A 55,051-nucleotide genomic window follows, 5' to 3' on the forward strand; every position below is an offset into this window, starting at 1 on the left:
CGCCCACAACGGGTCGACGCGGCACGGAGGACCGTTTCACCTCGGCGCCTGCGGGTAGTGCTGAGCACGACCACAGCGCCCAACTCGGGTATGACAGAGTAGTCGGCTGTTGACGTGGAGGCCGGGAGGAGCTGCGCGATGCGGGTGAGCATGACGCTTTCGCTACCGCGTCAACCGGCCTCGGTGACCCGCGCCCGCCACGTGCTCAACACCCTGCTGAGCCTCACCGACGCCACCGAGGACTCCTGCGGTCAGCTCGCGGTGCTGATCAGTGAGGCCTGCGCCAACGCGGTGATCCACGCCGATGCCGACAGCACCGTCGACATCACCATCGTGATCGACGACGACGCCTGCCGGATCGAGATCGGCAACCGGGGCCGCACCCCGCTCGACGCTGGGCTCGACGCCGCGCTTCCCGCCCCGCTCACCGTCGGCGGCCGTGGTCTACCCCTGATCGCTGCCCTCGCCGACACGGCCACCTTCGTCGCCGGGCCACCGGGCCACGTGCTGCTCCGCATCACCAAAGACCTCCGCGACGTACGCGCGGCGACGCCCCGCAGGCAGCCATCGCCCTGCGGGGCGCCAGTCGACAACCCGTGACCCGAGGGCCGATCAGCCCGCTTTCACCACGATGAAGTAGCCGGTCTCGTCGGTGGTGGTGCCGTCGGCCTTGCGGCCCTTGACGACCAGGTAGAGCCCTGTCGCCTCGGTCGGCGTCCAGGTGATCGACGCACGGCCCTCCTCATCGGCGTCCACAGCGCCGGCAACCCCGCCGATCGTGTACTCGAACGACGTGATGCCGGCCGTGCCGCCGCTGAACTCGAAGCGGCCCTCGACGCCGACACCGCCACCAGCGGTGTCCCGGGGGTACGCCTCGGAGAAGACCTGCGGCGCGGTGCCAACCTGGAACAGGTACTCGGTGACCGGCGAGAGCCGACCGTCCGCCGTGCGACCCCGCACTGTGAGCGTGTTGGGCCCGTTGCGGTCCGGCACGACCCGGACCATCGTGTTCCAGCTGTCCCCGATGGGCGTGACCTGTTCCTGGCCGTCGTTGAGGCGGTAGAGGTACTCCACCACCTCGGGCTTCCATTCGGTGCTGAGCGCGAAGTCACCGGGGACACCGATGCCGCCCCGCGGGGACCACTCGTTGTACTGACTCCACACCGAGACCCGGGTGTCGCGGACAGGGACGGTCATCTCGCGCTCTGGCGACGTCGTCCCGTCCTGTGCGATCCCGGTGACCCGGGCCGAGAACCAGCCGTCCCACTGAGGTGTGAACGACACTGTCGCCGTGCCGTCCGGCCGCGCCGCGATGGTCTGGTATTCGCCGAAGTCCAGCGAGTAGCGGAACTCCCTGGTGTCGGGCAGCACCGAGCGGAACGTCAGCGTCATCGGCTGGGCGGCCGCGCCGCCGCCGGGCGGATCGGTAGTGATGACCGGCGCCTCGAACGGCCGCCAGGTGAAGCTCTTCGCGGGCGACCGGGTGCCGTCGGCCAGCAACGCCTCGACGATCAGCGTGTTGTCACCGGTGTGCACAGGCGTGACCGTGATCGACACGCTGGCTCCGTAGGAGGGCACGACGGTTTCCGGGCCACCGTCGAACCGGTAGGCGAAGCCTGTCACGTTCGGCAGTTGGCTGCTCAGGTAGAACTCCACAGGCAGGCCGACGCCGTCGATCCGGGTCAGGTATTCGAGCGTCGGCGCGTACGCGCTCGGCACCGGGTCGAGGACGCTGAACTGGTAGTAGGCCTCCATCGACTTCGAGCCGTCCGCCTTCACCGACCACACGATCAGCATGTGCCATCCGGCGGTCGCCGTCCACGGCAGTACGGCGGTGTCGTCCGCCGCCGCCGTAACGGTCTGCGCGGCCCCGTTGTCCAGGACGTACTCGTAGGCGACGACGTCGGCGTTGCGCGGCTTGAACGTGAACGAGCCGCTCTTGCCGGCGATCGGCTCGTTGTCGAAGTTGAACTCGGCGGACTCGACCTGCGGGGAGTCCGTGACCGGGATCCGCAGGGTGTCCTGCCCGATCAGCTTGTTCTTCACGTAGCTGCTGACGACGATCGCGACCTCGCCGACCTCGGTGAAGGTGAACTGGTCGGTGGCTTTCCCGTCGACGGCCGGCACCCGGATCTGCGGGCCACCGTTGACCTGGTAGCCGAAGGCTGTCGTCTCGGGCTTGCGCGCGGTCAGGGTGATCGTGCTCGGCAGCCCTACCCCGCCCACTTCGACCTCCGCGCTCGGCGCGGTGTCGGCCACCCAGAACTGGTACGCCTTCTCCGGCCCCCGGTTGCCGGCCGCGTCGACCGAGTGGACGTAGAGGGTTTCGATCCACGCACGCTTCGGGGTGTATTCGATGACAGCCGTCCGGCCGGGCTGCCGGGCCTTCACGCTGCCGGAGTTGCCACCGCTGTCACGCCATCCGAAGGCGACCACGTCCTGATCATCGCCGGCGGCGACGCGGAACCTGCCCGTCACGCCGGCGCCACCGCCCTGGATGTTGCCCTCGGGGTAGAGCTTCGAGGTGACCATTGGCGGGTTCGCCGGTGGCGCCTTGTCCATGATCACGTAACAGGTCTTGCTCCACGGCCCCGCGTCGTAGTAGTCACTGGCGCGGGCCTGCCAGGCGAGCAGCTGACCGTCGGCGTACTGGCTCAGGTCCGTGCCGTAGTAGCTGTAGAACTCACGTCGCTGGTCCGGCTGGTCGACCGGCCAGATCGCGTAGAGGACTGTCGCGTAGTCGCCCTCGTCGGGATCGTTGGCGGTGGCCTTGAACATCGTCGTCGCGGCGGCCGGTGACGGTTTGGTCAACGTGCCGCACGGTCGTTTCGGAGATTCGAGGTGCAGGTCGGACACGGTCGGCGGGTGGTTCGAGGTGGAACTCAGCGTCGGCAGCTGGAAGGTGCGGCCGGCGCGCGAATCGGCCTCCTGGGCGGCCGTGATCCGGTATTCGACCGTGATCGACTTTTCGTTACGGCCGAGCGCGGCGTTCAGCGTCTCGACCATGTCGAAGCCCAGGTAGCCGGGGCAGTAGTAGGAGCCCTGCCCCCGACCGGCGGAAATCAGCTTTTCCAACTCCGCCGGTGGGTTGTTCCAGGTCGTCCCGGCCTTGACCGGGGCAGTCCGCCACACCTCGATCGTCACTGCCGTGGAGCAGTCGGTGACCGCGTCCTCGTACGTGTAGAGGTACGAGTTGTGCACGACAGTGCCCTTGAGCTGGGTCAGGTCGTAGGTGAAGTAGGAGCGGTAGGTGTGCGGCCTGTTCGCATCGTCGACAAGCGTGCCGACCGGCGGCGCGACCGGCGGGTTGACGAACTTCGACGTCGGGCTCTGCGAATCGAGATAGGCCCAGCTCGCCAGCGGCAGATTGGCAAAGTCGGCCGCGAGGGCCGGCTGGCCGGTGGCCAGGACGACTGCCGCAACACCGACAGCGGTCGCCAGCGTGGCTGCTCCGATGCGTTTCATGTGGACTTGTTCCTCCCCCGTGACGGCACCTCGATCGATGCGATGCCGGCCAGGTCATGGTATCGACGGGAGCCGCAACTGGATGTCCCGTGGAACCGCCGTGGAGGAAAACCCAATCGTCGTGACCAGATTGTGGGCTAGCTGTGGGCGGGCGTCTCGGCCGACTCGCGGGCCGGGGTCTCCGTGGCGAACGGGGTACGCAGGCGGGTCATCGAATCCGCGCTGATGTCCGCTTCCGGACTGCGCTCGTCGTCGGTGACCTGTTCCCCCTCGACGCTGAAGGGATTCAGGGCGGACGTCATATCGGTCACGAGGAACTCCAGAAAAATGTGCACGGCAGCGCTCGACTCAGTCATCGGCAACTGGGGAACCGTGGGGACGCAGCGGGGCCGGGCCGGCGATGGGCCATCGATGCCCCGCGCTCACAGCCTAGCGGTCGGCGGCATTCGGGTGACCGCGAGGTGGCGGGGCCAGGTTTGCGTGACTCGGGCTGCCGGGCGCGGCCGGCACCGCTACGGTCGAAAACGGCCCCCTGAACGGGGACGGCCGAGGTGGGACGAGCGCATGGGGTGACGATGACGGTGCAGATCGATCTTTCCGGCAGGACCGCGCTGGTCACCGGCTCGACCCAGGGAATCGGCGCCGCCATCACCGCCGGCCTGGCCCGCGCCGGCGCCCGGGTGGCCGTCAACGGCCGTACCGCCGCCGGGGTCGAGCGTGCCGCCGCGACGTTGCGCGACCAGGTCCCCGGCGCCGACGTGGTGGAGGTCGACGCGGACGTGTCGACCGATGCGGGTACGGCCCGCACGCTCGACCTTCTGCCAAGCGTCGACATTCTGGTCAACAGTCTCGGCATCTTCGGCCCCAGCCCGGCCCTGGAGATCCCGGACGACGAATGGCGTCGCTACTTCGAGGTGAACGTGCTGGCCGGTGTCCGGCTGACCCGCGCCTACCTGCCCGGGATGATGGAACGCGGTTGGGGGCGGGTGCAGTACGTGGCAAGCGACTCGGCGGTCGCCATCCCCGCCGAGATGATCCATTATGGCGTCTCGAAGACGGCTCTGCTCGGCGTCTCGCGCGGGTTCGCGAAGGCCGCCGCCGGCACCGGCGTGACCGTCAACTCGGTGCTCGCCGGGCCGACCCACACCGGCGGTGTCGAGGATTTCGTCGCCGACCTCATGGGCGACAACCTGCCGTGGGAGCAGGCGCAGCGGGAGTTCATGCGCCTGCACCGGCCGCAGTCGTTGCTTCAGCGGCTCATCGAGCCCGAGGAGATCGCCAACATGGTCACCTACCTCGCGTCTCCGCTCGCCTCCGCGACGACCGGCGCCGCGGTCCGGGTCGACGGCGGATACGTCGACGCGATCCTTCCGTGACGGTTGGCTCAGAACTGGACGACGTGGCCCGTGCGGGGCGGCGTACGACCCGCGAGGACGTCGAGCCAGGCGTCCCGCAGCGCCTCGGGGCCGTCGCCGACCTGCACGTCGAGCCACCCGTTGAGCATCGGGGCGAAGCGTTGCCAGGCGGCGGTGAACCGCTCGTCGAGCCCGTCGCGACCCCAGTCCTGGCTGCGTTTGCGCATCTGCACCGGCGCGAAGAAGACCTCCCCGGCGGCGTCGGCGTTTGGTGTCTGGTTGGTGAGCCCGACAGCGATGTCCCGCACGAGCCGGTCGCCGAGGTGCCCGCGTAGGGCGGCGCGGGTCGCCGGCGCACCGGACAGGTCGAGGTAGGCGGTCTCGACGACGTCGAGGGCGTCGATGTCGTCGTAGGAGAGGACCTCGTCATAGCAGCCGAGCGACCGCGTGAACGTGAGGTTGCCGGGCGAGGTGAGCCCGACCAGGCGGGGGCCACGGCCGTGCAGTTCGAAGGCTGCCGCGTACGCCGTCTTGCTCGACGCCGACGACAGCACCAGCGACCGCACACCGTAGAAGTCGTTGTCGATGACCTGGTCGGCAAGCATGAACGAGGTGAAGAACAGCGGCCGGAACAGGATCAGCAGGTCCTCCTGCTCCGGCTGGTACGCGGGGTCGCCGGTGGTCGACCGGTACGCGTTGTACGGCGAGGGCAGCCCGGCCCGGTGCGCGCTGGCGTCGCGGAAACCGCTCGCGTCCACCCGGTCGGGGCGTACCACCAGGTGGCCCGCTGGAGGCAGGTAGCCGTAGACGCGCGTGCCGACCTCGACACCTTCCACTGCGGACGCGATGACCTCGGCGAAGCCCCACAGCGGGGGCAACCCCCACTGGCCGTCGAGCCCTCGGGGCTCGGGCGGAAAGAACTGCCAGTAGCGCATCGCGTCGCCGAGCACCGCGTAGGTCACGTTGTTGGCGGTGAGACCGACGCGGTCGACGCGCAGCAGCGCTTCGCCGTCGGTCGGGGTGGGCGCTGCGCTGTCGACGAGGGTGGTCCGGCCCAGGTCGGTGCGGGCCACGGCGAATGTCCACGAGTCGGCCATGCTGTGACGCTAGACAGCCCTCGATCCGTAGACAAGTGCACTGCGAGTGCAAAATCCCACTCGGCTCGCGGGTCAACCCTGCGGCACGCCGAGGCGGCTGAGGTGCGCGAGCGGCAGGTGCGGTGGCCGCCACTCCAGGAACATGGCCGTGGCGTCGTCGTCGAGCTGATCGTCCTGGTACGCGAGGACGGCACGCACCAGGCGGCGCATCGTCTCGGGGCTGGGCAGCCCGTCGTTGAGGGCACGGCCGACGAAGTCGACGAGCCGGTCCAGGCCGAACCGCTCCCCCTCGGCGCTCTTCGCATCGGTGATGCCGTCGGTGTAGGCGAGGATCCGGTCGCCCGGGTGCAGCTCCTCCTGGTGCACCCGTGGGGTGCCTGCCGACAGGTACCCCAGGCCGAGCGGCAGGGCGGTCGGCCCCGGCAGCTCCCGGATGGCCTTGCCGTCGCGCAGCAGCATGGCCCCCGGGTGACCCGCGTTGATGATTCTGAGTTGGCCGGTGCGGCGGTCCAGTTCGGCAAGCAGCGCGGTAGCGAAGGAGCCGGGGTGCTCGGAGTGCACCCACCGGTCGATGCTTTTCGCCGTGTCGGCCAGGTCGAGGCCGGACCGGCGGGCATTGCGGTACGCGCTGACCACGAGCGACGCGAGGGTGCTCGCCTTGATGCCGTGGCCGCAGGTGTCGAACAGCCCGACGCTGAGCACGTCACCGTTCAACGCGTAGTCGAAGATGTCCCCGCCGACGTCGTAGCACGGTTCGAGGATTGCGGTGATCACCAGCTCGTCGGTGGCGAAGGTCAACGGCGGCAGCAGCCCCCACACGATCTCGGCGGCAACCTGCATCGGCAGGCGGCGCCGCATCCGCTCGACGACATCGCCGTAGAGCCTGCGGTTCACGAGGACCTGGGCGATGTTCACCGCCAGCTCCCAGGCGGGCGCGTCCATCGCCGCGTCACCGGCGTCCGGCGACACGACCTCCAGGACCCCCAGCCGTTCGCAGCCGAGCAGCAGGGGCACCCAGAGGCGGTCGGGGGTCTCGGCGGCACGCTGCACGTCGAGGCTTGTGAACGCGCGGCCGGCAAGCGTCGTCTCGATCGTCAGCTCGTCCCGGACGAGACCCGCGCCCAGCAGCGGCACGAGGATGGACTGGGTGTAGTCGGCCAGGTAGATCACGACCTCGGTCGCGCCGATGGCCGGCGCTGCGCGGGTGACGAGCAGAGACAACTCGTCGGGCCCGCCCCGGGGTGCGTTGAGCTGTAGCCAACGCGCTGCTTGGCCCGCGTCGACCACGCTCCACCTCCCCGTGTCCCCACCACCGTAGAAGCCCGGTGACGAACCTGCCAGTGGCGCCCGGCGCCAGGTCGATCCGACCGTGGGCACCGGTGCGACACGCTACGGTGCGGGCGTGGCGCCGGCGCACCCGGCCGGTCGAGGTGTGCTGCGGCGAGCAGCTCGGGATGCTCGACCGACAGCTCACGCTCGACCCGGTCGGCGCGCCTGGCTAGTGCTGGTGCGGTCGGTTGCGCACGAGAGTGAGCGCGAGAACGGCGGTGACGAGGAAGACGACGCCGTTGATCCACAAGCCGGCCTGGACTCCGGAGGTCAGGGCCTCGGCGAGCGCGGCCCGTACCGGATCGGGCAGTGGTTGGCCGTCGGTGGCGCCGGTGGCCGCGGCTGCCTGCACCGCGACCCGGGTGGGCGCGTCGACCTGGTGGGCGGCGAGCCGCTCGGGCAGGTCGGACAGCATCGTGGTGGTGAGCAGCGTGCCGAGCAGGGACGAGCCGAGCACCGAGCCGACCTGGCGGGCGGCGTTGACGGCGCCGGAGGCCATGCCCGCCTGCGCGGGCGCGACGCTCGCCAGTGCCGCTGCGGTCGCCGGAGCCACCACCAGGGCGCAGGCCGCGCCGAACAGCGCGAGCAGCGGCCACCGCTGGTCGAACGGGGTGGTCGGGCCCTGGGTGGCGAGGCCGAAGCTGGCCAGTGCCCCGAGGACGAGACCGGCGGTGAGAGGTGCCTTGAACCCGGTACGGCGGATCAGCCGCCCCGCGCCGAAGGCCACGACCGCGTAGACACCGAAGAGCGCGAGCATCCGCCAGCCGGTGTCCAGCGGGCTGAGGGCCTGCGCACGCTCCTGGAACAGGACGAGCAGGATCGCCACGCCGGTGAAGCCGAACAGCGACACCGCGGCGACGACCATGACGGCGCTGAACGACTTCGAGCGGAACAGCCGCACGTCGAGCATCGGTGCGCTGGTGCGCAGCTCGACGAGCACGAACGCGATCAGCGCGGCGGCCGAGGCAGCCCAGGCCAACGTCACCACCAGGCTGGTGTAGCCGTCCCGGCCGCCCCGAATCATGGCGTAGACGGCGGCGGCGATGGCGACGGTGCCGAGCAGCAGGCCGGGTACGTCGAGGCGGCCCGCGCTCGGCTGGGACTCGGCCACTCCGATCGCGGCGACGACGAGGGTGACAAGGCCCAGCACGATCGTGGACACGTAGACGCTGTGCCACGAGTGGTGCCGCAACAGCGCCCCGGCGATCAGCGGGCCGACCGCGAGACCGATGCCGGAGGCCGCCGACCAGGCGGTGATGACCTCGGTACGGCGGTGCGGGTCGGTGAAGGTGGCACCCAGGATCGCCAGGCTGTTCGGCAGGATCAGGGCACCACCGAGACCCGCGACCAACTGCCCGACGATCACCCAGGTCACTGTTGGCGAACTCACCACCACGGCACCGCCGGCGATCATGGCGATGACTCCCGCGTTGAACATGCGCCGACGCCCGTACCGGTTGCCCAGAGTGGCGGCGGACAGCACCACGCTCGCCACGACCAGTGTGTACGCGCTGGGAATCCAGATCAATGTGGTGGCGTCGACCCGGAGATCGCGCTGGATGGTGGTCAGGGCCGACACGGTGGCGGTGATCTGGAGGAAGGTGATCATCGCGCCCAGACACGTGGCGAGAAGCGTCGCGGCGGGAGAGCCGCGAAGGGCTGATCGGGCGGTGGCAGCCGGTCTGGGTGCTGCGGTGTTGGTGGCCATTGGCGTCCTCACGGTGTGCGTCCGGCTGACTTGCTTCTGCTGAAGCCAGCAGCGATCCAGTGAAGCACCTGGGTTGCCCTAATGCAAGTCAGGTAGGCTTGGCGCATGGAGGACCTACGGGACGACCGCGACTCCTGGTCGAATACGAACTGCTCGGTGGCCCGCGCGATGGACATCGTGGGCAGCAGGTCGACGCTTCTGATCATGCGTGACGCTCTGCTCGGTACGCGCCGTTTCGACGACTTCGTCCGCCGGGTCGGGATCGGTGAGCCCGCCATCGCGTCCCGACTGAAGGAGATGGTCGCCGCCGGCCTGCTCGAACGGATCCCCTACCGGGAGCCGGGGCAGCGCACACGTCACGAATACCAGCTCACCACCAAGGGGCGCGAACTGCTGCCGGTCATCACCGCGCTGCGCAACTGGGGCGACGCCTGGGCCGCCGACGACGCAGGCCCTCCGATCGTCGCCCGCCACCACGACTGCGGCGAGCCCGTGCGGGCTGTGCTCCGCTGCTCGGCCGGTCACGACGTCGACAGCGGCGACATCGACATCACCGCCGGCCCGGGCCTGATCCGCCGCGACTGACACCGGATGCTGCCGAGCCTGCCGAATGGCGGGCCGAGGTTGCATCGGCACCCTTCGACTGTGAAGATGTCTTCGTAATTAATGATTAGTTGATATCGCCGCCCACGGTCAGGGGGTCAGGCCATGCGCCGACTCAAAGGGAAGAATGCGCTGGTCACCGGAGCTATGGGCGGGATCGGCGCGGCAATCGCCCGGCGGTTGGCCGCCGAGGGAGCCGCCGTCGCACTGCTCGACGTGACCGACCCACGCCCACTGGCCGCCGAGTTGACAGCACGCGGCGACCGGGCGCTTTCCGTAGTGGGTGACGTCAGTGTGGACGCCGACTGGGCGACAGCCGTGGCCGCCGTCCGGGCCGACCTCGGCCCGGTGGACATCCTGATCAGCACCGCCTACGCGGTGCAGGTCGCCCCGGCCCACGAGACCAGCCGGCAGTCCTGGGACCACCAGCTCGGCGTCAGCCTCACCGGCTCCTTCCTGGGCGTCCGCGCCTGCCTCGACGACCTGCGGGAACGGTCCGGAGCGGTGGTGCTGATCTCGTCGGTGCACGCCCTGGTGGGGCTTCCCGGCCGTCCCGCGTACGCGGCGGCCAAGGGCGGCCTGGTCGCGCTCGGCCGCCAGCTCGCCGTGGAGTACGGCCCGCGGGTGCGCGTAAACACAGTGCTGCCCGGCCCGATCTTCACCGCCGCCTGGGCAGACGTGTCCGAACAGGACCGTCAGCGAAGCGTCGAGGAGACCGTCGCGAAACGGTTCGGCACACCCGAAGAGGTGGCCGCGACGGTGGCTTTCCTCGCCTCACCGGACGCCGCCTACGTCACCGGAGCGAGCCTTGTGGTGGACGGTGGCTGGACAGCGGTGAAAACCTCGGCCTGAAAGATCGAACCCGACACCAGCGAAGAGGCCGGAAGACCATTGGCACAGTATGCAAGTCGCGGCGTCCACGGACAGACCGTCGAGGCCATCGCCCGCCGCATCCTCACCGGTGAGATCGCCGCCGGGTCGACATTGAACATCGCCGCCCTGCAGGAGGAGTTCGACGTCAGCCTGACGGCGCTGCGCGAGGCGCTGAAGGTCCTCTCGGCCAAGGGAATCGTCGACGCCCGGCAGAAGCGCGGCACGTTCGTCCGGCCACGAGCCGACTGGAACCTGCTCGACGGTGACGTGATCCGCTGGCAGTTCGCCGAGGGCCCGCACCAGACACTGCTCGACCAACTGCACGAGGTCCGCGCCATCATCGAGCCGGCCGCCGCGCGGCTGGCAGCCCGCCGGCGCACCGACAACGACATCGCCGCACTGGACCGGGCACTGGCCGAGATGGCCGAGGCGGGGGGCGATCCCACGGCCGCCGTCGCCGCCGACCTCTCCTTCCACCGCAAGCTGCTCGCCGCGACCCACAACGAGCTGCTGGAACGCATGGAGGTGGTGATGGAGACGGGCCTGGCCGAACGGGATCGGCTCGTGCACGGCACCGCCGCCCACGACGACCCGGTGCCGAGCCACCGCGCCGTTGTCGACGCGCTACGCGCCCGGGACGAGACAGCGGCCGAGGCCGCCATGCGTGAGTTGCTGGACAAGGCCGTCCGCGACGTCGAAAAGGCACGGGGGCGAAGGGGCAGTCAGTGAAGATCGAGCGGATCGAGACCTTTCTGGTCGCGCCACGGTGGTTGTTCTGCCGGGTGGAGACCGACGACGGGCTCGTCGGGTGGGGTGAGCCGGTCGTCGAGGGGCGCGCCGAGGTGGTACGCAGCGCCGTCGAGGTGCTCTCCGAATATCTGATCGGCGAGGATCCACTTCGGATCGAGCAGCACTGGCAGGTGCTCAGCAAGGGCGGCTTCTATCGCGGCGGCCCGATCCTCTCCAGCGCTGTCGCCGGCCTCGACCAGGCACTGTGGGACATCGCCGGCCAGGCGTACGGGGCACCGGTGCACGCGCTGCTCGGTGGGCCGGTGCGCAACCAGGTACGGATCTACTCGTGGATCGGTGGAGACGAGCCCGACGAGGTGGCCGATGCCGCCGCCGCGCAGGTCGCCGCCGGTCTCACAGGCGTCAAGATGAACGCCTGCGGTCGACTCTCCCCCATCCCCACCTCCGCCGAGGTGGACGCGGTGGTCGGCCGGGTCGCCGCCGCCCGCGAGGTGCTCGGCCCCGACCGGGACATCGCCATCGACTTTCACGGCCGGGCAGGGCTGGCCGCAGTCCGCCGGATCCTGCCCGAGCTTGCCGCACTGCGCCCGATCTTCGTGGAGGAGCCCGTCCTGCCCGACCAGGCCCACCACCTGCGGGACATCGTCGCCGGAACCCCGATCCCGGTGGCCACCGGCGAACGCCTCTACGGCCGCTCCGAATTCCTCGGCCCGTTGCAGGCCGGGGTCGCCGTGGTGCAGCCGGACCTGTCGCACGCCGGCGGGATCTCCGAGGTCCGCCGGATCGCCGCGCTGGCCGAGACGTACGGCGCGCTGCTCGCCCCGCACTGCCCGCTCGGGCCGATCTCGCTGGCGGCGAGCCTCCAGGTGGCCTTCGCGACGCCGAACTTCCTGATCCAGGAACAGAGCATCGGCATCCACTACAACGTCGACTCGGAGCTGCTGGACTACGTGGTCGACAAGGAACCCTTCCGGTTCGTGGACGGGCACATCGCCCGCTTCGACCGGCCCGGCCTGGGCATCACTGTTGACGAGGCGGCGGTCCGCGAGGCCGCGCGTACACCGCATGCCTGGCGCAACCCGGTCTGGCAGCACCGCGACGGGTCGTTCGCCGAATGGTGACCGACCTGCTCACCTTCGGCGAGACGATGGCGGCCTTCCGCACGACCGGGCCGTTGCGGCTGGGCGGCACCGCCGGGATCTCCGTCGCCGGGTCCGAGTCGACAGTGGCGATCGGGCTGGCCCGGCTCGGCCACCACGCGGCGTGGGTCGGGGTCACCGGCGCGGACGAGCCCGGCGAACTGGTCCGCCGCACGCTACGCGCCGAAGGCGTCGACCTGACCTGGGCCCGTGTCGACCCGGCGGCCCCCACCGGGCTGATCCTCTTCGAGGCCCGGGTCGCCGACATCAACCGGGTCACGTATCACCGCACCGGGTCCGCCGGGTCCCGGCTGCGCCCCGCCGACGTCACTCCCGCGTTCGACACGCGACCGCCCCGACTGCTGCACGTCACAGGCATCACCTGCGCGCTCGGCGCGGAGCCGTACGACGCGGTGGTGACGGCGGTACGGCTCGCGCGCGCGACGGGCAGCACCGTCTGCCTGGACGTCAACCACCGCAGCCGGCTCTGGTCGGTCGGCGAGGCTGCCGCCACGCTGCGACCGCTGCTGCCCTCGATCGACCTGGTCGTCGCCTCCGACGAGGAGCTTGCCATCCTCACCGACGCCGCCAACCCGGTCGCGTCGCTGCGCGCGGCCGGCGTGACCGAGGTCGTCGTGAAGCACGGCGCCGACGGGGCCACCAGCCACAGCGCCGCCGGCACCGTGCACCGGCCGGCCCGGCAGGTTCCGGTGGTGGACACCGTGGGGGCCGGCGACGCCTTCGTGGCCGGGCTACTCTCCGGCTGGCTGGATGGCGACGACGTACCGGAGCGGCTGGACCGGGCGGTCACCACCGGCGCGTTCGCGGTCGCCACCCGGGGCGACTGGGAGGGCCTGCCCGACCGGGCGGAGCTGGCGCTACTCGACCACGGGCCGGGCGGCACGGTTCGCTGACCGGCGGGCGGCCGACCTCGACCGCCGGAGATCGTTGGAGGAGCACGATGGAGCTGACCGAACCGACCGTCTGGGCCCCCGACCGTTTGGAGCTGGGCGAAGGGCTGCGCTGGGTCGATGACCGGCTGGTGCTTGTCGACCTGCTCGCCGGTCGACTGCTGGAGACCGACGGCGACCGCCCCGGCCGGCTGCGGGAGCTGCGCCGCCTGGACGTTCCGCTCGGCGCGGTAGCCCCGCTGACCGGCCGACCCGGCGACTGGCTGGCCGCCGCCGGCACCGGCGTCACGGTGCTGCCCGCCACCGGCGACCCCCTACCCGTCGCCGACCTGGTCGCCGACGCGCCCGAGCCGACCCGGATGAACGACGCGGTCGCCGACCCGCACGGCCGTTTCTGGGCTGGCAGCATGACGTACGCGGGACTGCCCGGCCAGGGCACCCTCTACCTGCTCGCCCCCGGCTCGGCGCCGGAACCCGCTGTGACCGGGCTGAGCATCCCGAACGGCCCGGCCTTCGACGCGGCCGGCACCACCATGTACCTGGCCGACTCGCCGCGCGGCGAGGTCGACCGGTTCACAGTCGACAGGGCCACCGGCGCCCTGCACGGGCGGGAGCCGTTCCTGCGACTCGCCGACTCCGACGGTTCCCCGGACGGGATGACAGTCGACGCGGCAGGCCACCTCTGGGTCGCGCTGTGGGGAGGCTCGGCGGTACGCCGTTACCGACCCGACGGGACGCTGGACCGCCACATCCAGCTCCCCGCCCGCCAGCCGGCCGGCATCTGCCTGGGCGGCCCCGACCTGCGCCGGCTCTTCATCGGGACCGCCCGGCTCGGGCTCACCGAGCCAGGCGCCACGGACGGTGCGCTGCTCGCGGTCGACGTCGAGGTCCCCGGCCTGCCCACCGCGACCGCCACCTGCTGATCCGGCCCCGCCGCTCCGGTGCCGAGCAGCAGGGAAGCGGCCCTTCCTGTTGCCGGCGCCGGTTGAGGGTCGAATGAGGCGGCCACGGCCACGCATACCGGACGCCACGGCGGGAACAGCACCATGCGGGTTCGCGCCGGTGCGAAGCCGGACCGGCAGGGGGCTGGACGATGCGGGCAGCGGGGCGAACGTCGTGAACGGGCCGGTGGGCGACGAGCCGCTCGGCGAGCTGGAGCTGGTGCACACCTTCACCGGCCCGATGCCGACCGGTGTGAGCGTCTCGCACCAGGGCAGGATCTTCGTCAACTTCCCCAAGTGGGGCGACGAGGTGCCGGCCACAGTCGTCGAGCTGCGCGACGGCAGTGAGGTGCCCTACCCCGACCAGCCGTGGAACGACCCGTCCGGCGACGACGACGCGGGCGCGTTCGTCTCGGTGCAGAGCATCGTGGTGGACCCGGCCGACCGGCTCTGGGTCCTCGACACCGGCAGCCCGATGTTCCAGCCCACGAAGCCCGGAGGGCCGAAGCTCGTCCGAGTCGACCTGGACACCGACACGGTCGCCCAGGTGATCACCTTCCCGCCGGACGTGGCGCTGCCGACGACGTACCTCAACGACGTCCGCTTCGACCTGCGGCGCGGGGAGTCGGGGGTCGCCTACATCACCGACTCGGCGTCCGACGGGCCGAACGGGATCATCGTGGTGGACCTGGCCATTGGGGCGTCCTGGCGGCGGCTGCACGACCACCCGTCCACCAAGGCGGAGCCGCTGACGACGTTCCGTCCGGTGGTCGAGGGCCGACCGTTCCTCGAACGGCCGGCGGAGGGGCCGCCGAAGCCCGTGACGATGGGCTCCGACGGCATCGCCATTTCGGCCGACGGCACCCGGTTGTACTACTGCCCGCTGGCATCCCGCCGCTGGTACAGCGTGTCCACCGAGGCACTTGCCGACCCGTCGGTCACCCAGGAGGCGGTCGCGGCCACGGTTGTCGACGAGGGCGACAAGGGCACCGCGTCGGACGGGCTGGAATCTGACGACGCGGGTCGTCTCTACCTCACCTCGTACGAGCACAACGCGGTGCTGCGCCGACTGCCCGACGGCGAGTACGAGACCCTGGTCCACGACCCGCGGCTGCTCTGGCCGGACACCATGTCGGTGGCAGTCGACGGCTACCTGTACGTCACCGCCAACCAGTTGCACCGCCAGGCGCAGTACCAGCGTGGGCAGGACCTGCGACGCCGCCCGTACGCGCTGTTCCGCACCCGGATCGACGCCGGCCCGGTGGTGCTGCGCCGCTGACGGGGCTCGCCTCGCGCCGCCGGTCGGTGCGGGCACGGCCGGGAGGCATGGCTGGGCGGCCGGCGGGTAGCCCGTCGGATGGCCGACTGGGGCAAGGTGTTCATCCCGGACACCCCGGTGTTGGAGATCCTGGTACGGGGCAGCGTCATGTACCTCGCCCTGTTCACGCTCCTGCGGGTCATCCTCAAGCGGGAGAGCGGCACCACAGGCGTCACCGACCTGCTTGTGATCGTGCTGCTCGCCGACGCCGCGCAGAACGGCATGTCCGGCGGCTACAACTCGATCACCGACGGGTTGCTGCTGGTCGGGGTGATCATCGGTTGGTCGTACCTGTTGAACGCCGTCGCGTACCGCTGGCAGGCCGCCGCACGGCTGATCCGGCCCAGCTCGCTGGTGCTTGTCCGCGACGGGGAGGTCATGCGGGAGAACATGCGCCGCGAACTGATCACCAACGAGGAGCTGCACACCCTGTTACGCCAGCAGGGCGTCTCCGACCTGGCGGACGTCCGCGAGGTGCGGATGGAGCCCGACGGTCGGTTCAGCGTCACCACCCGTACGCCCGGTCGGCCCCGCAACAGGCGCAACGCGGGCGGCTTCGGCTGACGGCCGGGCGCCGTATGCCCGATGGCGCGGCTGAGGCGCGCAGCCCGCCGCCGGCCTCAGCTGGTCGGCAGGTTGCGGTCCAGCAGGTCGAACAGGGCGACCCAGTGCCGTTCGGTGGCCTGCTCGTCGTACGCCGGTGTGTCGGACATGGTGTATCCGTGGTGGGCGCCCTCGTACAACTCCGAGCGGTAGCGCACACCCGCGGCGTCGAGCGCCTCCTCCAGAGTGGCGATCTGCTCGGGCGTCATCGACTGGTCGTTGTCCGCGTGCCCGAAGTACACCTCGCCGGTGATCGAGCCGACGCCCAGGTGAGGGCTGTCCGGCTCGTCGAGGACGATCCGCCCTGCGTGGAAGCTCGCCGTCGCGACGATCCGGTCCGGATGCGCCTCGATGGCCAGCAGCGCGTTCGTACCGCCCATGCAGTAGCCGGTGATCGCGACGGGGCCGGGGCGGACGTCGTCGCGAGCCGCAAGGAAATCGAGGTACGCGGCGGTGTCCCGGCTGATCACGTCGGCGGTCAGCGCGCGGATCAGCGGGACGACCTTCTCGAAGATCGCGCTGCGCTGGTCGGCGTCGCCGATTCGGGACAGGTCGACAAGTGGTGCCCGGCCAGCCCGGTAGAGCAGGTTGGGCGTCAGCACCAGGTAGCCGCGGGCGGCGATCCGTTCCGCCATCTCCACGAGGCGCGGGCGCGGGCCGAAGGCGTCCATGAAGAGCAGCACCGCCGGGAACGGGCCGTCCCCGTCCGGCCGGGTCAGAGAGGCGTCCGCCACTCCGTCGCTTGTCGGGATGTCCACCGTCGTCGTCTGCACCGGGCCTCCTCGTAATCCGATCTTGGTCCGTCCGAAACGGTACTCGCCTGGACGGCGTGCCCGACACCGGTCCGCCAGCCAGTGGCGCCGGTCCCTCCAGCTTTGCCGCCACGCGGCTCCGGACCGTCTCCAGGCGGCTCAGTTTCCTGCACACGGTCGGGCGCGTGAACAGCGCGTCAAGAACTGACGATGACCCGTCGAAACCGCGTATCGACGGGCCCGTCTTCACCGCCCGGTGGTGACGATGGGTTCATGAGTCCTTGGCGGATGACGCGCTGGAAACGGGGGCACCCGCTGCCGGTCACTGACCCGGACAACGGCCCGGCCGAGCCCTCCACGGGTGCGGGCGAGCCGGATCGCCGGCACGAGGCGCTTGTGAGCGTCCGGCTCGGCCCGTCCGCGCCCGGCAGTCACCTTGTGGAGTACCTGCGGCACGAGCCCTGCGCCGTCGCCGCGTGGTGGATCGCCGCCGACGTCGACGCCGTGGTGCGGCTCTCCGCCGACAGCATGACAGTGCTGCACCGCGCCGTGGCCGACCTGCGTCGCCGTGCCGGGGTGGAGGTCGCGGTGGCGCACTACATCCTCCGCGCGCTCGACCTGACCGATCCGGCGGACCCGCGTACGGCGAAGGACAGCCCGGCCTGGGCGGTGCCCGCCGCATGAGCCTCCCCACCGTGGCCCGCCGGAAATCGGCGGGCGTCTACCGGCGTGGGATCGACAGAGAGGACCAACCGACGATGGACGAGGCAGCGACAAGGTACGCCGTTCCGGTGCGCAATCTGCCGGGACGGCAGGTACGGACGGTGCGGACCGGCCGTTCACCGCAGGGGCAGCGGGTGGGGATCGCCTTCACCCGGGTCGACCTGCTGGTGGCCGCAATGGGCGCGGACCAGCCGTGGGAGGAACTCTGCGAGTCGGCGTTGCGGGCAATGCTGCGCCCGCTCGGCATCGACCGGATTCAGGTCGACCCGCTGCTGGTGGCGCCACCGCTCGCCGAGAGTGTCGGCGACCTGGCGGCACCGACAGCGCCGGTCCGGATGCCGGCCCTGGCGGGCACCGGAGGCGGGCCGGGTCAGGGGCGGTAGCGATAGCCCATTCCCGGCTCCGTGATGAGGTGCCGGGGGCGGGCCGGGTCGTCCTCCAGCTTGCGCCGCAACTGGGCCAGGTACTGCCGCAGGTAGTTGGTCTCGTTCTGGTACTCCGGCCCCCACACCTCCTGGAGGAGCTGCCGCTGGCTGACAAGCTTGCCGGGGTGCCGCACCAGCTTCTCCAGCACGCTCCACTGGGTGGGTGTCAGCTTGACCTCGGTGCCGTCGTCCCGTCGTACGCTGCGGTCGGCCAGGTCGACCGTGTGCTGGCCGATCCGCAGTGCCGGCACCGCCTCGCTTGACGTACCCAGCCGTCGGGTGACCGCGCGGATGCGGGCCAGCAGTTCCTCCACCCCGAACGGCTTGGTGACGTAGTCGTCGGCACCGGCGTCGAGCGCCGCCACCTTGTCCTCGCTGCCGGCCCGGCCGGAGAGCACGATGATCGGCACGGCCGTCCATCCGCGCAGCCCTCGGATCACCTCCACCCCGTCGATGTCGGGCAGGCCGAGGTCCAGCACCACAAGGTCCGGCGGATGGGTGGCGGCGGCCTTCAACGCGGCCGCGCCGGTGCCGGCGACGTCCACGTCGTACCGGCGGGCGCGCAGGTTGATCCGCAGGGCACGCAGGATCTGCGGTTCGTCGTCGACGACCAGGATGCGCGTCATTCCTGCGGCCCCTCCGAGCTGGACTGCGCGGCGGGCAGCCGCAGCACCAGGGTGAGCCCACCACCGGGGGTGGTCTCCGGGATGATGCTGCCACCCATCGCCTCGACAAGCCCCCGGGACAGGGCGAGACCGAGACCGACACCGGTCTGGTTGTCCCTGTCGCCGAGGCGTTGGAACGGCAGGAAGACGTTCTCCCACTGGTCCTCCGGGATGCCCGGTCCCCGATCGATCACGCGCAGCTCCACCTGCCCGGCGTGCGCGCTCGCGGTGATCGTGGGTGGTTTGTCGGGCGGGCTGTAGCGCAGCGCGTTGGCGACGATGTTGACGAGCACCCGTTCCAGCAGGCCCGGGTCGGCGGTGGCCGCCGGCAGGTCGGCCGGGATGTCCGTGGCGACTGTCGCGGCCGCCGGGCCAAGTTCGTCCAACGCCAGGGGTACGGCGTCCTCCAGGCCGATCGCGGTCGCGGTGATGCCGAGGACGCCGGCCTGGAGTCGACTCATGTCCAGGAGGTTGGCGACCAGCCGGGCGAGGCGGTCCAGCGACTCCTCTGCGGTCTCCAGCAACTCCTCTCGGTCGGACTCGTCGAACTCGATGTCGTGGCTGCGCAGACTGGTGACTGCCGCCTTCGCCGACGCCAGCGGCGTACGCAGGTCGTGGCTGACCGCGGCGAGCAGCGCGGTGCGCATGCGGTCGGCAGCGGCGAGGGGTTTGGCGGTGGCTGCCTCCTCGGCGAGCCGTTCCTGGCGCAGCGCGACGGCTGCCTGGGCGGCGAACGCCTCGACGATCCGCCGGTCGGCGGCCTCCAGTCGGCGTCCGCTGAGCACGACTGTGATCCGGTCGTCGACCGGTACCGCCGTCTCACCGCCGTCGGGTGTGCCGGCCGGCTGGTCGCCGACGCTGGCCACGACACACCAGGCGTGCTCCTCGCGGGACCTGTCCGGACGGCCGCTGGCCTCCTCGGCCAACTCCAGCACGCTCACCGCGCGCAGCCCGAAGGTTTCCCGGAGCTGGTCCAGCAGGGCGGGCAGCGGGCGTTCGCCGCGCAGGACGCCACCGGCCACGGCGGCGAGGGTCTGCGCGTCGGCGGCGGCGCGGGCGGCCTCCCGGGTACGCCGGGCGGCCACGTCGACGACCCAGCTCACCGCCAATGCCACGCCGACGAAGACGGCCAGGGCGAGCAGGTTGTCCGCCTCGGCGATCGTCAACGTGCGGTAGGGCGGGGTGAAGAACCAGTTGAGCAGCAGCGAGCCGCCCAGCGCGGCGACAAGCGCCGGCCACACTCCACCGACAAGCGCGACCCCGACGACCCCGGCGAGGAACAGCAGGATGTCGTTTGTGAGCGTCAGGTCGGGCAGCGTCCTCAACAGCAGGGTGAGCAGCGGCATCCCCAGCGCGGCCAGGACGAAGCCGAGCAGCCTCCGGCGTCGCGACAGCGCGGCCGGCACCGCTGCCGCCCGACGGCCCTTGCCTGCCTGTTTGTGGGTGACAAGGTGCACGTCGATCGAGCCGGAGAGCGCGGTGGTGGTCACCCCGACGCCCCGGGCGAAGATCTGCGCGAGGCGTCCCCGCCGGCTGGCGCCGAGAACCAGTTGGGTGGCGTTCACGCCCTGGGCGAAGTCCAGCAGCGCGGCCGGCACGTCGGTGCCGAGCACCTGGTGGTAGGTGCCGCCGAGGCTCTCCACGAGCACCCGCTGGCGGGCGAGTTGGGCCGGGTCCGCGCCGGCCAGGCCGTCGCTGCGGGCGACGTGCACGGCGAGCAGGTCGGCGCCCTTGCTGCGGGCAGCGACGCGGGCGGCACGGCGGATCAGCGTCTCGCCCTCCGGGCCTCCGGTCAGCGCCACCACGACGCGTTCCCGGGCCTCCCAGGTCGCGGCGATGCCCTGCTGGCTGCGGTACACCTCGAGCTGCTCGTCGACCTTGTCGGCCAGCCAGAGCAGCGCCAGTTCGCGCAGCGCGGTGAGGTTGCCGACCCGGAAGTAGTTGCCGAGCGCGGCGTCGATCTTGTCAGGGCGGTAGATGTTGCCGTGCGCCATCCGGCGGCGCAGCGCCTCGGGTGTCATGTCGACAAGCTCGACCTGCTCGGCGGCTCGGACGATCTCGTCCGGCACTGTCTCCCGCTGGGTCGTGCCGGTGATCTGCGCGACGACGTCGTTCACCGACTCCAGGTGCTGCACGTTGACCGTGGACAGCACGTCGATCCCCGCGTCGAGCAGTTCCTGGACGTCCTGCCAGCGCTTGTCGTGCCGCGAGCCGGGCACGTTCGTGTGTGCCAGCTCGTCGACCACAGCGATCTCCGGCCGGCGGGCCAGCACCGCGTCCAAGTCCATCTCGGTGAACTCGGCGCCCCGGTAGGTCATCGTGCGGCGGGGCACCTGCTCCAGGTCACCGACCATGGCGGCGGTCTGCTGCCGGCCGTGGGTCTCCACGAAGCCGATCACCACGTCGGTGCCGCGCGCGGCTCGCCGCTGGGCCTCCTCCAACATGGCGTACGTCTTTCCGACGCCCGGGGCGGCTCCGAGGTAGATGCGCAGTTCTCCGCGTGGCACGGGAACCATCCTCTCCGATCAGAAGGAAGGGCCCCTTCTTAACGCGAGGCGTTAAGAAGGGGCCCTTCCTTACGCGTTCAGCGAGCGGGGTACTGCTTGTCGAGCGCGATGTTGAGTTCCAGCACGTTGACCCCCGGCTCGCCCATGAAGCCGAGCCCTCGTCCGGTGGTGTGCTCGTCCACCAGCTTGCGGACCGCCGCCGGGTCCGCGCCGCGTTCCCGCGCCACCCGGTTTACCTGCAATTCGGCGTACGCCGGGCTGATCTGGGGGTCGAGGCCGCTGCCGCTGGCGGTGACCGCATCGGCGGGCACTGCCGGCTCGGCGGGGGCGTCGCCGCGGATCGGGGTGATCAGCCCGCCGGCGGCCACGTAGTCCTCGCCGGGCTGGGCCAGTTCCACAGGCACCCCCTGGTACGAGGACACGAACGGCGTGGCCGGGGCAGCCTGGTTCACGCTGACCACCCGGGTGACCGGGCCGGTCAGACCGTCGGCGCGGAAGACAGCGAGCACCGCGCCGACCCCGTCGTCGGTGCAGAAGGGGCGGCTGCCGTCGACGCCATTCAGCTCGCCGACCGACCTGCTGCGCCCGCAGACCTGGGTGAGCAGGCTTTCGCTGGACTCCTCCGGGTCGGTGGCCAGGGTGTCGACAACGCTCTCCGGGCCGAGGTTGCTGGCCGCTGTGGAGGTCGGGTCGTAGCCGTCTCCGGCGGCCGACGGACGGGACTGGAAGTAGCGGCCGATGGGGCTGCCGTCGGCGTCGGTGAAGGACTGGCCGATAAGCGAGCTGCCGATCGTCGTCCCGCCCGAGGTGATCAGCGAGCCGTCGGCCTTGTGGTTGAGGCCGGGCAGCTGACCGACCGCTACCAGGGCCAGCGGGTAGACCAGCCCGAGCAGCACCGTGAACACGAGCACGGCGCGCAGGGCGGCGAGGTGTTGGGCGATCCAGGTGGGTAGGCGCATCACGAAATCCCCGGGATGAACTGGATGAGCAGGTCGATGAGCTTGATCCCGATGAACGGCACGACGATGCCGCCCAGGCCGTACACCAGCAGGTTGCGGCTGAGCAGCTTCGACGCGGCGGCCGGCCGGTACCGCACGCCGCGCAGGGCGAGCGGGATCAGCGCGATGATCACCAGGGCGTTGAAGATGACAGCGGACAGGATCGCCGACTCCGGGCTGGCCAGCCGCATGATGTTCAGCGCGTCCAGGCTCGGGTAGAGGCCGGCGAACATGGCCGGGATGATCGCGAAGTACTTCGCGATGTCGTTGGAGATGCTGAACGTCGTCAGCGCACCGCGCGTGATCAGCAACTGCTTGCCGATCTCCACGATCTCGATGAGCTTTGTCGGGTCGGAGTCGAGGTCGACCATGTTGCCGGCCTCCTTGGCGGCCGACGTACCGGTGTTCATCGCCACCCCGACGTCGGCCTGGGCGAGCGCCGGTGCGTCGTTGGTGCCGTCACCTGTCATGGCGACCAGCCGGCCACCCTCCTGCTCCCGCTTGATCAGCGCGAGTTTGTCCTCCGGTGTCGCCTCGGCCAGGAAGTCGTCCACCCCGGCCTCGTCGGCGATTGCCTTCGCGGTACGCGGGTTGTCACCGGTGATCATCACCGTGCGGATGCCCATGCGGCGCATCTCGTCGAACCGCTCCCGCATGCCGGCTTTCACGACGTCCTTGAGGTGGATGACGCCCAGCGCGCGGGCGGGCTCACCGTCGACGTGCTCGGCGACCACGAGCGGGGTGCCGCCGGTGCTGCTGATCGCGTCCACGATCTCGCCGACCTGCTCGGTCGGGTGGCCGCCGTTCTCCCGTACCCACTTCATCATCGCGGCGGCGGCGCCCTTGCGGACCCGGCGGGCAGTGCCCACCGCTCCCCCGTCCACGCTGCCGTCCGGGGTCAGGTCGACGCCGCTCATCCGGGTCTGCGCGGTGAAGGGGACGAAGGTGGCGTGCGGCATCACGCCGGCCTCGCGCTCGCGCAGCCCGAACTCGTTCTTGGCCAGCACTACCACCGAGCGCCCCTCGGGGGTCTCGTCGGCCAGGCTCGACAGCTGGGCGGCGTCGGCCATCGCCTCGACGGCTACCCCTTCGACGGGTACGAACTCGGCGGCCTGCCGATTGCCGAGCGTGATGGTGCCGGTCTTGTCCAGCAGCAGGGTGTTGACGTCGCCGGCCGCCTCGACGGCCCGGCCGCTCATGGCCAGGACGTTGCGCTGCACGAGCCGGTCCATGCCGGCGATGCCGATGGCCGAGAGCAGCGCGCCGATGGTGGTCGGGATGAGGCAGACGAGCAGCGAGATGAGCACGATCGCGGTGACGCCGGAGTCGGTGATCGCCCCGCTGTCCGGTGCCGCCGCCTGGTACGCCTTGGAGAAGATGGCCAGTGGCTGGAGGGTGACAACTGCCAGCAGGAAGATGATCGTGAGCGCGGAGAGCAGGATGTTCAGCGCGATCTCGTTGGGTGTCTTCTGCCTGTTGGCGCCCTCGACCAGGGCGATCATCCGGTCGATGAAGCTCTCCCCCGGCTTCTGGGTGATCTTCACGATGATCTGGTCGGAGAGCACCCTGGTGCCGCCGGTGACAGCGCTGCGGTCACCGCCGGACTCGCGGATGACCGGAGCCGACTCGCCGGTGATTGCCGACTCGTCGACGCTGGCGATGCCCTCCACGATGTCGCCGTCGCCGGGGATGATGCCGCCCGCCTCGACGAGTACGACGTCGCCCTGACGCAACTCCGGGGCTGCGACTGCCTCGTCGGTGTAGCTGTTGGCCCGCGCGCCGGGCTTCCAGCCGACCAGACGGGTGGCGATGGTGTCCTTCTTGGCCTGCCGCAAGGTCGCGGCCTGCGCCTTGCCCCGCCCCTCGGCTACCGCCTCGGCCAGGTTGGCGAAGAGCACTGTCAGCCAGAGCCAGACGGTGATCGCCCAGGCGAACACCGACGGGTCGGTCACCGCCAGGACCGTGGTGAAGGCCGCGCCGACCTCGACGATCAGCATCACCGGGTTGCGCCACATGGTGGCCGGGTTCAGCTTGCGTACGGCGTCCGGCAGGGACCGGATGAGCTGCTGAGGGTCGAGCAGGCCTCCGCCGACCCGCTTGCCCTGGTCGGCTGCGGTGGCGAGCTGCCCGGATGTCACGGACATGTCCTCGTTCCTCATGATGGTCAGAGCCCTTCTGCCAGCGGGCCGAGCGCGAGCGCCGGCAGGAAGGTCAGCGCGACGAGGACCACCGTGACGCCGACGACCATCCCGACGAACAGCGGACGGTGGGTCGGCAGGGTGCCCTCGGACGCGGGGGTGGGTGCCTGGCGGGCCAGCGAGCCGGCCAGCGCGAGCACGACGATGATCGGGAGGAAGCGGCCCAGCAGCATGCACAACCCGAGCGCGGTGTCCCACCAGGTGGTGTTGACAGTGATGCCGCCGAAGGCGGAGCCGTTGTTGTTGCTGGCCGAGGTGAACGCGTAGAGCACCTCGGAGAGGCCGTGCGGGCCGACGTTCAGCGCTGTCGAGTTGTTGCCTGTGGCGAACGCCGCCGCCGTGCCGACGAGCACCAGGATCGGCGTGATCAGGAAGTACAGCGAGGCGAACTTGATCTCCCGCGAGCCGATCTTCTTGCCCAGGTATTCAGGCGTGCGACCCACCATCAGGCCGGCCACGAAGACCGTGATCACCGCGAGGATGAGCAGGCCGTACAGGCCGGAACCGGTGCCGCCCGGCGCTACCTCGCCGAGCATCATGTTGACCATCGGCATCATGCCGCCGAGCGATGTGAACGAGTCGTGGAACGAGTTCACAGCGCCGGTCGAGGTGAGCGTGGTGGCGGCGGCGAAGGTCGCCGAGTTCGAGACGTCGAACCGGACCTCCTTGCCCTCCAGCGCCGCGCCGACGGCCTGCGGAACGGTGCCCTGACCGGCCAGCTCGAACACGTTGGTGAGGGCGACGCTCGCGACCGCGAGAATGCCCATCACCGCGGCGATCGCGTAGCCCTGCCGGTTCTGCCCGACCATCCGGCCGAACACCCGGGGCAGGCTGAACGGGATCAGCAGGATCAGGAAGATCTCAAGCCAGTTCGTCCACGAGGTGGGGTTCTCGAACGGGTGGGCGCTGTTGGCGTTGTAGAAGCCGCCGCCGTTGGTGCCCAACTCCTTGATCACTTCCTGGCTGGCGACCGGCCCACCGGTGATGGTCTGGGAGCCGCCGGTGAGCGTCGTGACGTCGGTGCCGCCGGACAGGTTCTGCACCGCCCCGCCGATCATCAGCGCGATGGCGCCGAGCACCGCGATCGGCAGCAGGATCCGCAGCACGATCCGGGTCAGGTCGACCCAGAAGTTGCCGAGCTGCCCGGTGCGGCTGCGGGCGAACCCGCGTACCAGCGCGACCGCCACCGCGATGCCGACCGCCGCCGAGACGAAGTTCTGCACCGCCAGGCCGGCCATCTGCACGAGGTGGCCCATTGTCGACTCACCCGAGTACGACTGCCAGTTGGTGTTCGTCACGAACGACACGGCCGTGTTCCACGCGCCGTGCGGCACCACCGCGTCGAAGCCCAGTGACAGCCACAGGTGGTTCTGCACCCGCTGGAACAGGTACAGGAACAGCAGCGAGATGCCGGAGAACGCCAGCACGCTGCGGGCGTACACGCCCCAGGTCTGCTCGGAGGCCGGGTTGACCCCGACCAGTCGGTAGATCCCCCGCTCAACCCGGGATTGTTTGGTGCCGGCGACCGCCCGGAACATGTAGTCGCCGAACGGCTTGTAGACGGCGACGATGGCCGCCACAAGCGTCAACACGAAGATGACGCCCGCTGTTGTCATGGTCATCAGAAGCGCTCCGGGAACAACAGGGCGAACACCAGGAACGCGCCCAGGACGATCGCGAGCACCAGGCCGACGGCGTTTACCGCGTTCACAGCTTCTCCACCGCCCGGATCACCAGGGCGAGCGCTGCGAACAGCGCCACCGTCAGGACCACGAACACCACGTCAGACACGCTGACTCCCTCAGACCGGCTAGGTTCGCGCGACCGCCTTCCGGTCGCGCGGGGCAATCAAAGCCCCGCTACGCGCCGGTCGGCAGAGGTCGTGACGCGACAAATACGGCGGCGAACCGTTTCTTGACGCGGTTTTCACACCCGTGCCTGAACAGGTGAAATGCGGCACAGAGCAGGCTGAGGCTGGTTGTTGTTCGCCCTTTGCTCTGCTTCAACGGACGCAACACGGAGGCGCTGTCACCGTTGCGCTGGTTGAAGCAGAGCAAAGGACACAACGGAAGTGACCGCGAGCGACCCGGCTGGGTGGCTCGCGCGGCGTGGTGCAGGCGGAGGCGGGGGCCGGTCAGGCCGGGCGGCGGGCCACAAGCACGTCACGCATGATCGACTGATCCACCCGGTGCCGCAGCGCGCGGTAGGGCTCCGCGTCGACAACGCTCAGGCCGGCGTCGGCAAGTGCCGCCGCCGCGTCGTCCCGGCTGGCCACGTGGGTATTCCAGGAGATGCCGAGCGCGCCGCCGGGCCGCAGCAGCCGTGCCCAGACTGGCGCGGCGTCCGCGAGTAGCCTCAGCGGATCACGGGTCAACCCATGATCGGCGGTACGACTGCCGTGCTGCACGCCGTACGGGGCGTCCGCCACTATCAGGTCGACGGTCTCCGGCCGGAAGAACTCCCCCGACCTGGTGGTGTCCGCGTTCACCACGTCCAGCAGTTGCGTGCGACCGGCCTTGTGCTCCTCACGGGTCGGTGCCAGCTCGATCCGCACCCGACGGCCGACAACCTTGCGCTCCCGCCGTACCGGACCCGACTCAAGCACCCGGTGCTTGATCCGCTTCTGCTTCAGCCAGGTGGTGATGAACGCCCGGTACGCCTCGACGTCCTTCTGGTCGCGCTCCACCCCGGCGGCGTCGAAGCCGTACATCAGCGCCTGGTTGAGGGTGGTGCCCCGACCGCACAGCGGGTCGAGCACCCGGAACCGCCGGTCGGTCAGCTCGCCGGCCCAGTCCGAGGCGAGCAGTGTGACGTTGAGCAGCAGCTTGGTGAACTGCTCGTTGGTCTTGCCCGGGTACTTCTGGATGGTGAGCAGGTCGTCGTCGTAGCGGTCCAGCCTGGTCCACTCGACCGGGCGCAGCAGGTCGCCGACGATCTCGAACAGCGCGTACCCGGCGGAGAGATTGCCCAGGACGGCGAAGTCACGCTCGGTCAGCCCGTCGCCGGCGAACGTCACGTAGGACGCCCCACCGACGACCTCGGTGTCCAACTCACCGATCCGACCGTCGAGCGCCGAGCGGCCGAAGATCTCCAGCTCGGCCCGGGTGAGATCGACGGCGGAGCGGGCGTACACCCGGTTGGTGGCGGGCAGGATCAGCAGGCCGTAGCGCGTCATGGTCCGGCGAGTATTCCACAACGGGTGACGGTCGCCGGGAACCGGAGCGACCGCCGGAGCGACTACCGGTACATGGGGTGTGAGCAGTGGCGGGAGGTCCTGTCCGCGCAGCTGGACGGGGAGGAGACCGCCGACGAACGGGCGGCGGCGCAGGTGCACCTCGACGGGTGCGCCGATTGCCGGGCCTGGTTCACGGCGGCGGCTGCGGTGACCCGTCGGGTTCGTACCCGTTTGGTCACCGACGTTCCCGACCGGGCCGCCGCGATCCTGGCCGCCGCCGCGGCGACCCCGCCGCCCCGGCAGTCGTGGTGGCGACGCCTGGCCGGGCGCGGACCCCTGGTCGCCGGGCTGCGCGCGGCGCTCGGCCTGCTCGGCGCGGTGCAGTTGGTGCTCGGCCTGGCCCAGGTGGGTAGGGGCGCGGCCACTGACCACCTGCACCCCACCGGCCAGCACCTGTGGCACGAGTCGGCCGCCTGGAACGTCGCGGTGGGTGCCGGCTTCCTCTTCGTGGCGGTACGCCGCACCCCGCCGGCCGGGCTGCTGCCGATGCTCAGCGCGTTCGTCGGCACGCTGCTGCTGCTCTCGGTGAACGACCTGGCCACCGGCTCGGTGGACGGGCAGCGGCTGGTCAGCCACGGTTTCCTGGTGGTCGGCTATCTGATCACCGTGCTGCTGTCCCGCCCCGGGCTGCGCCCCGGTGGGCCCTCGCCGCAGCGGCAGCAGGCACCGTCACGCTGGCGGTTCCGCCCCGAAGAGGTGGACCGGCCGCTGCGGGTGGTCAATTCCGGGGCGTACCCCGCGCAGGCCGCCGACCGGCACGCGGCACCGGCGGCACGGACCGGCGACCGACGGGCCGCCTGAGCCTGCTCAGCCCGCCTGTCGCTGGCGTGCCCGGTGGGCGCGCAGGTTCGCCGGAAGGCCGCAGACCCGGACGGAGTGCCAGACCCCGCTGTTGTTGCGGGAGCGGTCGTAGAACGCCACCTGGCACCGGGGGTTGCGGCAGGTCTTGATGCGCCTGCCGACGTCGGTGAGTTGCGCCGCGTACAACTCCGCCAGGACGAGGGAGACAAGCAACTCGGCCCCTGTCCCGGCGGGATCGAGGTGGACCGAGCCGTCCCCGTCCAGCAGAAGCGTGGCACCTGTCGCACGAGCGGCCGGCACCGGCTCGGGCGGCCCGGATTCCGGTGTGGCGTGCAGCCTGGCGGCGATCCCGTACCGCAGCTCGTCGCGGAAGGTTCGCAGCGCCCGCAGGTCCGCCGGGTCGAGCGTCACGTCGGGTGCCGGCCGCCCGGTGGCCGTCGACCACCGGGCGCAGACATCGTGCGCCCACTGCGTGGCGCTGTCGAGATCGTCGAGGAGATCCGGCTGGCGTGGGGCTCCGGCCGGGAGCGTGTTGAGTAGGTCCTGGACGAGCCCGAGGCCGCCCGGTGCGGGGTCGAGGCCGTATCTCGCGGTGGCGGGCCACGGCGGAGGGGACACCGACGGCATTGTCACATCACTTTCCGATCAGGCCGAGCGCCCCGTACCACAGCGGGCCCGGGTTCACCCAGTCCGGATAGAGCTCCATCATCGCGTCGAAGAACTCGATGGCTGTGGACTTCTCAGCCAACAGCCGCTCCACGTTCAGCAGGTACCTGCGGGTCTCGTCGATGCTCGACGGGTCATCGGGGAGGCTGCGGTTCTTGTGGCTGGCGACCACTGCCCGGGGCGCGAGGGCCTCGACGCGGTCGAGGGCCTTGAGCCACTCCCTCAGGCCACCGTTGACGGTTTCCAGCAGGTACTGGTGGACCCCGTTGTAGACGACGTCGCCGGCCACCACGAGGCCGATCGACGGCACGTGCAGGACTGTGGTCTGGTCGCCGTCGGTGTGCCCGGTCTCGACCGGCTGGGCGACGTTTCCTTCGAGCAGGATTCCGCCGGGCGGCACCGGAATGGCGTCGACGGGCGACTCCGGGATCAGCCCGGGGAAGACCTTGTCGAACACCTCTTGGCGCCCGACGGTGGCCTGCTGGTGCATGACCTCGATGGTGCCGGGCGTCGCGTAGGTGACGGCGTCGGGGAAGCGCTTGACCAGCTCAGGGGCACCGAACCAGTGGTCACCGTGCCCGTGGGTGGCGTAGATGGCCGTCAGCCGCTTGCCCGACCGCTCGATCCAGTCGCCCGCCGTCGCGATCTGCTCATGGGTGAACGGCGGGTCCACCAGCAGCGCCTCCTCGGCTCCCGAGATCAGGGTGGTGGCTGTCGGATTGAAGTGGATGGGCGAGCCGTCCGGCATGCGCTGGCCTCCGGCCCGGATCGGGCCATCCAGGACCAGTACCTCGTAGGACAGGGCGGATGGGGACATGTCTCCTCCTCGGCGACGCGGGTCGCGACCGTCGGCGCACGTCCACCGACGAAATAAGCGTAAGTCGTATGCCTATTTCAGTCCGGCGTTTGCCGAGTCTCCTGCCTCACACCTCCAGCGATGACCTGCGGGATGACCTGCTCCACGATCGTCAGCAGCGTGGTGGTGAGCAGCAGGTGCACCTGAGGGCGGGTCAGCGCGCCGCGCTGGAGCCACTCCCGGGCGGTCGAGGTCGCCAGGCCGCAGTACGCCCGGACCATCCCGCGTAACTCCTCGTGGTGCTCCGCCTCGTCGGCAAGCCCGACGGCGACGAGCATCCGGTCCGCGGCGACCTCCTCGGCCTCGGCGAGCACCCGCTCCACGTCGGCGTCGCCACCCATGCCCCGCGCCGTGACGGCGGCCAGCCAGGATGTGCTGTGCCGTGACACCACGTCGAGGAACCAGGTGACGCTGGCGTCGATCCGAGTGCGCAGGTCGCCCTTGGGCAGTCGTTCCACGGCGACCTCGGGGATGGTCACCATGACCCGGACGACCTCCAGGTAGAGGTCCTTCTTGGCGCCGAAGTAGTGGTTGACAAGCCCTCTGGCGACACCTGCCTCGCGGGCGATGTCGGTGGTCGACACGTCCGCGTACGGGCGCTCGCCGAACAGCCGGACCGCGCAGGCCAGGATCTGCCCGCGTCGGGCGTCCGGCTCCAGACGGCGGCGGCGCGGAGCCGTCTCGACACTCATCTGCCCGACCCTATCGGCAGCTCACGACGTCGGGCCGAGACGTCGACCCGATCGACCCGCCTTCCCTGACATCGGGGTGTCCCCACGCTGCGGATAGCCCGATATCAAGGAAGGCGTGTGGATCAAGAGTTATTGACAGGCTGCCAACAGCGCGCGAGGGTGGTGGACATGCCGACGCCCGCACTCGACGGTCCCCCCTCGCCCTGGCGGCAGCCGGAGCACGACGACCTCGCCGACCTGGCCCGCACCTTCTTCACGAAGGAGGTGCTGCCGCACACCGAGCGCCTGCTGGCCCAGGGCCACCCGGATCGCGAGCACTACCGGCGCGCCGGTGAGCTGGGGCTGCTCGGGCTGTCAGTGCCGGAGGAGTACGGCGGTGGGGGCGGCGGCTTCACGCACGAGGCGGTGCTGCTGCACGAGCAGGCCCACACCGGGGAGAGCAGCCTCGGGCTGGCCGTCCACAGTGGCATCGTCACCGGCTACCTGGTGGAGTACGGCAGCGAGGAGCAGAAGCGACGCTGGCTGCCCGGACTGTGCAGCGGTGAGCTGGTCGGCGCGATCGCGATGACCGAGCCCGATGGCGGCTCCGACCTTCAGGCGATGCGCACCCGGGCGGTCCGCGACGGTGACGACTACCTGGTCACCGGCGCGAAGACGTTCATCACAAACGGTGGCCTGGCCGACCTGATCGTCATGGCGGTCAAGACCGACCCCGAGCAGCGGGCCTCCGGCATCTCCCTGCTGGTCTGCGAGGTCGGCGGCGACCCGGAGGGCTTCCGCCGGGGCCGGCTGCTGTCCAAGGTGGGGCTGCACGGCAACGACACCGCCGAGTTGTTCTTCGACGACTTCCGGGTGCCTGCGGCCAACCTGCTGGGCGGCGCCGAAGGGCTGGGCTTCATCCAGATGATGCAGCAGCTTCCGCAGGAGCGCCTGGTCATCGGCGTCGGGGCGGTCGCCGCCATGGAACGCGCCGTCGAGCTGACAGTCGCGTACGCGAAGGAGCGCACCGCCTTCGGCAAGCCGCTGATGGGCCACCAGAACACCCGGATGGTGCTCGCCGAGTGCGCCACCCGCACCCGGGTCAGTCGGGTCTTCCTGGACGACTGCATCGTCCGGCACAGCCGTGGCGACCTGGACGTGGCGACCGCAGCTATGGCGAAGTCGTGGCTCACCGAGGGCCAGTGCGAGGTCGTCGACCGCTGCCTGCAGATCTTCGGCGGCTACGGCTACACCACCGAGTACCCCATCGCCCGGATGTACGCCGACGCCCGCGTCCAGAAGATCTACGGCGGCACCAACGAGATCATGAAGGAGCTGATCGCCCGTGTCCTCTGAGGCGTACGTCTATGACGCGGTCCGCACCCCGCGCGGACGCGGCCGGGACACCGGCGCGCTGCACGGGGTCAAGCCGATCTCCCTTGTCGTCGGCCTGATCGACGCGCTGCGTGAGCGCAACCCGGGCCTTGACGTCGGGCGGCTGGAGGACCTGCTGCTCGGCATCGTCACACCTGTCGGCGAGCAGGGCGGTGACCTGGCGCGCGCCGCCGCCCTGCTCGCCGGGCTGCCCGACGAGGTGGGCGGGGTGCAACTCAACCGGTTCTGCGCCTCCGGGTTGGAGGCTGTCAACTCCGCCGCCGCGCGGATCCGTTCCGGTTGGGAGCACCTGTTGCTGGCCGGCGGGGTGGAGTCGATGTCGCGGGTGCCGATGGGCGCCGACGGCGCTGCCTGGGCCACCGACCCGCAGACCGCGCTTGCCACGTCGTTCGTGCCGCAGGGCGTCAGCGCCGACCTCATCGCCACACTTGAGGGCTTCACCCGCGACGACGTGGACGGCTACGCGCTGCGCTCGCAGGAGCGGGCCGCCAAGGCGTGGGCGGGTGGGCATTTCGCCCGCTCGGTGGTGCCGGTCCGCGACGCCAACGGGCTGGACATCCTCAGTGTGGACGAGCACCTCCGCCCGGACACCACGCGGGAAGGGCTGGCCAAGCTCACGCCGTCCTTCGCCACGATTGGCGAGGCTGCCGGCTTCGACGCTGTCGCCTTGCAGAAGTTCCACTGGCTGGAGGCCATCGAGCACGTCCACCACGCCGGCAACTCGTCGGGAATCGTGGACGGTGCCGCGCTGGTGCTTGTCGGCTCGGAGCAGGTCGGCCGGGACCTCGGCCTCACCCCGCGCGCCCGGATCGTCGGCGCGGCGGTCACCGGCGCCGACCCGACGCTGATGCTGACCGGCCCGATCCCGGCCACCCACAAGGCGCTCGCCGCCGCCGGCCTGACCCTCGACGACATCGACCTGTTCGAGATCAACGAAGCCTTCGCCGCAGTGGTCCTCAAGTACGTCCGCGACCTCGGGCTGGATCCGGACCGCGTCAACGTCAACGGCGGCGCGATCGCTCTGGGCCACCCGCTCGGCGCGACCGGAGCGATGCTGCTCGGCACCGCGTTGGACGAGTTGGAACGCCGCGACCTGCGCCGCGCCGTCGTGACCCTCTGCATCGGCGGCGGCATGGGCGTCGCCACCGTCATCGAGCGCTGCTGACCCGGAGGACCACAATGACAAACACCATCCGGTACGACAGCGGCGCCGACGGCATCGTCACGCTCACCTTTGACGACCCCGACCAGTCCGCGAACACAATGAACCGCGCGTACGTCGCCTCGATGAGCGCCGCGCTCGACCGGCTGGAGGCCGAGCCCGACCTCGCCGGAGTCATCGTGACAAGCGCGAAGTCGACGTTCTTCGCCGGTGGTGACCTGCCGATGATGATCCGGGCGACAGGCGCCGACGCCCCCGGGCTTGCCGATCTGCTCGGCACCATCAAACGGGACCTGCGCCGGCTGGAGACGCTGGGCCGACCGGTGGTCGCCGCCGTCAACGGCTCGGCGCTCGGCGGCGGCCTGGAGATCGCGCTCGCCTGCCACCACCGGATCGCGCTGGACGTGCCCGGCTCGCGGCTGGGACTGCCCGAGGTGACACTGGGTCTGCTGCCGGGTGCCGGCGGCGTCACCCGGACGGTACGCATGCTCGGCCTGGCCGGCGCGCTTACCACCGTGCTGCTCACCGGCCGCCGGATGCGCCCGGCCGACGCCCTGGCCGTCGGGATCGTCGACGAGGTAGTGGCCACCGAGACGGAGATGCTGGACCGGGCCCGCGCCTGGATCGCCGCCAACCCGCGCCCACAGCAGCCGTGGGACCGCCCGGACTACCGGATGCCCGGCGGCACACCCGCCAGCCGATCGCTTGCGGCGCAACTGCCGGCCTTCCCGGCGACCCTTCGCAAGCAGCTCAAGGGTGCCCGACTGCCCGCGCCGGAGGCGATCCTTGCCACCGCAGTGGAGGGCGCCCAGGTCGACCTGGAGACCGCGTTCACGGTGGAGACCCGGCACCTGATCGGCCTGCTCACCGGGCAGGTAGCCAAGAACATGATCGGGGCGTTCTTCTTCGACCTGAAGGCCGTCAACGGCGGCGCCGCCCGCCCGTCCGTGGCGGACGCGCCGCCGGTGCGCCGGGTGGCGGTGCTCGGCGCGGGCATGATGGGCGCCGGCATCGCGTACGCCTGCGCCAGCGCCGGCATCGACGTGGTGGTCAAGGACGTCTCCCCGGAGGCCGCCGGGCGGGCCCGGGAGCACGCCGAACGGCTGCTGGCCCGCAGGGTCCGCAAGGGGCGCGCCTCGGAGGCCGATGCCCGGGCCGTCCTGGACCGGATCACCACCACCGACCAGGTCGACGCTCTGACCGGCTGCGACGCGGTCATCGAGGCGGTCTTCGAGGACCCGACGCTGAAGCAGAAGGTGTTCGCCGAGGTGCTGCCGGTGCTGGCGCCGGGCGCCCTGCTCGCCTCCAACACCTCGACCCTGCCGATCACCGGGCTGGCCGCCGGCGTGGACAGGCCGGCCGACTTCATCGGCATGCACTTCTTCTCCCCAGTGGACCGGATGCCCCTGCTGGAGATCGTGGTGGGCGAGCAGACCGGCGACGTCGCGCTGGCGCGGGCGTTCGACCTGGGCCGGCGGATCGGCAAGACGCCGATCGTCGTCAACGACGGGCGGGGCTTCTTCACCAGCCGGGTCATCGGCCGGTTCATCGACGAGGCTGTCGGCATGGTCGCCGAGGGCGTACCGGCCGCGTCGGTGGAGCAGGCAGCTCTCCAGGCCGGCTACCCGACCGGGCCGCTGGCGCTCGCCGACGAGGTGAGCCTCACCCTCATCCAGCGGATCCGGCGCCAGTTCGAGGCCGCCGGCGGGGACTTCCTGCCGTTGCCTTCGCACCGCCTCGTCGACGAGCTTGTCGACGCGTACGAGCGGCCGGGGCGCGCGGCGGGGCGCGGCTTCTACTCCTACGACAACGGCACGCGAGGGCGGCTGTGGACGGGGCTCGCCGACCTGATCACCGACGCCGGCCGGGCGGTGCCGTTCACCGACCTCCAGGAGCGGATGCTCTTCGCCGAGGCGCTGGACGCGCTGCGCTGCCTCGATGAGGGCGTGCTGCGTACCGAGACCGACGCCAACATCGGTTCGATCTTCGGCATCGGCTTCCCGGCCTGGACGGGAGGGGTGATCCGCTACGTCCGGCAGTACGCGGGCGGTCCGGCCGGCTTCGCGGCCCGTGCCAGTGAGCTGGCCTCCCGCTACGGTGACCGCTTCACACCTCCGGCCGACCTGGAGGAGCGGCTCGCCGCCCGTACCGTCGCACCGGCTGGCGTCGCGTGACGGCCCCGGGCCCCGGCGCAGCGGCGGGCGGTCCGGCGCGCGGCGGGCCGCTGGCGGGGGTACGGGTGGTCGAGCTGGCGGGTCTCGCACCCGCGCCGTTCGGTTGCATGATGCTCGCCGACCTCGGCGCGGACGTCGTACGGGTGGACCGGCCGGGTGGACCGGGTGCGGGGCGGCTGGCCGCGCCGACCGGCGGGCCGTTGCAGCGGGGACGCCGGGTCACCACAGTGGACCTGAAGTCTCCGGCGGGGGTGGCGGACCTGCTGCGCCTGGCGGATGCCGCCGACGTCCTCGTCGAGGGCTACCGCCCGGGCGTCGCCGAGCGGCTGGGTTTCGGGCCGCAGACCTGCCAGGCCCGAAACCCCCGACTGGTGTACGCGCGGATGACCGGCTGGGGCCAGGACGGCCCGCTGGCGTTCCGGGCCGGGCACGACATCGACTACATCGCTGTGGCCGGGGCGTTGGAACCACTGGGCCGGGCCGGCGAGCGCCCACACGCGCCGATGAACCTGCTCGGTGACTTCGGCGGGGGCGGCATGCTGCTCGCGGTGGGCGTGCTTGCCGCGCTGCTGGAACGGGAACGCTCCGGTGTCGGCCAGGTCGTCGACGCGGCGATGGTCGACGGGTCCGCCCTGCTCACGTCGTTCCTGCACGGGATGCTCGGCGCCGGCCTGTGGGCCGCCCCGCGTGGCCGCAACATCTTCGACGGCGGCGCACCGTTCTACGACACGTACGCCACTGCCGACGGTGGCTTCATGGCCGTGGGCGCCGTGGAGCCGGCCTTCTACGCCGTGTTGCTGACGGGTCTGGGTCTCGCCGACGAGCCGGACCTGCCCGCCCAGTACGACCCGAGCGGCTGGGACGAGTTGCACCGACGGTTCACCGAGCGGTTCGCCGAGCGGACCCGGGACGAGTGGACGGCGGTCTTCGCCGACCTGGACGCCTGCGTCGCTCCGGTCCTCGCGCCCGGTGAGGCGTACCGGCATCCGCACAATGCAGCCCGGGGCACGTTCGTCGAGGTCGGCGGCGAGATCCAGCCGGCACCGGCACCGCGCTTCGACCGGACGCCCACCGACCGGCCCGCACCGGCACCGGACCCGGAGCGCGATGCCGTGGCGGTCGACGCGATCCTCGCCGACTGGCGGTGATCCGCCCGGCTCCGTCGGGAGCCGGGCGGCGCAGGGTCTCCGGGCACGCGCGACTGCGTCCACAAGGGATTTCACGGGGCCGCGAATGTTGCGGGGTCGTTGGTACTGTCGCTCCCCGGAGGTAGGACCGCGAGTCGTAGGGGGACGACGTGGCGAGTGGGATCGATCCGTCCGGCCTGAGCCGGTCACTCGAAGAGGCGATGCGCCTCCTGAGCCAGGCCGGTGCCGCCACCTCGGCCCAACCGGTGGCCGACGACGACACGACGGTGCCGACCGACGAACAGATGGTGGGCCGGGGCGTCGGCGGAGGCGGGCTCGTCGAGGCGGAGGTCGGCGCGTACGGCGGCCTTCAGAGCCTCGTGATCGACCCGAGCCTGTCCCGCGCCGGCACCACCGCTATCGCCGAGTACGTGCTGGAGGCGGTCCAGGCGGCGCAGGCCGACGAGCGCGCTCGGCGGGCCGAGCTGACGGCGGCGGCCGGCGTCGACAGCGCGGCCCTCACCGAGCAGCTCGGACGGGTCTCCGAGGACGCCTTCCGTGGGTTCCAGCGGATGATCGGCGACCTCGACGCGGCGACCCGCCGGATGGATCGGCGCTGAGCCGATGGCCAACGGGATCGAGGTGGACCTCGACGCTCTGCGTGCCGCGGCGGATTCGCTCGCGGCCACCGGCCAGCAACTCGGCGCGGCGGTAAGCGGTCTGGAGTCGACTGTCAACGGGGCTGGCAGCCCGTGGGGTGCCGACGAGGCGGGCTCCCTGTTCGGTGCCGTGTACGTCGAGGTGCTGACGCACGCGCTCGACGTGTTCCGGTCGATGGGCGACCAGTTGTTGGAGACCTCCGCGAACCTCGACCAGTCCGCCGACGCGTACGAGGCGATCGACACCGCGAACTCCGAACTCTTCACCAGGATGGAGCTGCCCGGTGGGTATGCAGCTACCTCCTGAGCTGGCCGAAGCTCTGGGCTGGGTCGGTTTCACCTGGCCGATGGCCGACGAGGAGTTGCTGTTCGAGGCGTCGCAGATGTGGTTCGCGTTCGCCGGCAAGCTGCGTACTGCTGTCGGTGAGGCGCAGGCGGGCGCGGCGAAGGTCAGCGCGACCAACCGCGGGGAGGACGTCCGCGCGTTCGAGCAGGCCTGGTACGGCGAGGAGGGCGCGCCGCGCCGGATGGAGGACGGCGCGCAGGCCGCCGAACTGATCGGCATGGCGTTGCTGGTGATGGCCATCATCACCCTGACGCAGAAGATCCTGGTGATCATCCAGCTGACGATCCTCGTCGTGCAGGTGGCGATCGCGCTCGCGGCGGCAGCCCCCAGCTTCGGTGCCTCGCTGGCCCAGATCCCGGTCTCGATCGGCCTGGCCCGGATGGCGATCCAGCGGATCATCAAGGAGGTCGTCGAGCGGGTCGTCAAGGAGATCATTCCGCAGTTGCTGAAGCGGGCGAAGACACTGCTGCGCAAGTTCACCCGCAAGGGCGGTGGGCGTAAGGGCCCTGGGGGTCCCCGCGTGCCAGGCCCGCACACGACGCCCCGCTACCACCACACGCAGCCGATGCTCGACAAGTACCGCAACGAGCACCTGCCCGGCGGGCACTTCCCGACGGCGGTGCGCCGGCTCACTCCGGAGCAACTCGAAGATCACCGGGTCTTCTTCGACAGCAACGGGGTCCTGCGCAGCGCCAAGAGCGGCGAGCCGTTCGACACGGCGAGCGCCCAGACGGTGTTCAGCGGCAACGGTCAGGCCATCTTCGTGATGGACCGCAACGGCAACCTGTACGCGTCCAACTACCAGAAGGTTGGCGACTTCCACCACTCGACGCTCGGCAACGGGCAGCCGGTCGCGGCGGCGGGCGAGCTGGTCGTGAAGGACGGTATGGTCCAGTACGCCACGGCGCGCAGCGGTCATTACCAGCCCGACGTGAGCCACATGGCCAATCTCGACGCCGAGTTCAAACGCAACGGCCTGGGTGGTGTTCCGATCCTGGGCTGGGACGGCGGCCGGATCTTCTAGGGGAGCAGAGATTCATGGGTACGGACAATTGGAAGGGCCACGTCAACGGGATCCTCTACGGGATCCAGTTCGACCGGGCGCTCGACGATTCGGTGGTGACCCGGGTCGCCGACGGAGTGGTCGGCGGGCTCTATCCGGGTGACCGGGCCGAGACGCTTGACGCGCTCGACCAGGCGCTGCGCTACTCGGGCCCGCTCAACGACCAGGCCGAGACGCCCCACAGCGAGGAGAGCATCCGCGCCTTCCTGGCCCAGCTCTCCACCGCCCTGAACGCCCGTACCCCGAGCTGATCAGGAGCCTCGCGGCACCGGGTCGCCCGGTGCCGCGGCCCTTCTGAGCGACGAGGCCCGCCGGGCCGGGCTGTTGTACCAGCTGGCGAAGAGGGCCACGGCCAGGAGCAGTTCGGCGATGTCACCGCCGTAGTACATGAGCTGGGCGGCGGAACGGAACGCCTCCGCGTCCGGGTCGCTGAGGCCGGGAGGAAGGGTGCCGGCGTTCGCGTAGAGGTACCTGGCGAGCGCGGAGTGGCCGGCCGCCGCGCCGAGCAGCGCGCCGACCCGTACGGCCAGCCCAGGACGACGCGGCGCCGGGTCCGGCCCGGCCAACGACCAGGCGAGCAGGTACCCGGCGGCCACGTAGTGCAGATGCACTGCGTCGTGCAGTGTGGGCTGGCGTTCCGCCGCCGCGTACAACGGGGTGAGCAGCACCAGAGCCAGCCCACCCGTGCTGAGCAGCGCGGCGGTGACCGGGTGGGCGATCAGGTGCAGCGGTCGGGCGCGCAGCAGCCGACCAACCACCCGGCGTACCTGCGGCGGCGCGACCCGCAGCAGCAGCGTCACCGGGGCGCCGAGGACCAGCCCCAGTGGGGCCAGCATGCCGAGCAGAAGGTGCTGCGCCATGTGCCCGCGCGGGTCGTCGGGAACGTGGCCCAGCGGCCCGACGGCGACGGCCAGCAGTGCGCAGCCGACCAGCCAGGCGGCGCTGCGCCGATGGTCCCACCCGCGCGGGTCGCGGAACGCCGCCAGCAGATAGCCGCCCGCCAGCAGCACGACGGGCAGCAGCGGCAGCCAGCCCGGTCCGTCCGCACCGTGCCCGCCGTGCGCGACGACCGGGAGCATCGCCGGCCCGTCCGTCCCCGGCGCGGGCCAGCCCTGCGGGCCGGCAGGGACCGTTGTCATCGGGGGCCGTCGCCTGCCCGACGGGACCGGGCCGACCACACGACGGCGACGCCGGCCAGCAGCAGCACCGCGCCGGCCACGTTCCACACCACGTCGTACGGCACCAGGTGGACGTCGTAGCGGATCTGGTGCAGGCGGAACACCTTGTGGTTGACAAGCCCGTCGAAGAGCTGGAACCCTCCGGCGCCGATCAGGAAGCCGCCCCACGTCAGCCGGGTGGACAGGGCACGCCGTCGGCGCAGGTCGGCGAACCAGAAGAAGCCCCCGACCAGGGCGATCAACTCGGCGGCGTGCAGCAGCCCGTCCGAGAGCAGCGCGACCGACGGGGTGGACCGGTCGTAGAAGTGGTGCCAGCCCAGCAACTGGTGGAAGACGATCTCGTCCACCGCCGCCATGATCGCGATGCCGATCAGGACGCCGGCGAGGGTGGAGGAACGACCGTCCGGCACGTCGACGGTGCGCCTCCCCGACAGGCTGGAACCGACCACGACACACCTCACATCCACGTCGGTGCCGAACTACCCCGGACCGGGCGATCCATGCAGATCGGAGCCGATACGGCTGGCACATCCCCGTTTCGTGCCGCCGGCACGGCTCACGGCATGATCATGGAGCTGGGCGGGCGTACGCCTCGTCGGCAGCGGAACCGGAGAAGGCAGCGGAACCGGAGAAGGAGGTGCCCGTGCCGGACGCGGACGAACTCGTCGCCAACGCGCTCGCGGCGGTGCGCGGCACCGACGTACGGCTGGCCGAACGGCAGCTGGACCACCTGATGGTCGGCACCGGCGCGACGGACGGCACCACGGCGGTCGACGCGGCCCTGCTGCGTCGCCTGGTCCGTGGCGTGGCGCGGCTCTGGCCGCGTGGCTGGCAGCCGGTCGACCTGGACCGGATCACCAGCCGGCGGCTGGACGCCCGGGCGGCCCGACTGGTCCGTGACGCGATGGCCGTGCAGCGGCGCGACCAGCCCGAGCCGGTTCCGGCGTGGTGGGACGAACAGTTGCGCGAGCTGGCCGCCGAGGCGCTGTCGGACGACGACCGGGGCGTGCTGGCCGGTTGGTCGGCGCGGGAGGGGCTGGACCGTGCCGACGCGCTGCGCACGGCAGTGGACGCCCTCGCGCTCGTGGAGAGCCTGCCGCCGATCGCGGTGCTGCGCCCGCCGCCCGGTTCGTCCGGTGCCGCGACGGCCCGACCTGCGGGTACGGCGCGCAGCGGGTCACCGATGCTCGATCGGGTACGGGCGCTGCTGGCAAAGGCCGAGTCGACCACCTTCCCGGCCGAGGCGGAGGCGCTCACCGGCAAGGCGCAGGAGTTGATCGCCCGGCACAGCATCGACGAGGCGCTGCTGGCCGCCGGGGCGGAGCGCGGCGACCTGCCCGGCGGGGTGCGCCTGAGCACCGACGCCCCGTACGCGGGCGCGAAGGCGCTGTTGGTGCAGGAGGTGGCCGCGGCTAACCGCTGCGAGGCGGTCTGGTCCGACGATCTCGGGTTCACCACAGTGCTGGGCTGGCCGGCCGATCTGCTGGCGGTGGAGGTGCTCTACACCTCACTGCTGGTCCAGGCGATCGGTGCGATGCTGCGGGGCCGTGCCGAGCGCCGGCCGGGGTCGGGTCGGCGGACGAAGGTGTGGGACGAGTCGTTCCTCAACGCGTTCGCGCTGCGGATCGGCGAGCGGCTGCGGACGGCCACCGAGGCGGCAACCGACGCGGCGGACCAGGCTGCTGCCCAGACGGCCGGGGCGGAACGGCTGCTGCCGGTGCTCGCCGCGCGGGGCGAGGCGGTGCGCGAGCGGCTGGACACCCTCTTCCCGGGCGTCACCAGGCACCGGCTCAGCGCCCGGGATGCCGAGGGCTGGTCGTCGGGCACCTCGGCCGCCGACCGGGCGTCCCTTGATGTCGGCGGCGGCCGGAAGCCCCGACAGGTGCCGGGCCGGCCCGATCCGCGCTGACCGCCCCGGCGTGGGAGCGCCACCGCCGGGGGTTTCTGCGATTTTCTTCGGTACGCGGTAGGGAACGGGGCGACGGCTCCGACCTTCCGGTGAGCCGCACCCCGTCCGGGGCGCGACCGAGGCTTGAGGAGCATCGCCGTGAAGTACATGCTGCTGATCTGGAACCGGCCCGGCTTCACCGAGGAGCTTTCCGAGGAGGACCGCACCGCCCTGTTCGGCGAGGTCGACGAGATCATGAAGGAGCTGGCCGAGAGCGGCGAGTGGGTCGCCGGCCAGGCGCTGGCCGACCCGTCGCAGACGTTGACCGTCCGGGCCGTGGGCGGCAACACCGAGATCGTCGACGGGCCGTTCATGGAGAGCAAGGAACAGTTCGCCGGTTACCTGACCGTCGACTGCGACAGCCCGCAGCGGGCCGCCGAGATCGCCGCCCGCTGGCCGGACGTCCGCTTCGGCGGCGTCATGGAGGTCCGCCCGATCATGGACGAGGCCGGGACGGAGATGTGACCGAGGACCGGACGGTCGAGGACCTGCTGCGCGCGCTCACGCCGCAGGTCCTCGGCCTGCTGGTCCGCCGGCACGGCCAGTTCGACAGGTGCGAGGACGCGGTCCAGGAGGCGCTGCTCGCCGCCGCGACGCAGTGGCCCGAGCAGGGCGTACCTGACAATCCCCGCGCGTGGTTGCGCACCGTTGCCACGCGCCGGCTCACCGACGAGTGGCGCAGCGACAGCGCCCGTCGGACCCGCGAGGTGGCGGCGGCGCTGCGCGAGCCGGCGTACGCCGCAACGGCGCCGGCGGCCGACTCGGAGCCGGCGGTGGCGGACTCCGACGACACCCTCACCCTGCTGTTCCTCTGCTGCCATCCGGCGCTTGCCGGTTCGGCGCAGGTGGCGCTCACCCTCCGGGCTGTCGGCGGTCTGAGCACCGCCCAGATCGCGCGGGCGCACCTGGTGCCGGAGCCGACGATGAGCCAGCGGATCCGCCGGGCCAAGCAGCGGATCGAGGCGGCGGGTGCCCGGTTCACGATGCCCGCGCCGGGTGAGCGGGACGAGCGGCTGCGCACCGTGCTCCGGGTGCTCTATCTGATCTTCAACGAGGGGTACACCGCGTCCAGTGGCCCGGACCTGCGCCGGGCCGAGCTGACCGGCGAGGCGATCCGGCTGGCCCGCATCCTGCACGGGCTGCTGCCTGACGACGGCGAGGTGGCCGGGCTGCTGGCGTTGATGCTGCTCACCGACGCGCACCGGGCGGCCCGACTCGGCCCGGACGGGGAGCTGGTGCCGCTGACCGAGCAGGACCGCACGCGATGGGACGCGACAGCCATCGCGGAGGGGGTCACCCTGATCACCGAGGCGTTGACCTGGTCGCCGCCCGGCCCGTACCAGCTCCAGGGGGCAATCGCGGCCGTGCACGCCGAGGCGCCGACGGCGGCGGAGACGGACTGGCGGCAGATCGTCGCGCTGTACCGGCTGCTGGCCCGGATCGCGCCGAACCCGATGGTCACCCTCAACCAGTCGGTGGCGGTGGCAATGGCCGAGGGGCCACGGGCCGGGCTCGCCCTGCTCACGCAGTTGGACGCCGACGAACGCACCGCCGGGCACCACCGGCTCGCCGCAGTCCGGGGGCACCTGCTGGAGATGGCCGGTGAGCCCGTCGCGGCGCGGGACGCGTACCTGGCGGCGGCACGTGGCACCACGAGCCTGCCCGAGCAGCGTTATCTGGAGTTGAAGGCCGCAAGAATCGCCCCGCCGCGATGAGTGCGGCGAGGGCCCGAATCGTAAGGACATGAGCATGGTGATCAGTCAGCTGTCGATATCGCTCGACGGGTACGTGGCCGGGCCGGAGCAGAGTCGGCAGGACCCGCTGGGTCGGGGAGGTCTCCAGCTGCACGAGTGGGTCTTCGGCCTGGACGCCTGGCGGGCCCAGCACGGGCTGACCGGCGGCGAACGGAACATCGACGCGGAGGTCGTCGACGAGATGACAAGCGACATCGGCGCGTACATCATGGGTCGGCGGATGTTCGGCGGCGGGGACGGCGACTGGGACGAGTCGTGGCAGGGCTGGTGGGGCGACGAGCCCCCGTTCCGTACCCCGGTGTTCGTGCTCAGCCACCACCCCCGGACGCCGCTGGTGATGAACGGCGGCACGGAGTTCCGGTTCGTCACCGACGGGATCGAGTCGGCGCTGCGGCAGGCGCGGGAGGCGGCGGGCGACCGACGGGTGGCGATCGCGGGCGGGGCGAGCACGGTACGGCAGTACCTGGCCGCCGGGCTGATCGACACCCTGCAACTGCACCTGGTGCCGGTCATCCTCGGCGGCGGCGAGAAGCTCTTCGACGGTCTCACTTCTCTGCGCCTGGAGCAGGTGGCGGCGGTTGCCGGGCCGACCGTCACGCATGTGACGTACCGGGTCCTGCGCTAGCCGGGTAGGCCCATTTGCCGTTTCGGCAAGAATCTTTGCGGCCCGCTCCGACTCCGGTCACAGTCGATGGCGACGCGCGAAGGAGCAGACAGATGAGCGGGCAGCACGATTTCGACAGGGCCTACTGGGAGCGGCGCTGGCAGGAGGGTCACCACGGCGGTGCCGCAGGCGCGAACGACCCGCACCCGTACCTGGGAGAGGAGACCTCCGGGCTGACGCCGGGCACGGTACTGGACGCCGGGTGCGGCACCGGCACGGAGGCGATCTGGCTCGCCTCGCACGGCTGGCAGGTCACCGCCGTCGACATCGCCCCGGCTGCCCTCGCCGTCGCCGCCGAACGCGCGACGGCAAGCGGGGTGTCCGAGCGGGTGCGGTGGGTGGAGGCGGACCTCACGGCGTGGGCTCCGGAGGCGCGCTTCGACCTGGTGACGACGCACTACGCGCACCCGGCGATGCCGCAGTTGGCCTTCTACGACCGCATCTCCTCCTGGGTGGCGCCCGGCGGCACCCTCCTGATCGTCGGGCACCTGCACGCACCCGGCGCCACCGGGCACGGGCACCACCCACCCGATGAGGCATCGGTCACCCTGGCCGACATCACCGCCGGCCTGGACAGCACCACCTGGGAGATCCTCACCGCCGGCGAGCACCACCGCACGTTCCCCGGACCGGCGGGCCAGGAGAAGACGCTTCACGACGTCGTCGTACGCGCCACCCGGCGGTCGTGAGCACGCCTGGCGGGGGAGGGTCGGACACACAGCACGCCGGGCCGGTGAATGATCACCGGCCCGGCGTGCGGGTTACGTCGTACGTCAGCTCTTGAAAGCGTCCTTGATCTTCTCGCCAGCCTGCTTGAGCTTGGCCGTGGACTGGTCGGCGCGACCCTCGGCCTCCAAGCGCTCATTGTCGGTGGCCCGACCGGCGCCTTCCTTCAGCTTGCCGGCCGCGTTCTCGCTAGTGTTGTTGATCTTGTCGTCGATACCCATGTCAACCTCCATTGCGAGTGTCGCTTCGCCACCAGAAGTACCCCGGGCATCTCCGGTCCAACCATTTATCGTCGTCACAGATCACCGGCGGCCGAACGGAACCGGCGCAGGCGCAGGCTGTTGGCCACCACGAACACCGAGGACAGCGCCATCGTGGCACCAGCGATCATCGGGTTGAGCAGGCCGGCGGCGGCCAGCGGCAGGGCCGCCACGTTGTAGCCGAACGCCCAGAACAGGTTGCCCCGGATGGTGCCGAGCGTACGCCGGGCCAGCCGGATGGCGTCCACCGCGGCGTCCAGGTCACCCCGGACCAGTGTGAGGTCGGACGCCTCGATCGCCACGTCGGTGCCGGTGCCCATTGCCAGACCGAGGTCGGCCTGGGCCAGCGCCGGGGCGTCGTTGACCCCGTCACCGACCATCGCCACCGAGCGCCCCTCGGCCTGGAGCCGCTTGATCACGTCGACCTTGCCGGCCGGCAGCACCTCGGCGATCACCTCGTCGATGCCCACCTCGGCGGCGACAGCGCGGGCCACTGTGGTGTTGTCCCCGGTCAGCAGGACGGGGGTGAGCCCCAGGTCACGCAGTCGGGCCACGGCCGCCCGACTGGTCGGCCGGACCACGTCGGCGACCGCGAGCACGCCCCGGGCCCGCCCGTCCCAGCCGGCGACGATCGCCGTACGACCGGCAGCCTGCGCCTCGCTGACTGCCCATTCGATCTCCGGCGGTACGTCGATCTCGCGTTCGCGCAGCAGCCGGGGCCGCCCGATCAGCAAGACCCGACCGTCGACCGTCCCGGTGACGCCGAGTCCTTCGAGGTTGGCGAAGTCGGTCACCGCGGGCAGCGCGCCGGCTTCGGAGGCACCGGCGGCGACCGCACCGGCGATCGGGTGCTCCGAGGCCGCCTCCACCGCCCCGGCGAGCCGGAGCAGCTCGGCGCGGTCCTCACCGCTGGCCGGTACCACGTCCACGAGCGTCATCCGGCCGGTCGTCACGGTGCCGGTCTTGTCCAGCACCACCGTGTCCACCCGGCGCGTCGACTCCAGCACCTCCGGCCCCTTGATCAGCACACCGAGCTGGGCGCCCCGGCCGGTGCCGACGAGCAGGGCGGTCGGGGTGGCCAGGCCGAGCGCGCAGGGGCAGGCGATGATCAGCACGGCGACGGCTGCGGTGAACGCGGCGGTCGGGCCGGCGCCGGTGCCGAGCCACCAGCCGAGCGTGCCGACCGCGAGAGTGATGACGATCGGCACGAAGACACCGGAGATCCGGTCGGCGAGCCGCTGCACTGCCGCCTTGCCGCTCTGCGCCTGCTCGACAAGGTCGGCCATCCGGGCGAGCTGGGTGTCCCCGCCGACCCGGGTGGCGGTGACGACGAGACGTCCGCCCGCGTTGATCGTGGCCCCGAACACGCCGTCGCCCGGACCGACCTCGACCGGCACCGACTCACCGGTGAGCATGCTGGCGTCGATTGCGGAGGTGCCCTCGTCGACCACCCCGTCGGTGGCCACCTTCTCACCGGGACGGACCACGAACCGGTCACCGACGGCGAGCTGCTCCACCGGGATCCGGGTCTCCACCCCGTCCCGTAGTACCGCCACGTCCCGTGCGCCTAGTTCGAGAAGCGCGCGCAGGGCTGCCCCGGCGGTCCGCTTGGACCGTGCCTCGAAGTAGCGGCCGGCCAGGATGAACACCGTCACCCCGGCGGCGGCCTCCAGGTAGATGTTGCCGGCGCCGTCGCTGCGGGTGATGTCGAAGCGGAACGGGTGCGTCATCCCCGGCATCCCGGCGTCGCCGAGGAAGAGCGCCCACAGCGACCAGCCGAACGCGGCAAGGGTGCCGACCGAGACCAGGGTGTCCATTGTCGCCGCGCCGTGCCGCAGGTTGGTCCACGCGGCCCGGTGGAACGGCAACCCACCCCAGACCACCACCGGGGCGGCCAGGACCAGCGACAGCCACTGCCAGTAGTCGAACTGCCAGGGCGGCACCATGGCCAGCACGATCACCGGCACGGTGAGCACAGCGGAGACCCACAACCGGGTACGCGGTCCCTTCAGCGGGTCGACAGGCTCCTCGGTGGCGGCGGGCGGCGACGGCACAGCGGCTGTGTAGCCAGTCTTCTGCACCGTCTCGATCAGGTCGTCAGGTGTGACAGCGTCGGCGTACCGGACGGTGGCCTTCTCGGTGGCGTAGTTGACGGTGGCGCTGACCCCGTCCATCCGGTTCAGCTTCTTCTCGATCCGGGCGGCGCAGGCGGCGCAGGTCATCCCGCCGATGGCCAGCTCGATCCGGTTCGGCGCCTCGGGCAGCGATCTGCTGGTGGTGGTCATCGTCCGTCCCGTCAGTTGTGCCCGTGGCCGGGGGTGCCGTGGTCGGCCGGCGCGGATCCGCTCGGGGTGGGCTCGGCACCCGTTGTCGGGGCGCCCGCCGTCGGGGTGCCGGCGACGACTGTGAACTCGGCGGTGTGCACACGCCCACCGTGCCGGAAGTCCAGGTAGAGCCGGTAGCTGCCGACCGACGGCACCTCGGCGAAGAATGTGACATCCGGGCCGGGCTGGGTCCGCCCGTCGCCGGGTGCCCCCTCCGGGTGGACGTGCAGGTACGCCAGGTCGCCCCGGCGCAGCGCCACCAGATGCCCGTACGCGCCCAGGTAGGGCTCCAGGTCGGTGATCGGCTGGCCGTCCCGGCTGATGGTGAGGGTGAGCGGTGAGGTGCGGCCAGGCTGCGGCTCGCCGGCCAGCGTGACCGTGTAACCGTCGACTGTCGTGCTGGTGGCCGGGGCAGGCAGGGGGCGCTCGGTCAGCGCGCCGGGGACTGTCACGTCCACTCCGAGGGTCAGCGGTTCACCGCCGGTCGGTGTGAAGTCGGCGAACGCACGCCATTGCCCGGGACCGGCGAGCGGGGTGTCGACCCGCCAGGTGCCGTCCGGTGCGAGGTCGGGGTGGACATGGCGGAAGCCGGACAGGTCCCGCCGTGCCACGATCAGGTGCATCCGCTTGTCGTGGGCCACGTCGTACCTGGTGACCGGCTGGCCGTCCGGCCCGGTCACCCGGAAGGCGAGTTCGCCGGCCGGCGCGGCGACCGGTTCGAGGGTGTAGCCACGGTCGGAGACGAGCAGGCCGCCGGGCAGCCCGGCCGCCCCGTCGTGCCCACCCTGCTCGGTGGGGTCCGAGGCGTGTGCGGCACCGCCGTCGTGCCGGCTCTCGGCGGCCGGGTCGGCGACCCGGCCGATCCCGTACGCCGCTCCGAAGACCGCCGCGAGACCGAGAGCAAAGCCGCCCAGTCTGGTGACCGCGTTCATCGCACGCCTTTCGATCACGCCTCGACGAGGTCGTAACCGGCCTCGTCGACGGCGGCCCGGATGTCCTCCACAGCCACCGGCTGCTCACTGCTGACGGTGACCTGGCCGCTGGCGAGGTCGACCTGGACGTCGTGCACGCCCGCGATGGCGCCCACCTCGGCGCTTACCGCGCTGACGCAGTGCCCGCAGGTCATGCCCTTCACCTGGTACGTCGTGCTGACCATCGAACGAACTCCCTCCGTCACCTCCGACCATATACCCCCGGGGGGTAATACGAAGGCGGACTCGTGCGTTTGCCGTGTACCGGTACCCGGTGGGGGTATCCGGCGAGAGCGACAGTACCATACCCCCCAGGGGTACGCTATCCTGGTCGCCATGACCACACCGACCCCGATCCGCGGGTACACCGCCAGTAAGGACCAGCTGCTCACCCGACTCCGCCGTGTCGAGGGGCAGGTCCGGGGCATCGAGAAGATGGTCGACGAGGACCGGTACTGCATCGACGTGCTCACGCAGATCTCCGCGATCCAGGCCGCACTCGACAAGGTGGCGCTGGGCCTGCTCGACGGGCACGCCCGGCACTGCATGCACGAGGGCGCCGCCGAGGGCCGGGCCGACGAGATGGCCACCGAGATGATGGCGGCGGTCGGACGACTCATGAAGCGCGGCTGACGGTCCTCAGCCCGCCGCCGCGCCTCAGCCCGCCGCCGGTTCTCATTTCGCCGCCGGGCCCAGCCGGACCCGGCGCAGCAACTGCGCGTTGAGCGCCACCACGATTGTGGACGCCGACATCAGCAGCGCGGCCACCGCCGGGCTCAACGCCACTCCGGCCCCTGCCAACACTCCCGCCGCCAGCGGCAACGCCACCACGTTGTAGCCGGCCGCCCAGGCCAGGTTCTGCCGCATCTTCCGGTACGACGCCCGGGACAGGCGGACCACGGCACCCACCCCACGCGGGTCCGAGGACGCCAGCACCACCCCGGCGGACTCGATCGCGACGTCGGTGCCCGCACCGATGGCGACGCCCACGTCCGCACGCGCCAACGCCGGCGCGTCGTTCACCCCGTCGCCGACCATCGCCACTGTCAACCCCCGCCGCTGGAGTTCGGCCACCCGGCTGTCCTTCTCCGCCGGCAGCACCTCGGCGAACACCTCGTCGACTCCGGGCCGGAAGCCGAGTTCCGCAGCGACCGCCTCCGCCACCGGGCGGGCGTCACCGGTGATCATGGCGATCGTCCGGACGCCCTCGGCGCGCAGCTCGTCGATGGCCCCGCGGGCCTCCGGACGCACCTCGTCGGTAAGCGCGAACGCGCCGAGCACGGTCTCCGGCAGCCGCACCAGATGCAGCACCGCCGCACCTCGCGCCGACCACCGTCCGGTCGCCTCCTGCAACTCCGCCGGAAGCGACAGGCCCCGCTCCCGCAGCAGCGCCGGCCCGCCCACCGCGTACTCCGTACCGTCGATGGTTGCCTGCACCCCACGGCCCGGCAGCGACCGGAAGCCGGCGGCCGGGGCCGGTCCGGCGCGCCCAGCAGCCGACACGATCGCGCGGGCCAACGGATGTTCGCTGTCGGACTCGACGCCCGCCGCGATGCGCAGCACCTCGTCCCGCTCGGTGCCCGGTGCCACCACCACGTCGGTGACCACGTGCGCGCCCCGGGTCAGGGTGCCGGTCTTGTCGAAGAGCACAGCGCCCACCGTGCGCATGCGCTCCAGGGCCAACCGGTCCTTGACGAGGATCCCGGACCGCGCGGCCAGCGCTGTCGACAGCGCGACGACCAGGGGGATGGCCAACCCGAGCGCGTGCGGGCAGGCGATCACCAGAACCGTGACCGCGCGGATCACCGCCTCGTCGGGCCGGCCGAGCAGGGTCCAGACCAGCACTGTCAGGACGGCCGTGCCGGTGGCAACGTAGAACAGCGCGGCGGCGAACCGGTCGGCAAGCAGTTGCGCCCGGCCACCGGAGGCCTGTGCCTGCGCGACCATCCGCTGGATGCCGGCGAGCGCGGTCTGTTCACCGAGCGCCTCGACGCGTACCCGGATCGCCGAGTCGGTGGCCACGGTGCCGGCCACCACCCGGTCGCCCGCCGACCGCGCGACCGGCCGCGACTCACCGGTGATCATTGATTCGTCGAGTTCCGCGCTACCGTCGACGATCCGACCGTCCGCCGGCACCCGGCCCCCCGGGCGGACCAGCACCACGTCGTCGATCCGCAGGTCGGTCACCGGTACCGCCTCGACCTGCCCGCCCGCAGTCACCCGCTCGGCCTCGTCCGGTAGCAGCGCGGCCAGCGCCGCGAGCGCGCCCCGGGCCTGCCCGATGGCCTTCATCTCCTGCCAGTGCCCGAGCAGCATGATGGTGACCAGCGCTGCCAACTCCCACCAGAAGTCCAGGTCGAAGGCGCCCACGCTGGTGGCAAGCGACGCGGTGTAGGCCACTGTGATCGCCATCGCGATCAGCAGCATCATGCCCGGCGCCCGGTCCCGCACCTCCCGGACCGCGCCCACCAGGAACGGCCAGCCGCCCCACCAGAACACCACCGAGCCGAGCACCGGGCCCAGCCAGGACCGGCCGGGGAAATCCCAATTCAGACCCAACTGATCCGATACGAGATGACTGGTCAGTACCACCGGGATGGTGAGCACCAGGCAGACCCAGAAGCGGCGACGGAACATCGCCGGGTCGTGCCCGGCGTGCTTGTCATGCCCGGCGTGCTTGCTCTGCGGGGAGGGTGCGGCGGAGGTGCCGTGCCGCTTGTGGTCGGGGTCGGGCGGTGACAGAGCCGGCATGCCTCAAACATGCCCGGTCGAGGGCCCGCCACGTACGCGGTTCGCTTATCCGACACCCCGTCACGAACTGCCGCCCCGATACAAGCTGGATAGCATCTCCCAGGATGAGCCTCCATACGCCGCCGCGCAGTCAGGCTGCGACGCCACCACGTCGTGGCGTCGCTTTCCGTCGATCGGGCCGGACGTTGACCGTCCGTGATCGGACGATCGCCGGACGGCGATCCGGCGCGCTTCCCGCGGCGTTTCCCCCGTCGACGGTGAACCGACCGCTCCGCTGACACGTACTTCGCACCGGATCGTTGGGAGTCTCGCATTGGGTTCCGACCACAGCCATTCCGCGCCACCCGCGCCGCCGCGGGTGCGACGGATCCTCGTCGCGACGGTGGTGCCGCTCTTCGTGGCCACCGTTCTCGCGGCGGTGGTGCTATGGCCACGGGACGGGTCGCCGCAGACCGATGGCGGGGCGGACGTGCCGCGGTACCACGGCACCGTGACCCGGGTGGTGACCGAGCCCTGCCCGCCGGCGCCGACACCCGAGGGCGGCCCGTCGGCCGGACCGTGCGGCACGGTGGACGTACGCGTCGAGGACGGGCCGAGCGCCGGCCAGCAGGTGCAGACCCCGATCCCCGCCGGGCCGGGCGCACCCCGGGTCGAGGTCGGCGACGACGTCATAATGGTCGAGCTGACCGACCCGACCGATCCCGCCGTCAGCAGTTGGAACATCGCCGAGCACCAGCGCGGAACGCCGCTGCTGTGGCTGGCTGTGGTCTTCGCCGCGGCGATCGTCGCGTTCGGCCGGTGGCGGGGCCTGGCCGCGCTGGCGGGGCTGGCGGCAAGCTTCGCCATCCTGCTCACCTTCGTGCTGCCGGGCATCGCCGCCGGCAGGTCACCGCTGCTGGTGGCTGTGGTCGGCGCCGCGCTCATCATGTTCGTGGTGCTCTATCTGACCCACGGGGTCACCGCACAGACCTCGGTAGCGGTCCTCGGCACCCTGGGCAGCCTGATCCTCACCGGAGTGCTCGCCACCGTCGCCACGGCCGCCACCCACCTGACCGGCTTCGGCAGCGAGGACGCCACCACACTGTCGATGTTCCAGGCCGACGTGGACCTGCACGGCCTGCTGCTCGCCGGAATCATCATCGGCTCACTCGGCGTGCTCGACGACGTGACTGTCACCCAGGCGGCCACCGTCACCGAGTTGGCGAACGCCAACCCGGGGCTGAGTCGATTGCAGCTCTACCGGGCGGCCACGCGGGTCGGCCGCGCCCACATCGCCTCCACGGTCAACACAATCGTCCTGGCGTACGCGGGCGCCTCGCTGCCGCTGCTGCTCCTGCTCACCGCCGACACACGACCCATCACGCAGATCCTGACAAGCGAGTTCCTGGCACAGGAGATCGTCCGCAGTGCGGTCGCCACACTCGGCCTGATCGCCGCCGTACCGCTGACCACAGGGCTGGCCGCTCTGGTGACCGCCGCCGGCTCGACACCGGCCGGCGACGCGCCCCGGCCGCGACCGGAGCGAGCCGACGTACTGGCTGCCCTCAGCCGTCCACGCGCGGGCCGGCCCGACCCCGAGCACACCCCACCCCCATCCACCGCCACCGACCAGTGGCCAGAGCCGGACAGGAGCACGAAGACGGCATGGTGACACTCCTCAGCGTGACCAGATCGGGCCCCCGCCCTGACGACCGCAGCACTGGTCACTCAACGCCATGGCGATATGACGCTTTTGGTGGGCATCCAGGCGTAGCTCACCCGGCCGACTCTCGGGTAACCTCGCTGCCGGTTACCGATGAAGGCGCGAAGCGGCGCCTGCGGTGCCACCGCCCAATCGCCAACCGGCGAGCCGGGGACCCAGGTACCTGGGGTGAATCCGCGCAAGCGGTAGGGGCCACTTCCGCCCCGAACCCGTCAGCTAACCCGGTCGGCGGTCGACGGAAGGGAACATTGTGACGGCACCCCTACGCCGCTGGTTGACACCTGTGGTGGCCGTGATCGCCGCACTGACCGTGCTCGCCGGGCCCGTACCGGCCCACGCCGCCCCGACGACCCCCACACCGTCCGGGCACGAGGAGGACGGCGAGCCGAAGCTGCTCAACGACGTCATCGAGCAGGCCAACCGCGACTACTCCGCCGCCAAGTCCAAGCTGGACAAGTCCAAGAAGCGGCAGCTGGAGTTGGCGATCGAGGTCGAGCGTGCCAAGGCCGACCTGGACGCGTTGGCACCACAGGTCGCGCAGATCGCCGCCCAGTCGTACCGCACCGGCCGCGTCGGCGCGATGGCGATGCTGCTTGACAGCAACGCTCCCGACACCTTCGTCAAGCGGGCCGCGGCCCTCGACGAGCTCAACATGATCAACGAGAAGAAGCTCGCCGAGGTCAACGCGGTGAAGATCCGCGCCGAGCAGGCCAAGCTGGCCCTCGACACGGAGGTCCGCGAGCAGCAGAAGCAGACCGCCCTGATGGCCAAGCGCAAGAGCGAGGCGGACAAGGCGCTCTCCCTCGTCGGCGGCAAGGGCTTCACAGGCGGTCTCGTGGACGCCACCTCGCCGGTCGCGAAGATCGGCCCGGGTCGCACCGCCGACGGCGACTGGAAGCCGCAGTCGTGCAGCGAGGACGACCCGACCACCTCCGGCTGCGTCACACCTCGCACCCTGCACGCCTACAAGGAGGTCAGGCGGGCCGGCTTCACCCGGTTCGTCGGCTGCTACCGCCCCGGCGGGCCGTGGGAGCACCCGAAGGGCCGCGCCTGCGACTGGTCGCTGCAGAAGAGCGGCTTCTCCCCGTGGCACAACGAGGACACCCGCAAGTACGGCAACAACGTCGCAGCGTTCCTCATCCGCAACGCCGACCGGCTCGGCATCTACTACGTGATCTGGAACCGGCAGATCTGGTTCCCGGCGACCGGGTGGAGCTCGTACAGCGGACCGTCGAACCACACCGACCACGTCCACATGTCACTGCTCTGACGGCACGTACCGCAGACGAGGGCCGCCCCGCACCACGCGGGGCGGCCCTCGTCGCACGTGGCGGGTCGGCGGTCCAGTTGTCAGGCGGCGGCGGTCGCGGCCGGGCCGTCCGGGACGCTCGGCACGTCGATGCTCGGCACGTCGAGGGTCGCGGCGCCGACCGGCACGGCGGTCACCGGACGCACCCCACCGATGGCGAGACGGTACGACATCCCCACCACCGCGCACCGGCCCTGCTCCACAGCCTCGGCCAGTACCGGCGACTGCCCGAGCAGCGTCTCGACAGTCTGCGCGATGTGGATGTCGACGATGCCGTCGATGTCGTCCACACCCTCGGCCGTGGCGCGCCGCAGGCTGGGCAGCACCGCGTCGACCACCGCGCGCAGGTGCCCCACGGGTGCCGTGCCGGTGGCGGCGGCCTCACGGGCCGCCTGCACGGCACCGCAGGAGTCGTGACCGAGCACCACCACCAGCGGGGTGCCGAGCACTGTCACCGCGTACTCCACGCTGCCCAGCACCTCCGGACCCACGATGTGCCCGGCCGTACGGACCACGAAGAGGTCACCCAGGCCCCGATCGAAGATGATCTCGGCGGCCAACCGGGAGTCGGAACAGCCGACGATCACCGCGAACGGGTGCTGCCCGTCGGCCACCGCGGCGCGGTGTTCGGCGCCCTGGTTGGGGTGGCGTGGAGCGCCGCTGACGAAGCGCCGGTTGCCGTCGGCCAGTTCGGCGTACGCCCGCGACGGCTCGGTGAGCGCCGGTGCCTGATCGGTGGCCCGCTGCGGCCCCGGCTGCCCGCCGGGCATTACGGAACGGCTCATCCCCGCACCTCGTCTCCACGCATTTGGCCTGCTCAACCCGCACGTCGACCGGCCCGGCGGCGGGCGCTGGCTCGGGCTCCACGTTCACACGCACCAGAAGATGCGTCAAGATATGCGTGATATAGATTTCATACGTTGGCCCGGTTCGACCCGCCTGCGACAGG

The 55,051-nt window shown here is 71.2% G+C and carries 54 protein-coding genes and 1 riboswitch; of the genes, 30 read left to right on the forward strand and 24 right to left on the reverse strand.

What is annotated here, in order from left to right:
* Positions 1-150 precede the first annotated feature (150 nt).
* A complete protein-coding gene (locus ACLQ23_RS03050; protein WP_355592867.1) occupies positions 151-600 on the forward strand; it encodes an ATP-binding protein in 450 nt (149 codons plus the stop codon).
* 12 nt (positions 601-612) lie between these two features.
* Here the strand turns inward: ACLQ23_RS03050 and ACLQ23_RS03055 are convergent, their stop codons facing one another.
* Both ACLQ23_RS03055 and ACLQ23_RS03060 read right to left on the reverse strand, forming a co-directional pair.
* Positions 613-3,465 (reverse strand): hypothetical protein, encoded by a 2,853-nt coding sequence (locus tag ACLQ23_RS03055; RefSeq protein WP_425880315.1) that lies wholly within the window; start codon positions 3,463-3,465, stop codon positions 613-615.
* Between the two features lie 137 nt (positions 3,466-3,602).
* Complete coding sequence (locus tag ACLQ23_RS03060; RefSeq protein ID WP_425880316.1) at positions 3,603-3,821, reverse strand: hypothetical protein; 219 nt, start codon at positions 3,819-3,821, stop codon at positions 3,603-3,605.
* A 219-nt stretch (positions 3,822-4,040) separates the two neighbouring features.
* On the opposite strand from ACLQ23_RS03060, the gene ACLQ23_RS03065 reads away from it, so the two are divergent.
* Positions 4,041-4,841, forward strand: a complete 801-nt coding sequence (locus ACLQ23_RS03065; protein ID WP_355588407.1) for an SDR family NAD(P)-dependent oxidoreductase — start codon at positions 4,041-4,043, stop codon at positions 4,839-4,841.
* An 8-nt stretch (positions 4,842-4,849) separates the two neighbouring features.
* Here ACLQ23_RS03065 and ACLQ23_RS03070 read toward each other — a convergent pair whose 3' ends face one another.
* Together ACLQ23_RS03070 and ACLQ23_RS03075 are read right to left on the reverse strand one after the other, a co-directional pair.
* Positions 4,850-5,917, reverse strand: a complete 1,068-nt coding sequence (locus ACLQ23_RS03070) for a DUF2855 family protein (RefSeq protein ID WP_355588405.1) — start codon at positions 5,915-5,917, stop codon at positions 4,850-4,852.
* A gap of 72 nt (positions 5,918-5,989) precedes the next feature.
* Complete coding sequence (locus ACLQ23_RS03075; RefSeq protein ID WP_355588403.1) at positions 5,990-7,204, reverse strand: PP2C family protein-serine/threonine phosphatase; 1,215 nt, start codon at positions 7,202-7,204, stop codon at positions 5,990-5,992.
* Positions 7,205-7,296: 92 nt separating this feature from the next.
* Here ACLQ23_RS03075 and ACLQ23_RS03080 point away from each other — a divergent pair, with 92 nt between their 5' ends.
* Positions 7,297-7,419, forward strand: coding sequence for a hypothetical protein (locus ACLQ23_RS03080; protein ID WP_355588401.1), 123 nt, complete (start codon positions 7,297-7,299; stop codon positions 7,417-7,419).
* Here the strand turns inward: ACLQ23_RS03080 and ACLQ23_RS03085 are convergent.
* Positions 7,416-8,954, reverse strand: coding sequence for an MFS transporter (locus ACLQ23_RS03085; RefSeq protein WP_425734672.1), 1,539 nt, complete (start codon positions 8,952-8,954; stop codon positions 7,416-7,418). The two genes, ACLQ23_RS03080 and ACLQ23_RS03085, sit on opposite strands and share 4 nt — an antisense overlap.
* Before the next feature lie 105 nt (positions 8,955-9,059).
* Here ACLQ23_RS03085 and ACLQ23_RS03090 point away from each other — a divergent pair, with 105 nt between their 5' ends.
* The 8 genes from ACLQ23_RS03090 (at position 9,060) to ACLQ23_RS03125 (ending at position 16,053) form a co-directional block, all read left to right on the forward strand.
* Positions 9,060-9,539, forward strand: coding sequence for a winged helix-turn-helix transcriptional regulator (locus ACLQ23_RS03090; RefSeq protein WP_355630787.1), 480 nt, complete (start codon positions 9,060-9,062; stop codon positions 9,537-9,539).
* Positions 9,540-9,662: 123 nt separating this feature from the next.
* The gene (locus tag ACLQ23_RS03095) at positions 9,663-10,409 is read left to right on the forward strand and encodes an SDR family NAD(P)-dependent oxidoreductase (protein WP_355588395.1); all 747 of its coding nucleotides are present in this window, start codon (positions 9,663-9,665) and stop codon (positions 10,407-10,409) included.
* Between the two features lie 39 nt (positions 10,410-10,448).
* Positions 10,449-11,159: a FadR/GntR family transcriptional regulator gene (locus tag ACLQ23_RS03100; protein ID WP_355588393.1), complete on the forward strand. Its 711-nt coding sequence runs from the start codon at positions 10,449-10,451 to the stop codon at positions 11,157-11,159.
* Positions 11,156-12,301, forward strand: coding sequence for a galactonate dehydratase (dgoD, locus tag ACLQ23_RS03105; RefSeq protein ID WP_355630784.1), 1,146 nt, complete (start codon positions 11,156-11,158; stop codon positions 12,299-12,301). Before ACLQ23_RS03100 ends, dgoD begins: the two co-directional genes overlap by 4 nt.
* Positions 12,295-13,233 (forward strand): sugar kinase, encoded by a 939-nt coding sequence (locus tag ACLQ23_RS03110; protein ID WP_425734671.1) that lies wholly within the window; start codon positions 12,295-12,297, stop codon positions 13,231-13,233. Before dgoD ends, ACLQ23_RS03110 begins: the two co-directional genes overlap by 7 nt.
* Positions 13,234-13,280: 47 nt before the next feature.
* Positions 13,281-14,153, forward strand: a complete 873-nt coding sequence (locus ACLQ23_RS03115; protein ID WP_355630781.1) for an SMP-30/gluconolactonase/LRE family protein — start codon at positions 13,281-13,283, stop codon at positions 14,151-14,153.
* Between the two features lie 139 nt (positions 14,154-14,292).
* Positions 14,293-15,450 carry an L-dopachrome tautomerase-related protein gene (locus ACLQ23_RS03120; RefSeq protein ID WP_425880317.1) on the forward strand — a complete coding sequence of 386 codons (1,158 nt, stop codon included), beginning with the start codon at positions 14,293-14,295 and terminating at the stop codon, positions 15,448-15,450.
* A gap of 78 nt (positions 15,451-15,528) precedes the next feature.
* Positions 15,529-16,053: a DUF421 domain-containing protein gene (locus tag ACLQ23_RS03125; protein WP_355588385.1), complete on the forward strand. Its 525-nt coding sequence runs from the start codon at positions 15,529-15,531 to the stop codon at positions 16,051-16,053.
* Between the two features lie 56 nt (positions 16,054-16,109).
* On the opposite strand, the gene ACLQ23_RS03130 is transcribed toward ACLQ23_RS03125, so the two are convergent.
* Complete coding sequence (locus ACLQ23_RS03130) at positions 16,110-16,865, reverse strand: dienelactone hydrolase family protein (protein WP_355588383.1); 756 nt, start codon at positions 16,863-16,865, stop codon at positions 16,110-16,112.
* Between the two features lie 252 nt (positions 16,866-17,117).
* On the opposite strand from ACLQ23_RS03130, the gene ACLQ23_RS03135 reads away from it, so the two are divergent.
* Both ACLQ23_RS03135 and ACLQ23_RS03140 read left to right on the forward strand, forming a co-directional pair.
* Entirely contained in the window at positions 17,118-17,528 is a 411-nt protein-coding gene (locus tag ACLQ23_RS03135) for a hypothetical protein (protein ID WP_355588381.1), read from the forward strand.
* A complete protein-coding gene (locus ACLQ23_RS03140; RefSeq protein ID WP_355630773.1) occupies positions 17,525-17,950 on the forward strand; it encodes an SAV_915 family protein in 426 nt (141 codons plus the stop codon). Before ACLQ23_RS03135 ends, ACLQ23_RS03140 begins: the two co-directional genes overlap by 4 nt.
* Here ACLQ23_RS03140 and ACLQ23_RS03145 read toward each other — a convergent pair.
* The 7 genes from ACLQ23_RS03145 to ACLQ23_RS03175 all read right to left on the reverse strand — a co-directional run bounded on the left by ACLQ23_RS03145 (position 17,938) and on the right by ACLQ23_RS03175 (position 27,535).
* Entirely contained in the window at positions 17,938-18,618 is a 681-nt protein-coding gene (locus ACLQ23_RS03145; protein WP_053658977.1) for a response regulator, read from the reverse strand. The genes ACLQ23_RS03140 and ACLQ23_RS03145 overlap by 13 nt on opposite strands.
* Complete coding sequence (locus ACLQ23_RS03150; RefSeq protein WP_425880318.1) at positions 18,615-21,164, reverse strand: DUF4118 domain-containing protein; 2,550 nt, start codon at positions 21,162-21,164, stop codon at positions 18,615-18,617. Before ACLQ23_RS03150 ends, ACLQ23_RS03145 begins: the two co-directional genes overlap by 4 nt.
* A gap of 77 nt (positions 21,165-21,241) precedes the next feature.
* Entirely contained in the window at positions 21,242-22,123 is an 882-nt protein-coding gene (locus ACLQ23_RS03155) for a potassium-transporting ATPase subunit C (protein ID WP_425880319.1), read from the reverse strand.
* Positions 22,123-24,306 (reverse strand): potassium-transporting ATPase subunit KdpB, encoded by a 2,184-nt coding sequence (gene kdpB, locus ACLQ23_RS03160; RefSeq protein ID WP_425880320.1) that lies wholly within the window; start codon positions 24,304-24,306, stop codon positions 22,123-22,125. The genes ACLQ23_RS03155 and kdpB overlap by 1 nt, the downstream gene beginning before the upstream one ends.
* A gap of 20 nt (positions 24,307-24,326) precedes the next feature.
* Positions 24,327-25,982, reverse strand: a complete 1,656-nt coding sequence (gene kdpA, locus ACLQ23_RS03165) for a potassium-transporting ATPase subunit KdpA (RefSeq protein ID WP_425880321.1) — start codon at positions 25,980-25,982, stop codon at positions 24,327-24,329.
* Entirely contained in the window at positions 25,982-26,071 is a 90-nt protein-coding gene (kdpF, locus tag ACLQ23_RS03170; protein WP_036390805.1) for a K(+)-transporting ATPase subunit F, read from the reverse strand. Before kdpF ends, kdpA begins: the two co-directional genes overlap by 1 nt.
* Positions 26,072-26,494: 423 nt before the next feature.
* Positions 26,495-27,535 carry a TRM11 family SAM-dependent methyltransferase gene (locus ACLQ23_RS03175; RefSeq protein WP_425880322.1) on the reverse strand — a complete coding sequence of 347 codons (1,041 nt, stop codon included), beginning with the start codon at positions 27,533-27,535 and terminating at the stop codon, positions 26,495-26,497.
* Between the two features lie 72 nt (positions 27,536-27,607).
* Here ACLQ23_RS03175 and ACLQ23_RS03180 point away from each other — a divergent pair, with 72 nt between their 5' ends.
* Positions 27,608-28,396 (forward strand): zf-HC2 domain-containing protein, encoded by a 789-nt coding sequence (locus ACLQ23_RS03180; RefSeq protein WP_355588532.1) that lies wholly within the window; start codon positions 27,608-27,610, stop codon positions 28,394-28,396.
* Between the two features lie 6 nt (positions 28,397-28,402).
* On the opposite strand, the gene ACLQ23_RS03185 is transcribed toward ACLQ23_RS03180, so the two are convergent.
* The 3 genes from ACLQ23_RS03185 to ACLQ23_RS03195 form a co-directional block, all read right to left on the reverse strand.
* The gene (locus ACLQ23_RS03185) at positions 28,403-29,023 is read right to left on the reverse strand and encodes a CGNR zinc finger domain-containing protein (protein WP_425880323.1); all 621 of its coding nucleotides are present in this window, start codon (positions 29,021-29,023) and stop codon (positions 28,403-28,405) included.
* Between the two features lie 7 nt (positions 29,024-29,030).
* Complete coding sequence (locus ACLQ23_RS03190; protein WP_425880324.1) at positions 29,031-29,879, reverse strand: MBL fold metallo-hydrolase; 849 nt, start codon at positions 29,877-29,879, stop codon at positions 29,031-29,033.
* A 77-nt stretch (positions 29,880-29,956) separates the two neighbouring features.
* The gene (locus ACLQ23_RS03195; protein ID WP_355588361.1) at positions 29,957-30,610 is read right to left on the reverse strand and encodes a TetR/AcrR family transcriptional regulator; all 654 of its coding nucleotides are present in this window, start codon (positions 30,608-30,610) and stop codon (positions 29,957-29,959) included.
* A 168-nt stretch (positions 30,611-30,778) separates the two neighbouring features.
* Between ACLQ23_RS03195 and ACLQ23_RS03200 the strand changes: the two genes are divergently transcribed.
* The 8 genes from ACLQ23_RS03200 to ACLQ23_RS03235 all read left to right on the forward strand — a co-directional run bounded on the left by ACLQ23_RS03200 (position 30,779) and on the right by ACLQ23_RS03235 (position 38,766).
* A complete protein-coding gene (locus ACLQ23_RS03200; RefSeq protein WP_355588359.1) occupies positions 30,779-31,945 on the forward strand; it encodes an acyl-CoA dehydrogenase family protein in 1,167 nt (388 codons plus the stop codon).
* The gene (locus tag ACLQ23_RS03205; RefSeq protein WP_355588357.1) at positions 31,935-33,149 is read left to right on the forward strand and encodes an acetyl-CoA C-acetyltransferase; all 1,215 of its coding nucleotides are present in this window, start codon (positions 31,935-31,937) and stop codon (positions 33,147-33,149) included. The genes ACLQ23_RS03200 and ACLQ23_RS03205 overlap by 11 nt, the downstream gene beginning before the upstream one ends.
* A 14-nt stretch (positions 33,150-33,163) precedes the next feature.
* A complete protein-coding gene (locus ACLQ23_RS03210) occupies positions 33,164-35,320 on the forward strand; it encodes a 3-hydroxyacyl-CoA dehydrogenase NAD-binding domain-containing protein (protein WP_355588355.1) in 2,157 nt (718 codons plus the stop codon).
* A complete protein-coding gene (locus ACLQ23_RS03215) occupies positions 35,317-36,468 on the forward strand; it encodes a CaiB/BaiF CoA transferase family protein (RefSeq protein ID WP_425880325.1) in 1,152 nt (383 codons plus the stop codon). Before ACLQ23_RS03210 ends, ACLQ23_RS03215 begins: the two co-directional genes overlap by 4 nt.
* Positions 36,469-36,617: 149 nt before the next feature.
* Positions 36,618-37,067 carry a YbaB/EbfC family nucleoid-associated protein gene (locus tag ACLQ23_RS03220; protein ID WP_167946051.1) on the forward strand — a complete coding sequence of 150 codons (450 nt, stop codon included), beginning with the start codon at positions 36,618-36,620 and terminating at the stop codon, positions 37,065-37,067.
* A 4-nt stretch (positions 37,068-37,071) separates the two neighbouring features.
* Positions 37,072-37,413 carry a WXG100 family type VII secretion target gene (locus tag ACLQ23_RS03225; RefSeq protein ID WP_425880326.1) on the forward strand — a complete coding sequence of 114 codons (342 nt, stop codon included), beginning with the start codon at positions 37,072-37,074 and terminating at the stop codon, positions 37,411-37,413.
* Entirely contained in the window at positions 37,391-38,476 is a 1,086-nt protein-coding gene (locus tag ACLQ23_RS03230; protein ID WP_167946053.1) for a hypothetical protein, read from the forward strand. Before ACLQ23_RS03225 ends, ACLQ23_RS03230 begins: the two co-directional genes overlap by 23 nt.
* Positions 38,477-38,490: 14 nt before the next feature.
* Positions 38,491-38,766, forward strand: coding sequence for a hypothetical protein (locus tag ACLQ23_RS03235; protein WP_053658947.1), 276 nt, complete (start codon positions 38,491-38,493; stop codon positions 38,764-38,766).
* Here the strand turns inward: ACLQ23_RS03235 and ACLQ23_RS03240 are convergent, their stop codons facing one another.
* A complete protein-coding gene (locus tag ACLQ23_RS03240; protein WP_425734667.1) occupies positions 38,767-39,654 on the reverse strand; it encodes a cytochrome c oxidase assembly protein in 888 nt (295 codons plus the stop codon).
* Entirely contained in the window at positions 39,651-40,142 is a 492-nt protein-coding gene (locus tag ACLQ23_RS03245) for a DUF2243 domain-containing protein (RefSeq protein WP_355588343.1), read from the reverse strand. The genes ACLQ23_RS03240 and ACLQ23_RS03245 overlap by 4 nt, the downstream gene beginning before the upstream one ends.
* Before the next feature lie 194 nt (positions 40,143-40,336).
* Here ACLQ23_RS03245 and ACLQ23_RS03250 point away from each other — a divergent pair, with 194 nt between their 5' ends.
* The 5 genes from ACLQ23_RS03250 (at position 40,337) to ACLQ23_RS03270 (ending at position 44,748) form a co-directional block, all read left to right on the forward strand.
* Positions 40,337-41,602: a DUF2786 domain-containing protein gene (locus ACLQ23_RS03250; RefSeq protein WP_355632346.1), complete on the forward strand. Its 1,266-nt coding sequence runs from the start codon at positions 40,337-40,339 to the stop codon at positions 41,600-41,602.
* A 147-nt stretch (positions 41,603-41,749) separates the two neighbouring features.
* The gene (locus tag ACLQ23_RS03255) at positions 41,750-42,106 is read left to right on the forward strand and encodes a YciI family protein (protein ID WP_355588530.1); all 357 of its coding nucleotides are present in this window, start codon (positions 41,750-41,752) and stop codon (positions 42,104-42,106) included.
* Complete coding sequence (locus tag ACLQ23_RS03260) at positions 42,103-43,356, forward strand: RNA polymerase sigma factor (protein ID WP_355588339.1); 1,254 nt, start codon at positions 42,103-42,105, stop codon at positions 43,354-43,356. Before ACLQ23_RS03255 ends, ACLQ23_RS03260 begins: the two co-directional genes overlap by 4 nt.
* A 28-nt stretch (positions 43,357-43,384) precedes the next feature.
* Entirely contained in the window at positions 43,385-44,020 is a 636-nt protein-coding gene (locus tag ACLQ23_RS03265) for a dihydrofolate reductase family protein (protein WP_355588337.1), read from the forward strand.
* Between the two features lie 92 nt (positions 44,021-44,112).
* Positions 44,113-44,748 carry an SAM-dependent methyltransferase gene (locus ACLQ23_RS03270; protein ID WP_355632344.1) on the forward strand — a complete coding sequence of 212 codons (636 nt, stop codon included), beginning with the start codon at positions 44,113-44,115 and terminating at the stop codon, positions 44,746-44,748.
* A gap of 84 nt (positions 44,749-44,832) precedes the next feature.
* On the opposite strand, the gene ACLQ23_RS03275 is transcribed toward ACLQ23_RS03270, so the two are convergent.
* From ACLQ23_RS03275 to ACLQ23_RS03290, 4 genes are all read right to left on the reverse strand, one after another.
* Positions 44,833-45,006 carry a CsbD family protein gene (locus ACLQ23_RS03275; RefSeq protein ID WP_053659429.1) on the reverse strand — a complete coding sequence of 58 codons (174 nt, stop codon included), beginning with the start codon at positions 45,004-45,006 and terminating at the stop codon, positions 44,833-44,835.
* A gap of 74 nt (positions 45,007-45,080) precedes the next feature.
* Positions 45,081-47,330 (reverse strand): heavy metal translocating P-type ATPase, encoded by a 2,250-nt coding sequence (locus ACLQ23_RS03280; RefSeq protein ID WP_355632341.1) that lies wholly within the window; start codon positions 47,328-47,330, stop codon positions 45,081-45,083.
* 11 nt (positions 47,331-47,341) lie between these two features.
* Positions 47,342-48,301 (reverse strand): hypothetical protein, encoded by a 960-nt coding sequence (locus tag ACLQ23_RS03285; protein ID WP_355632357.1) that lies wholly within the window; start codon positions 48,299-48,301, stop codon positions 47,342-47,344.
* A 14-nt stretch (positions 48,302-48,315) separates the two neighbouring features.
* Entirely contained in the window at positions 48,316-48,525 is a 210-nt protein-coding gene (locus ACLQ23_RS03290) for a heavy-metal-associated domain-containing protein (RefSeq protein WP_355588329.1), read from the reverse strand.
* Between the two features lie 151 nt (positions 48,526-48,676).
* On the opposite strand from ACLQ23_RS03290, the gene ACLQ23_RS03295 reads away from it, so the two are divergent.
* Positions 48,677-48,973 (forward strand): metal-sensitive transcriptional regulator, encoded by a 297-nt coding sequence (locus ACLQ23_RS03295; protein ID WP_053658928.1) that lies wholly within the window; start codon positions 48,677-48,679, stop codon positions 48,971-48,973.
* A 42-nt stretch (positions 48,974-49,015) separates the two neighbouring features.
* On the opposite strand, the gene ACLQ23_RS03300 is transcribed toward ACLQ23_RS03295, so the two are convergent.
* The gene (locus tag ACLQ23_RS03300) at positions 49,016-51,091 is read right to left on the reverse strand and encodes a heavy metal translocating P-type ATPase (RefSeq protein WP_425734665.1); all 2,076 of its coding nucleotides are present in this window, start codon (positions 51,089-51,091) and stop codon (positions 49,016-49,018) included.
* 313 nt (positions 51,092-51,404) lie between these two features.
* On the opposite strand from ACLQ23_RS03300, the gene ACLQ23_RS03305 reads away from it, so the two are divergent.
* Both ACLQ23_RS03305 and ACLQ23_RS03310 read left to right on the forward strand, forming a co-directional pair.
* Positions 51,405-52,742 carry a YibE/F family protein gene (locus ACLQ23_RS03305; RefSeq protein ID WP_355588327.1) on the forward strand — a complete coding sequence of 446 codons (1,338 nt, stop codon included), beginning with the start codon at positions 51,405-51,407 and terminating at the stop codon, positions 52,740-52,742.
* Between the two features lie 166 nt (positions 52,743-52,908).
* Positions 52,909-53,039, forward strand: a riboswitch (cyclic di-AMP (ydaO/yuaA leader).
* Between the two features lie 4 nt (positions 53,040-53,043).
* Entirely contained in the window at positions 53,044-54,063 is a 1,020-nt protein-coding gene (locus tag ACLQ23_RS03310) for a coiled-coil domain-containing protein (RefSeq protein WP_355588325.1), read from the forward strand.
* Positions 54,064-54,143: 80 nt separating this feature from the next.
* Here ACLQ23_RS03310 and ACLQ23_RS03315 read toward each other — a convergent pair whose 3' ends face one another.
* Positions 54,144-54,887 (reverse strand): carbonic anhydrase, encoded by a 744-nt coding sequence (locus ACLQ23_RS03315; RefSeq protein WP_425734664.1) that lies wholly within the window; start codon positions 54,885-54,887, stop codon positions 54,144-54,146.
* Positions 54,888-55,051 lie beyond the last annotated feature (164 nt).

The organism is Micromonospora sp. DT41 (genome assembly GCF_049841715.1).
GTDB classification, from domain to species: Bacteria; Actinomycetota; Actinomycetes; order Mycobacteriales; family Micromonosporaceae; genus Micromonospora; species Micromonospora profundi.

What these genes read in the sequence shown, in the direction of transcription:
- ACLQ23_RS03060 (WP_425880316.1), bottom strand. Translation starts at nt 3,821, where the DNA reads ATGACTGAGTCGAGCGCTGCCGTGCACATTTTTCTGGAGTTCCTCGTG.
- ACLQ23_RS03255 (WP_355588530.1), top strand. Translation starts at nt 41,750, where the DNA reads ATGCTGCTGATCTGGAACCGGCCCGGCTTCACCGAGGAGCTTTCCGAG.
- ACLQ23_RS03135 (WP_355588381.1), top strand. Translation starts at nt 17,118, where the DNA reads ATGAGTCCTTGGCGGATGACGCGCTGGAAACGGGGGCACCCGCTGCCG.
- ACLQ23_RS03115 (WP_355630781.1), top strand. Translation starts at nt 13,281, where the DNA reads ATGGAGCTGACCGAACCGACCGTCTGGGCCCCCGACCGTTTGGAGCTG.
- ACLQ23_RS03235 (WP_053658947.1), top strand. Translation starts at nt 38,491, where the DNA reads ATGGGTACGGACAATTGGAAGGGCCACGTCAACGGGATCCTCTACGGG.
- ACLQ23_RS03270 (WP_355632344.1), top strand. Translation starts at nt 44,113, where the DNA reads ATGAGCGGGCAGCACGATTTCGACAGGGCCTACTGGGAGCGGCGCTGG.
- ACLQ23_RS03175 (WP_425880322.1), bottom strand. Translation starts at nt 27,535, where the DNA reads ATGACGCGCTACGGCCTGCTGATCCTGCCCGCCACCAACCGGGTGTAC.
- ACLQ23_RS03290 (WP_355588329.1), bottom strand. Translation starts at nt 48,525, where the DNA reads ATGGTCAGCACGACGTACCAGGTGAAGGGCATGACCTGCGGGCACTGC.
- ACLQ23_RS03050 (WP_355592867.1), top strand. Translation starts at nt 151, where the DNA reads ATGACGCTTTCGCTACCGCGTCAACCGGCCTCGGTGACCCGCGCCCGC.
- ACLQ23_RS03070 (WP_355588405.1), bottom strand. Translation starts at nt 5,917, where the DNA reads ATGGCCGACTCGTGGACATTCGCCGTGGCCCGCACCGACCTGGGCCGG.
- ACLQ23_RS03140 (WP_355630773.1), top strand. Translation starts at nt 17,525, where the DNA reads ATGAGCCTCCCCACCGTGGCCCGCCGGAAATCGGCGGGCGTCTACCGG.
- kdpA (WP_425880321.1), bottom strand. Translation starts at nt 25,982, where the DNA reads ATGACCATGACAACAGCGGGCGTCATCTTCGTGTTGACGCTTGTGGCG.
- ACLQ23_RS03315 (WP_425734664.1), bottom strand. Translation starts at nt 54,887, where the DNA reads ATGAGCCGTTCCGTAATGCCCGGCGGGCAGCCGGGGCCGCAGCGGGCC.
- ACLQ23_RS03275 (WP_053659429.1), bottom strand. Translation starts at nt 45,006, where the DNA reads ATGGGTATCGACGACAAGATCAACAACACTAGCGAGAACGCGGCCGGC.
- ACLQ23_RS03065 (WP_355588407.1), top strand. Translation starts at nt 4,041, where the DNA reads ATGACGGTGCAGATCGATCTTTCCGGCAGGACCGCGCTGGTCACCGGC.
- ACLQ23_RS03110 (WP_425734671.1), top strand. Translation starts at nt 12,295, where the DNA reads ATGGTGACCGACCTGCTCACCTTCGGCGAGACGATGGCGGCCTTCCGC.
- ACLQ23_RS03125 (WP_355588385.1), top strand. Translation starts at nt 15,529, where the DNA reads ATGGCCGACTGGGGCAAGGTGTTCATCCCGGACACCCCGGTGTTGGAG.
- ACLQ23_RS03200 (WP_355588359.1), top strand. Translation starts at nt 30,779, where the DNA reads ATGCCGACGCCCGCACTCGACGGTCCCCCCTCGCCCTGGCGGCAGCCG.
- ACLQ23_RS03295 (WP_053658928.1), top strand. Translation starts at nt 48,677, where the DNA reads ATGACCACACCGACCCCGATCCGCGGGTACACCGCCAGTAAGGACCAG.
- ACLQ23_RS03285 (WP_355632357.1), bottom strand. Translation starts at nt 48,301, where the DNA reads ATGAACGCGGTCACCAGACTGGGCGGCTTTGCTCTCGGTCTCGCGGCG.
- ACLQ23_RS03210 (WP_355588355.1), top strand. Translation starts at nt 33,164, where the DNA reads ATGACAAACACCATCCGGTACGACAGCGGCGCCGACGGCATCGTCACG.
- ACLQ23_RS03090 (WP_355630787.1), top strand. Translation starts at nt 9,060, where the DNA reads ATGGAGGACCTACGGGACGACCGCGACTCCTGGTCGAATACGAACTGC.
- ACLQ23_RS03195 (WP_355588361.1), bottom strand. Translation starts at nt 30,610, where the DNA reads ATGAGTGTCGAGACGGCTCCGCGCCGCCGCCGTCTGGAGCCGGACGCC.
- ACLQ23_RS03190 (WP_425880324.1), bottom strand. Translation starts at nt 29,879, where the DNA reads ATGTCCCCATCCGCCCTGTCCTACGAGGTACTGGTCCTGGATGGCCCG.
- ACLQ23_RS03225 (WP_425880326.1), top strand. Translation starts at nt 37,072, where the DNA reads ATGGCCAACGGGATCGAGGTGGACCTCGACGCTCTGCGTGCCGCGGCG.
- ACLQ23_RS03240 (WP_425734667.1), bottom strand. Translation starts at nt 39,654, where the DNA reads ATGACAACGGTCCCTGCCGGCCCGCAGGGCTGGCCCGCGCCGGGGACG.
- ACLQ23_RS03085 (WP_425734672.1), bottom strand. Translation starts at nt 8,954, where the DNA reads ATGGCCACCAACACCGCAGCACCCAGACCGGCTGCCACCGCCCGATCA.
- ACLQ23_RS03180 (WP_355588532.1), top strand. Translation starts at nt 27,608, where the DNA reads ATGGGGTGTGAGCAGTGGCGGGAGGTCCTGTCCGCGCAGCTGGACGGG.
- ACLQ23_RS03155 (WP_425880319.1), bottom strand. Translation starts at nt 22,123, where the DNA reads ATGCGCCTACCCACCTGGATCGCCCAACACCTCGCCGCCCTGCGCGCC.
- ACLQ23_RS03145 (WP_053658977.1), bottom strand. Translation starts at nt 18,618, where the DNA reads ATGACGCGCATCCTGGTCGTCGACGACGAACCGCAGATCCTGCGTGCC.
- ACLQ23_RS03055 (WP_425880315.1), bottom strand. Translation starts at nt 3,465, where the DNA reads ATGAAACGCATCGGAGCAGCCACGCTGGCGACCGCTGTCGGTGTTGCG.
- ACLQ23_RS03265 (WP_355588337.1), top strand. Translation starts at nt 43,385, where the DNA reads ATGAGCATGGTGATCAGTCAGCTGTCGATATCGCTCGACGGGTACGTG.
- ACLQ23_RS03280 (WP_355632341.1), bottom strand. Translation starts at nt 47,330, where the DNA reads ATGACCACCACCAGCAGATCGCTGCCCGAGGCGCCGAACCGGATCGAG.
- ACLQ23_RS03095 (WP_355588395.1), top strand. Translation starts at nt 9,663, where the DNA reads ATGCGCCGACTCAAAGGGAAGAATGCGCTGGTCACCGGAGCTATGGGC.
- kdpB (WP_425880320.1), bottom strand. Translation starts at nt 24,306, where the DNA reads ATGTCCGTGACATCCGGGCAGCTCGCCACCGCAGCCGACCAGGGCAAG.
- ACLQ23_RS03300 (WP_425734665.1), bottom strand. Translation starts at nt 51,091, where the DNA reads ATGCCGGCTCTGTCACCGCCCGACCCCGACCACAAGCGGCACGGCACC.
- ACLQ23_RS03185 (WP_425880323.1), bottom strand. Translation starts at nt 29,023, where the DNA reads ATGCCGTCGGTGTCCCCTCCGCCGTGGCCCGCCACCGCGAGATACGGC.